This window comes from Xanthobacter sediminis (assembly GCF_043195015.1).
GTDB lineage: Bacteria > Pseudomonadota > Alphaproteobacteria > Rhizobiales > Xanthobacteraceae > Xanthobacter.
Genome location: NZ_JBAFWH010000005.1, coordinates 223211 through 277793, shown reverse-complemented (window position 1 = coordinate 277793; position 54583 = coordinate 223211). Strand labels below are relative to the sequence as shown.

Below are 54583 nucleotides of genomic sequence, written 5' to 3'. Positions count from 1 at the left end.
ATCTCGTCGGCCGGCGCAATGAGCCTGATGCAAATCATGCCCGCCACGTGGGAGGAGTTGCGCGTCCGGCATCGGCTCGGCGGCAACCCCTACGACCCCCGGGACAACATTCTGGCGGGTGCTGCATATCTGCGCGAGATGCACGACCGTTACGGATCGCCGGGGTTTTTGGCGGCCTACAACGCGGGTCCGGGCCGCTACGAAGAGTATCTCGCCGGCCGCCCATTGCCGGCCGAAACGCGCGCCTATGTCGCGACGCTCGCCCCCATCGTCGGGGGCGGTGAACTGACCGGTCCTGTCATGGTGGCGGCCGCCGATCCACTGACCTGGACGAGAGCGCCGCTCTTCGTCGTACAGTCGGCCGGCAGAGAGTCTGCCGTGCCGTTACAGTCTGACGGCAAGCCGGACACCGCCACGGCGGCGGAACCGGTGCGCGATCAGGGCCCCGTCGCTGCGCCCACCGATGGCCTTTTCGTTGCGCGCAGCGTTTCCGGGGGACCGCGATGACCGCGTTCGCACCCGTTCGTACCGTGGCGTGCCTTGGCGGAAGATGGGCAGTCTGCGGAGGGGGAGCAGTCAGCACAACCGAAAGATGGCGAGATAAAAGCCGGCGATGTGCGGCTTGGTGCGGTCGTGTGTTTTCAGGGGCTTATGGCGCATTTGCGCGAGGTGCACCTTGCCGGCGCAGCCTGCGCATTCGCCATTTTTCCAAGTGTTTCCTTCGCTTTGCGCGATGTGCGGAGCTTTGGCGATGAGCGGCGAGGACGATTTCCGCATCCGGCCTGGCCGCATCCGCTCGACCCGCGCGCAACAGGCACGGCCCTTCATCGCTCAGGCACTTGCGGCCGCACAGCGGGCTGGCGGCCGCGTCTCGCGATCCGGCCAGATCACCAAGAGCAATCGCTCGCGGTTCGGTCGCGGGCAGCGCGCGACAGTGCAGGCCAACCGGCTCCTGACCAGCCGGTCGCGCAACGTGGTTTTCAAGACGCGCGTCGTGCGGCACACCGCCAAGGCCGCGCCGCTTAGCGCCCACCTCAGCTACCTCAGGCGCGAGGGTGTTACCCGGGACGGGGAGAAGGCCCAGCTGTTCGGTCCCGAGACCGGAGACGCCGATCCCAAGGCCTTCGCTGAGCGAACCCAGGACGACCGCCATCATTTCCGCTTCATCGTCTCACCGGAGGACGCAACGGAGATGTCCGACCTCAGGACATACGCCCGCGACCTGATGGGGCAGATGGAAAAGGACCTCGGCACCAAGCTCGACTGGGTCGGCGTCGATCATTGGAACACCGACAATCCCCATGTCCACATCATCCTGCGGGGACGTACCGACGACAGCCAGGACCTCGTAATCTCCCGCGACTACATCAAGGAGGGCATGCGCGCCCGCGCGCAGGACCTCGTCACCCAGGAACTGGGGCCCCGCACCGAGCAGGAGATCCGTCGTAACCTCGGACGTCAGGTCGAGGCGGAACGCTGGACCGATCTCGATCGGCAGATCTCCCGCGACAGCTATCGCAGCGGCATCGTCGACCTCGCGCCACGTCCCGATCAGAAGCCTGACGAGTTCCACGCGTTGAAGGTCGGCAGGCTGCGCAAGCTGGAGACGCTTGGTCTCGCCGATCAGGTCGGTCCCGGTCAATGGGTTGTGTCGGAGACTGCGGAGAAGACTCTACGCGCCCTCGGTGAACGCGGCGACATCATCAAGCGCATCCATCGTGGCCTGACCGAGCGCGGCATCGAGCGTGGCGCCGCGAGCTATGTGCTCGCGGGCGAAAGCATCGATGACCCTGTCATCGGGCGTCTGGTCGATCGCGGTCTCGACGACGAACTGAAGGGCACGGCCTACGCCGTCGTCGACGGCACCGACGGGCGAACCCATCATATTAAGCTCCCCGATCTCGACGCGGCTGCCGACAGCGCGCCGGGTTCGATCGTCGAGCTGCGCAAGTTCGACGACGTGCAGGGCCGCCGCCGTGTCGCACTCGCTGTTCGATCCGATCTCGATATCGAACAGCAGGTCCATGCGACCGGCGCCACCTGGCTCGACCGGCAGGCTATCGCCCGCGAACCGGTGGTTCTCGGTGGAGGCGGCTTTGGCGCGGAGGTGCGGCAGGCAATGGACCGACGCGCCGAGCATCTTATCCACCAAGGGCTCGCCGAGCGTCAGACCCGCGGCGTCAGCTTCTCGCCGGGGCTGATCGAAACTTTGCGCCAGCGCGAGGTCGAAGCGCTCGGGGAGAAGCTCGCGGCCGAGACCGGCCGGCCATTCTCGAAGGCCGGAACGGGCGAGTATGTGGCGGGCACCTATCGCCAGCGCTTCGCGCTCGCCTCCGGCCGCTTCGCCATGATCGACGACGGGCTCGGCTTCCAGCTCGTGCCCTGGTCGCCGTCCCTCGAACGTCAACTCGGCCAGCACGTCTCCGGGGTCTCGCGCGGGGGCGGCGGCGTCGACTGGAGCTTCGGCCGCAATCGCGGCCTCGGCATGTAGCCCCACCAAGAAAGGAGTACCTGCCATGTCGGCGACGAAAATCCTCTGGGGGCAGATCCTCACCGTTTTCCTGATCGTGTTGATGACGACCTGGGGCGCCACGCAATGGACAGCCTACCGTCTCGGCTTCCAGCCCCAGCTCGGTCAGCCTTGGTTCGAACTGGCCGGATGGCCGATCTATTATCCCCCGGCCTTCTTCTGGTGGTGGTATTTCTACGACGCCTATGCGCCGCCGATCTTTGTCGAGGGCGCCTATATCGCCGCGTCGGGTGGCTTCATCTCCATCGCCGTCGCGATCGGCATGTCGGTATGGCGGGCGCGTGAAGCCAAGAACGTCGAGACCTATGGCTCGGCCCGCTGGGCACGACCGGAAGAGGTGAAGGCGGCAGGACTGCTCGGCCCCGACGGAGTCGTACTCGGCAGGCATGAGCGCGAGTATCTCCGCCATGACGGTCCGGAGCATGTGCTGTGCTTCGCGCCGACCCGTTCCGGCAAGGGCGTTGGCCTGGTGGTGCCTTCGCTCTTGACGTGGCCGGGGTCGGCGATCGTCCACGACATCAAGGGCGAGAACTGGACGCTCACCGCCGGCTATCGCGCACGGCATGGCCGCGTGCTGCTCTTCGATCCGACGAACGCGAAGTCGGCGGCCTACAACCCGCTGCTCGAAGTGCGCCGCGGCGAATGGGAAGTCCGCGACGTGCAGAACATCGCCGACATTCTCGTCGACCCGGAAGGCTCGCTCGAAAAGCGAAACCACTGGGAGAAGACATCGCACGCGCTTCTGGTCGGCGCGATCCTGCATGTCCTGTACGCAGAGGCCGACAAGACATTGGCCGGCGTCGCCGCCTTTCTCTCCGATCCGAAGCGCCCGATCGAGTCGACCCTCGCGGCGATGATGAAGACCGCCCATCTCGGCGAGGCCGGTCCACATCCGGTGATCGCCAGCGCCGCCCGCGAACTGCTCAACAAGTCCGATAACGAGCGCTCCGGGGTGCTGTCGACAGCGATGTCGTTCCTCGGCCTGTATCGCGATCCCGTCGTGGCCGAGGTCACCCGTCGCTGCGACTGGCGTATCGCCGACATGGTTGGAGGCAAGTATCCGACCACGCTCTACCTCGTGGTGCCGCCATCGGACATCAACCGGACCAAGCCGCTGATCCGCCTGATCCTCAATCAGGTCGGCCGTCGCCTCACCGAGGACCTGCAGGCGAAGAGCAATCGACACCGGCTGCTGCTCATGCTCGACGAATTTCCCGCCCTTGGGCGCCTGGACTTTTTCGAGAGCGCGCTCGCCTTCATGGCAGGCTACGGTCTGAAGGCGTTCCTCATCGCGCAATCGCTGAACCAAATCGAGAAAGCTTACGGTCCGAACAACTCGATCCTCGATAACTGCCATGTGCGCGTCAGCTTCGCCACCAACGACGAGCGAACTGCGAAGCGCGTTTCGGATGCGCTTGGCACCGCGACCGAAATGAAGGCCATGAAGAACTATGCCGGCCACCGGCTATCGCCCTGGCTCGGCCACCTGATGGTGTCGCGCTCGGAGACTGCACGGCAATTGCTCACGCCGGGCGAGATCATGCAGCTCCCGCCGTCAGACGAGATCGTCATGGTCGCCGGCATCCCGCCTATCCGCGCAAAGAAGGCACGCTATTACGAGGATCGTCGGCTTCAGGAGCGCATCCTTACGCCCCCCGCACTCACGAAGCCCGCAAGCGCTCGAGCCGACGATTGGAGCGCGCTCGCCATACCGGAACCTCCCGTACTGAGTGCGCCAGCTCCGGCAGATAACCTAGCCGACGACGACCCGACGGACTCCGAGCAGCGGCATCAGCCTGAACTGAGCCGCATCAAAACAGTCGAACGCAAGGCGATCGTCGACAACGAATTCGAGATCGATCCTCGCGACGACGTCGATGAGGATGCTGCGCGCCTCAGCCGCATGACGCAGACCATGCGCCAAGTCGCTCGGCAGGCATCGCTCGATCCTGGCGATGGCATCGAGCTATAGGAGGCGGGGGTGACCAAACCTTTGAAGAAGCAGCGGCTGTCGGTCTATCTCGACCCGGACGTCATGAAGGCGCTCGCAGCCCATGCTGCCCGGCGCGATCTGTCCCTGTCACTGGTAGCCGAGGCCGGTATCGCTTCATTCCTCTCGCCGGACGCTGCCGAGCGTCAGGAGGCCGCGACGACGAAGCGGCTTGACCAGCTCGACCGACGCATGGCGCGCATGGAGCGCGATCTGGGAATATCGGTCGAGACGCTCGCCGTGTTCATCCGCTTCTGGCTGACCTCCAACCCGCCGTTGCCGGAGCCGGCGCAAGTTGCGGCTCGCGCCAAAGCGTCGGAGCGCTACGAAGCCTTCGTGACCGCGCTCGGCAGACGACTCGCGCAAGGTCCGAAGCTCAGGCAGGAAATCGCGGAAGACATCCCCGCGCGCGACGCGGAATAATCACTGGTTGACGTATCACAAGTATTCGACCGTTCCGCCGTTTCCCTGTCTTTGTACGCCACAGTACGACGGCCACATGATGGTTGTTGTCACGCCATGATTTCTGCCTCTTCTACTCATCCCCGATCCAGGGCCGCCCGCGGCGGTCCCGCAAAAGAACGGGGACAGCGTGACGGCAGCTCACCAGAAATCGGAGGCGATCCTTCGCGGGGCTCGGATGCTGCGCACTGCGCTCGGCCCGGCGATCGCCACGTTTCTGGAAGACCCCGCAATCGTCGAGGTGATGCTCAACCCCGACGGGCGGCTCTGGGTCGACCGGTTGTCGGAAGGTCTCTCCGACACCGGTGAACGGCTATCTCCAGCCGACGGCGAACGCATAGTTCGACTTGTCGCACATCACGTCGGGGCCGAGGTTCATGCCGGGGCGCCCCGCGTCTCCGCCGAACTGCCTGAAACAGAGGAGCGGTTTGAGGGCCTTCTGCCGCCGGTGGTGTCCGCGCCGGCTTTCGCGATCCGGAAGCCAGCCGTCGCCGTGTTCACGCTCGATGACTATGTCGCGGCTGGCATCATGCTGTCCGACCAAGCCGAAACACTGCGTCAGGCCGTTCTTCATAGGCGGAACATTCTCGTCGCCGGCGGCACCTCCACCGGTAAGACCACGCTCACGAACGCCCTGTTAGCGGAGGTATCGAAGACATCCGATCGCGTCGTGTTGATCGAGGACACCCGTGAACTGCAATGCGCCGCGCCAAACCTGGTCGCAATGCGCACGAAGGACGGCGTCGCTTCTCTCTCCGATCTTGTCCGTTCCTCGTTGCGTCTTCGTCCCGACCGCATCCCGATCGGCGAAGTGCGCGGTGCAGAGGCGCTCGATCTGCTGAAGGCCTGGGGCACCGGCCATCCCGGCGGCGTCGGCACGATCCACGCCGGCACCGCCATCGGCGCTCTTCGCCGGATGGAGCAACTCATCCAGGAAGCCGTCGTCACGGTTCCGCGCGCGCTGATCGCCGAGACCATTGATCTGGTTGCGGTGCTCTCCGGCCGCGGCTCCTCGCGCCGCCTTGCCGAGCTTGCCCGCGTCGAAGGCCTGGGCCCCGACGGCGACTACTGCGTCACTCCAACAATTCCGTCCATCTCAGGAGACAGGTAATGATCAAGCATGCCCTGCGCATCCGCCGTCACATCGCCACGGCGGCTTCCGTCACTTTCATTTCCATAGCCCTCGCACCTGCCGCTCATGCGTCCGGTTCGTCGATGCCATGGGAAGCTCCTCTGCAGTCGATCCTCGAATCGATCGAGGGCCCGGTCGCAAAGATCATCGCGGTGATGATCATCATCATCACCGGCCTGACTCTCGCCTTCGGCGACACGTCGGGCGGAGCGCGCCGCCTGATCCAGATCGTGTTCGGCCTGTCGATCGCCTTCGCCGCGTCGAGCTTCTTCCTCTCGTTCTTCTCGTTCGGCGGCGGGGCGCTTGTCTGATGGCCGTTGGAGCGGATCATAGCGCGGACGTACCGGGCTTTTCCGTGCCGGTTCATCGTGCGCTGACCGAGCACATCCTGCTCGGCGGTGCGCCGCGCTCGCTCGCGATCCTCAATGGCACCCTGGCCGCCGCGCTTGGCTTGGGCCTTCGCCTTTGGCTGGTCGGGCTGGCGCTATGGGCGGTCGGCCACTTCGCCGCCGTCTGGGCGGCCAAACGTGATCCGCAATTTGTCGACGTCGTGCGCAAGCATCTGCGCATCCCCGGCCACTTGGCAACGTGAGGAGCCGGGCAATGATGAACCTAGCCGAATACCGCAATCGGAATACCCGGCTCGCCGACTTCCTACCCTGGGCGGCGCTCGCCGGCGACGGCGTCGTCCTCAACAAAGACGGCAGCCTGCAGCGCTCGGCCCGCTTTCGCGGTCCTGACCTCGACAGCGCAGTGCCAGCCGAGCTCGTCGCCGTCGCTGGCCGGCTGAACAACGCCTTCCGTCGCCTTGGTTCCGGCTGGGCCATATTCGTCGAAGCGCAGCGCCATGGCGCGGTGTCATATCCGGCAAGCACATTTGCCGACAGCGCTTCGGCGCTTGTCGATGCCGAGCGCAAGGCAGACTTTGAAGAAGCCGGCGCCCATTTCGAATCCAGCTACTTTCTCACATTCCTTTATCTACCGCCGGCCGAGGATGCCGCCCGTGCCGAGACCTGGCTTTACGAGGGTCGGGACCATGCCGGCGTCGATGCGCGCGAAGTGCTCCGAAGTTTTGTCGATCGCACCGACCGTATCCTCAACCTGATAGACGCCTTCATGCCGGAGTGCGTATGGCTCGATGACGCCGAAACGCTCACCTACCTGCATTCGACGATCTCGACGAAGCGCCATCGCGTCCGCGTGCCCGAAACGCCGATGTACCTCGACGCTTTGCTCGCCGATCAGCCGCTCACCGGCGGGCTGGAGCCCCGGCTTGGAGATGCGCACGTACGCATCCTCACTATCGTCGGCTTCCCGACCGCGACGACGCCCGGCATCCTCGACGAGCTGAACCGACTTGCCTTTCCCTATCGCTGGTCGACCCGAGCGATCCTGCTCGACAAGACCGACGCGACCAAGCTGCTGACAAAGATCCGGCGGCAGTGGTTCGCAAAGCGCAAGTCGATCGCCGCCATTCTCAAGGAGGTGATGACCAACGAGGCATCGGCGCTCGTTGACACTGACGCAGCCAACAAGGCCGCTGACGCTGATATGGCGCTACAGGAACTGGGCGCCGACTATGCCGGCCAAGCCTACGTGACCGCGACCATCACCGTCTGGGACGATGATCCCCGCGTCGCGGCCGAGAAGCTCCGGCTGGTGGAGAAGGTCATTCAGGGCCGCGACTTCACGGCGATGACTGAGACCATCAATGCTGTCGACGCCTGGCTGGGCTCACTCCCCGGGCATGTCTACGCCAACGTCCGCCAGCCGCCCATCAGCACATTGAATCTCGCTCACATGATCCCGCTGTCAGCGGTGTGGGCGGGACCGGAACGGGACGAGCACTTCGATGCACCCCCACTGCTTTACGGCAGAACGGAGGGCTCGACCCCGTTCCGGCTTTCCATCCACGTCGGCGATGTCGGTCATACGCTGATCGTCGGGCCGACCGGCGCCGGTAAATCGGTGCTTCTCGCACTCATGGCGCTCCAGTTCCGCCGCTATCAACAATCTCAGGTCTTCGCCTTCGACTTCGGCGGATCGATCCGCGCCGCGGCGCTCGCCATGCAGGGCGACTGGCATGATCTCGGCGGCGGTTTGACTGAGGGTTCCGAGGAGAGTGTGTCGCTCCAGCCGCTCGCCCGCATCGACGACGTCGCCGAGCGCGCCTGGGCCTCCGACTGGCTGATCGCGATCCTCTCCCGAGAGAGCGTGCCGGTCACGCCCGAGGTCAAGGAGCATCTGTGGTCGGCGCTTTCGTCGTTGGCGTCAGCGCCGGTCGCCGAGCGCACGTTGACCGGGCTGTCGGTCCTTCTCCAGTCCAATGACCTGAAACAGGCGCTGCGACCCTACTGCGTCGGCGGCCCCTATGGCCGGCTGTTGGACGCTGAGGCCGAGCATCTCGGCGAGGCGCATGTCCAGGCTTTCGAGACCGAAGGTCTGATCGGCACCGGTGCAGCGGCAGCGGTGCTCGCCTATCTCTTCCATCGCATCGAGGACCGCCTCGACGGCCGGCCGACACTCCTGATCGTGGATGAAGGTTGGCTCGCCCTCGACGACGACGGCTTCGCCGGACAACTCCGCGAATGGCTGAAGACGCTGCGCAAGAAAAACGCCAGCGTCATCTTCGCCACCCAGTCGCTCTCCGACATCGACGGCTCTGCGATAGCGCCGGCGATTATCGAGAGCTGCCAAACGCGCATCCTCCTGCCGAACGAGCGCGCGGTCGAGCCGCAGATCACCGCTATTTACCGCCGCTTCGGTCTCAACGACCGGCAGATCGAAATCCTCGCGCGGGCAACGCCCAAGCGAGACTATTACTGCCAGTCGCGACGGGGCAATCGCCTGTTCGAGCTGGGCCTGTCGGATGTGGCCCTGGCGCTGTGCGCAGCCTCATCCAAACAGCATCAAGCGATGATCGCCGACGTCCACGCCCGAAGCGGCACCGGGGGATTCCTCGCCGAGTGGCTGGCGGCCAACCGACTCGACTGGGCTGCCGACCTGATCACCGACCTCACCAACGTCAATCAACAAGACCCGGAGGCACGTCCATGACACGTCTGATTCAAACCCACAGTCGCGCACTGCGCGTGACGGCCGCACTCCTCGCGGTCCCGCTCGCACTTTCACCGGTCCTCAGCACCCCGGCTGCCGCTCAGTGGATCGTCTACGACCCAACGAACTATGCCCAGAACGTCCTCACTGCGGCGCGGACCCTCCAGCAGGTGAATCAGCAGATCACTCAGCTTCAGAACGAAGCTCAGATGCTGATCAATCAGGCGCGCAATCTTGCCAGCCTCCCGCACTCTTCGCTTCAGCAGCTTCAACAGTCGGTTCAGCGGACGCAACAGCTTCTGAGCGAGGCGCAGGGGATAGCCCTTAACGTCCAACAGATCGACCGAGCATTCCAGACCACCTATGGCAATGCCTCGATGTCCGCCTCGGATCAGGCGCTCGTCACACAGGCGCGGGAGCGCTGGCAGAACACTGTCGGTGGTCTGCAGGACGCTATGCGAGTCCAGGCGGGTGTTGTCGGCAACATCGACACCAACCGTACGGAGATGTCAGCGCTTATCGGCCAAAGCCAGGGCGCGACGGGGGCGTTGCAGGCGACGCAGGCCGGCAATCAACTGCTCGCACTGCAGGCCCAACAGCTCGCCGACCTCACCGCCGTCGTCGCCGCTAACGGGCGCGCTCAGAGCCTATCCGAAGCCGAGCGCGCCGCAGCGGCGGAACAGGGTCGTGAGCAGCGCCGTCGCTTTCTCACGCCCGGCAGCGGCTACCAGCCGGGCAATGCGCGCATGTTCCCGAACGGCAATTGAGAGGACCGACCGTGGACGGCAAATTGGTCGCTCGGATGGGCGCCGTGATTTTCGTCGCGGTTGCGGTCACCGCGACCGCGATCGAGATGTCCCGGAAAGAGGAAGTGCCTGAGGCTTGGTCGTCCGGACGAACGCCTCAAGAAACTGCGGATCCCCTGCGCGACGCGCTCATCCGCTGCCAGGCACTCGGTGAAGAAGGTCCGCGAGACCCCGCCTGCCGCCGGGCCTGGGCCGAGAACCGACACCGCTTTCTCGCGCCCGGTTCTCGTCCCGTCGAGCGCTTGCCGGACGTAGCATCACCCATCGGTGACGTCTTCAGCCCTCAACCACGAGGGACAGACGCGCAAGATCACGCGCCGACCGCGCCGAGCACGCCACAGATCAACGAAGCGCGATAGCATCATGGGCAACACCGGCGTCATCGACCACTTCCTCGAGGTCTTCACTCGCTACATCGACAGCGGGTTCGGCCTGCTTAGCGGAGAGGTCGCCTTCATCGCCACGACCCTGATCGTCATCGACGTGACGCTCGCGGCACTGTTCTGGAGCTGGGGCGCCGACGACGACATCATGGCGCGGCTGGTGAAGAAAACGCTCTTCGTCGGCGTCTTCGCCTACATCATCGGCAACTGGAACAACCTCGCACGTATCGTCTTCGAGAGCTTCGCCGGTCTCGGGCTGAAGGCGAGTGGCACCGGATTTTCAACTGCGGACCTCATGCGCCCGGGAAGAGTCGCGCAGACCGGCCTAGACGCCGGTCGACCATTGCTCGACTCCATCTCCAGCCTGATGGGCTACTGGTCGTTCTTCGAGAACTTCATCCAGATTGCCTGCATGTTTCTTGCCTGGGCGCTGGTCCTGCTCGCCTTCTTCATTCTCGCCATCCAGCTGTTCGTCACCCTCATTGAATTCAAGCTGACGACGCTCGCCGGCTTCGTCCTGATCCCGTTCGGCCTGTTCGGCAAATCCGCGTTTATGGCCGAGCGCGTGCTCGGCAACGTCATCTCCTCCGGCATCAAGGTTCTGGTCCTCGCTGTCATCATCGGCATCGGGTCAACGCTCTTCTCAGAGTTCACTTCCGGTTTTGGCGGGCAGAATCCGTCGATCGACGAAGCCATGGCGATCGTGCTGGCCGCGTTGTCACTTCTCGGCCTCGGCATTTTTGGTCCCGGAATCGCCACCGGGCTCGTTTCTGGCGGCCCGCAGCTCAGTGCAGGCGCGGCGATAGGAACCGGCCTCGCAGCGGGCGGCGTGGTCGCTCTTGGCGCCGGCGCCGTCGGTGCAGCAGCCTCCGGCGGCGCGGCCTTGGCAGGCGGTGCGGCAGCCGCAGCTCGTGGTGGCGCCGCCATCGCGGGTGGAGCGTCCACAGCCTACAGCCTTGGCGCAGCCGGACAGTCCGGCGCGGCCGGGGTGGCCTCCGGCCTCGGAGGCGTTGCGCGTGCAGGCGGCAGCGCGGCTGTCTCACCTCTGCGCCGTGCCGCATCGCGCGCTGCCGACACAATGAGGTCAAGCTTCAACGCAGGCGGCAAAGCGGCGTTCGAAGCGACAGGCGGAACATCCACCATGGGCTCAATAGGGGGTGATGCCGCCAGCGATGGCGCGGCGCCTGCGAGCGCTGGCGGGCCGCCGGCTTGGGCGCAGAGAATGCGCCGGTCCCAGCAAATGACTCACGCCGCCCAGGCCACGGCTCATGCCGTCCGCTCTGGCGACGCCCATGGCGGCGGTTCCTCGGTAAATCTGACTCAAGGCGACCGCTAATGTTCAAACGACCATCCACTCACTACGGCAAGGCACCCGAGCCGGAGACGCCGTATCAACGTGCTGCCCAAGTCTGGGACGATCGGATCGGGGCCTCCAGGATCCAGGCGAAAAACTGGCGGCTGATGGCTTTCGGCTCGCTGATCCTTACGGCGGGGTTCGCCACCGCCCTCGTCGTGCAATCAGCTCGCGGGACCGTCGTGCCGTGGGTCGTGCAGGTCGATCGACTGGGTCAGTCCCAGGCGGTCGCACCCGCCGAGGCCGACTTCCGGCCCACCGATCCACAAATCGCCTTTCATCTCGCGCGCTTCATCGAACAGGTTCGCAGCATCCCGGCGGACGCGATCATCGTGCGTCAGAACTGGCTACGGGCGTACGACTTCACAACTGATCGCGGCGCCATGGCGCTCAACGACTATGCTCGCTCGAACGACCCGTTCACGCGGGTCGGCCGACAGCAGGTTGCTGTCGATGTCTCAAGCGTCATCCGCGCCTCGCCCGACAGCTTCCGCGTCGCCTGGGTCGAGCGCCGCTATGAGAACGGCCAGCTCGCCGAGACCACGCGCTGGACCGCGATCCTGACGATCGTCGTGCAGGTCCCCCGCAACGCCGATCGGCTGAGGGCAAATCCGCTCGGCATCTATGTCAACGCCATCAATTGGTCACGGGAGCTTGGGCAATGAAGCCGTCTTTCCGTAAAGCCGGAAACCCGGCTTCACACGCACTTGTAATCCCGGCTCTCCGCCGAGCCGCAATCCCGATGGTCCTGCTGGCGACAACTGCGCTCGCGGGCTGCGCCACCACGAACCCACCGCCCGAGATCTCCTACGACAACGCGGCTCCCGCCGTGCAGACCGTCGATCCGCCAGCGCCCGTCACCGTGGTCGAACTGCCGCGGCCGCTGCCGCTACCCGGCCAGTTGCAGCGTGTGCCGGAGACGCGACGCGCGCCCGAGCCCGCCAACCCAACGGCGCGCGTCAACCAGGCTAATGAGGCGGCCCGCGTCCAGCCGGTGCGCGACGGCTTCATCAACTCCATGCAGGTCTATCCCTGGACGCAAGGCGCGCTCTATCAGGTATATACCGCTGTCGGTCAGATCACCGACATCGCGCTTCAGCCCGGCGAACAGCTCGTCGGCGCAGGCCCTGTTGCGGCCGGGGACACGGTGCGCTGGATCATCGGCGACACCGAGAGCGGATCGGGCGCGACGCGCCAGATCCACATCCTCGTGAAGCCCACACGGGCCGACCTGATGACGAACCTGGTCATCAACACCAACATGCGCACCTATCACATGGAGTTGCGGTCGACAGAGCGAACCTACATGGCTTCAGTGTCCTGGCAGTATCCGCAGGATCAACTCATCGCGCTGCGCCGGCAGAATGCCGACGCGCAGGCCGCTCAACCGGTTGCGAGCGGTGTCGATCTCGCGAACGTCAATTTCCGCTATGCCATCGAGGGTGACCGCGCTCCTTGGCGCCCACTGCGCGCCTTCGACGACGGTCGCCAGGTCTTCATCGAGTTTCCGCGAGGCATTGGTCAGGGCGAGATGCCGCCGCTCTTCGTCGTCGGGCCCGAGGGCAACACCTCAGAACTGGTGAACTACCGCGTTCGCGGCCACCACATGATCGTCGATCGACTCTTCGCGGCGGCGGAACTGCGGTTCGGTTCCGGTCGCGAGCAGAAGCGCGTCAGGATCGTCCGAACAGACGGGAGGCCCACCTCGTGAGCGCGAACTCGCCCACAAATGAGGAAGTGCCAGACGATGATGCACAGCCCCTGACCGGCGAGCCGGTCGGGCCAGCGCCGATGCGTCTGCGCGCCGAACCGCCCCGCGTCACTCGACTATCGCGCAAGGTCCTCGCCGGCCTTGGTCTTGTCGCCAGCGTCGGCCTTGGTGGTGCACTGCTCTACGCGCTCCAGACGCGCGACGCCGGTCGGCCCAACGACGAACTCTATTCGACCGAGAATCGCTCGACGGCTGAGGGCTTGGCCGGCCTGCCGCGAGATTACAGTGGCGTGCCCCAACTCGGTCCGCCCCTTCCCGGTGACCTCGGCCGACCGATCCTCAGCACCCAGGATCGCGGACAGCCGGTGCCCGCTCCCGTTATCGCCACACCCAACCCCGGTATCAGCGCGGAAGAGCAGCGCCGCCTTCAGGAGATCGAGACCGCGCGGACCAGCCGCCTCTTCTCCGGATCGGACAGCCGGGGCGCTCCCGCTGCAGCGGGAGCTGCCCCAGCACTCCCGCACGCTCCGGATTTGGCGAGCCTCGGCCTCGCACCTCCGCCGGCCACACCCTCCGCGCAGGAGCGTCAGAACGCTTTCCTGAACGCAGCGACCGATCGACGGACGGTGTCGCCCGATCGCGTCGTTGCTCCAGCGTCGCCAAATGTACTTCAGGCCGGCGCAGTTATCGCGGCAGCTCTTATAACCGGCATCCGATCCGACCTCCCGGGCCAGATCACCGCTCAGGTGACCGAAAACATCTACGACAGCCCGACAGGGCGCATTCTGCTCGTGCCACAAGGCACGCGCATTATCGGCCAGTACGATAACAATGTGCAATTCGGTCAAAGCCGCGTCCTGCTAGTCTGGAATCGACTGATCTTCCCAAATGGCCGTTCGATAGTGCTCGAGCGCCAGCCCGGCGCAGACGTCGAAGGCTATGCCGGCCTGCAGGATGGCGTCGATTACCACTGGTGGGATCTTGCCAAGGCCGCCGGTCTGTCGACTCTTCTCGGAGTCGGCGCCGAGCTCGCCGCCGACAATGACGACCGTCTCATCCAGGCGATCCGGAATGGCGGTCAAGACACGATCAACGATGCCGGTCAGCAGATCGTCAGACGGCAGCTCAACGTGGCTCCAACATTGACGATCCGGCCGGGATTTCCTGTCCGTGTCGTCGTGACCCGTGATCTCGTTCTCGAACCTTATGGGGGCTGATGATGTCGAAGCTCAAGCTAGGTCCCATCGCCGACGAGAAGCCGATCAAGGTTCAGGTGGAGCTGCCGGCGGCTCTCCACCAAGACCTTTCCGACTACGCGGATTTGTTAGGGCGCGAACAAGGTATGCCTGCTGTCGAGCCCGCGCGGTTGATCGTACCGATGTTGCAGCGGTTCATCGCAACCGATCGAGGGTTCTCGAAGGCTAGGCGTACGAAGACCCAGAACGCCTCCGATTAGCTGGCGCTGCTCCGCGTGAAGGCTGGCAGGACATCGAAGCACTTCAGCAGCAGCGGCAGAGCCGGATTGTCGTTATCGCTCGACGAAATCATAGCCGCCGTCGGCGCCCGCGCGGGTGTGAGCGGAACCAATGCAATATCAGGCCGATGCACGACGCTCGTTATCGTCAGCCCGAAGCCTTGCTCGACCATGGTCAGAAGTGTTTCCCTGCTGACCTGCTGGATAGACAGTTGGATCGCCTCTTCGGCAGCGCCCAGCATCCGCCGGAGAATAGCTGCGAGTTCGCGCCCGGCACCATCGGAGCGGACAAGAAAGACTTCGTCGCAAACGTCCTCCCAGGCGAGCCGCGGTCGCGACGCGAGTTGGTGTATGGGTGATAGGGCAACGAAGAGGTCGGGTTCGCACAACCGTCGAATCTGAAACGGAGGGCCCTTCGTTGCGGCCAGGCTGATCGCCGCGTCTAGCAGCCCGCGCTCCACGCCGAGGGTGTTCTGCTCTGACGTGCCTTCTTCGAGCTTCACCTCGATCGTCGGGTGTCGCTGTCTAAAGGTCGCCAAGAGGTCGATTATGGGACATGCCGGAAACGCCTCGAGCATCCCGAACCTGACTAGTCCAGTCGTAAGTTTACGGACCGATCGCATCTCAGTGGCGGCCTCGCGAAGATACCTCGCCCCGACCGCAGCTTGCTGCAGAAATCGCTCTCCTTCCGGCGTCAATCCAGCGCCCGATCGCGTGCGCTTGAACAGGGAAACGCCAAGCTGCCGTTCGAGCATCTGAACGCGGCGGCTGACCGTTGATTGCGATATCGAAAGGCGATCCGCCGCCCTGCGGAAACTACCCGCTTCGGCGACATGGATAGCATACTTAAGGTATCGAAGATCGAGCGTCAGATCAGGCATGACGCGCATTCCCGGTTCCCGGCTTCCGTTCGCACGAGCAGCGCGCGATGCTCCAAAGCCTTTGCTGGAGGCCCCGCTTTTCGATCTCAGATGGGGAATCCAAGCCGAGCCCATCAGTGAGCATGACCATCTCCGAATCCGTGATAGATGTATGCGCCGGTCATACATATTCGAGCGCTTGATGTCTATGCGTGACGCATATATTCTTTCCGGATGGAGCCCGAGGCCGCCAAATATCATTTTGGTGCACTTGCGCTCGCGGTAGCTGACAGCATCGCGAGCGCATCAGCCTCGCTTTCGCCGAGCGGCCCCGCGGCTGCATTGATGGTCTTCCTTAGCTTCGAGCCGGGATTACCTATCAGTGTCCTTGCGAGCCGGATCCGGCTTTCGCATGCGGGAACGGTCCGATTGATCGATAGGCTCGAATCCGATCACCTGGTGGAAAGGCGGCGACACACGGCGGACAAGAGGGCGCGCTTTATCCACTTGACCAATGCAGGTGTGAAAATGACCGGCGCTCTGCTCAGAGCGCGCGAACAAGTGATTGCAGCGTGTGTCTCGCCGCTGTCGCCGGCTGACCTGAACAAACTAGGCCGATTGTCCGAGCGGCTCCTTATCGCAAACGGTTACGAGAAATCTGGTGTCGAAACTATGTGGCCCGTGGTTGGCTACCGGGGACAGACACCGGCTGAAAATGCATCTCAGCCCGCCCGCCAGCTGCGCCGGCGCCCTTCGCACAAGGGCTGACGAGAAACCGAGGCAGGCTTGATATCTTTGGCATCGATCGCGTTCGACTTTCTCATATGCATACTGGCCTTCTGGTTCGGGTATTCTGCGAACCGAGGCGGCACGTGCTTGGTCGTAGCGGCTCATGAGTTGCAGCAACGGCGCCGACCAAGAATGTTCGTCGGATTTGTTGCGGCGTCTGCGGCTGCTGGCCTTATTGCGATACCGCTCGCTTGGTCGGGGACGCTGAACGCGACCCTCCCACTCTCGACGAGCGTCAACGGCCTCCTCATCATCGGCGCCATCGCCTTCGGCCTCGGCGCGCTCATAAATGACACCTGCCTGCTAGGTTCACTGGCACGGTTAGGGGATGGAGAGATGCGGTTGCTTGCCCTTCCTGCCGGACTGGCAATCGGCATCTTGGCCGCTGATTTCGGCCGGTTTGGCGCCGTCGCGACATGGCCAAGTTTCATCGCTAGGCCGAGTGTCCCTGGGGCCGCGACGCTTCTTGCCTTAGCCGTCGTGCTCGCGCTGGCGGTGATCTTCGTATCGCGGAAGACCCCACCGCGAAGAAGGCAGAGCTGGGCATTTGGCGCTTCAATGATCGGCCTCGGTATCACTGGTGGGCTTCTCTACGCGCTTTCGCCAGCATGGACATTCGCTGACCTTATCCAACGCGGCCTTCCTCTTCGAATGTCGCCAACAGGCGAGGTCGCACTGGTTGCGGTCATTGCCTCAGTTGCGGGAGCCATCACGGCATCCGTGCGCCAGGGTCGCTTGCGTTTCCAGCGGCCGACGGCCGCCGGCATCCTGCGGTCGATCGCCGGCGGCGCGTTGATGGGAATAGGCATCGGCCTGATACCCGGTGGCAACGACGCTTTAATCCTTGCCGCAATGCCTACGCTTTCTCCGGGCGGCATAGTCGCCTACCTCGTGATGACGACCACGATCGTTTTCGGATTCGAAGCGCGTGACAGACTGGCCAGGAACGGCGCGTCAGGCCAGGGGAAAAAGTAGACGGTCCGGCGTCGTTCGTGACACCTTTGAGTACCGGCTCCGCAGGTCGTACGCCTTTCGTGGACCAATGACCCTGATAACTGTCTCGAAAGATCCTGCGTCGAGAATTCGGTAAAAAGCGTGATAGGCGTCGTCACCGCAGAAGTGGGTGTCTGTTGCCTCGTACCCCCAATTCTTGCGCGAGAATGCAAGGTTGAGAAACAGCTTCCCGGTGTTCGGTCCGTCTGCGAACTGAACGTCTACTCGGTGGCCGACCGCGCAGTACCGATATTGCCGAGACGCTGAGAGTTCGCGGCCATCCCGAAGCCGAAGTATCCCGCTTTCTCGATAGGTGAGCGCGGATTCACCTGTCGAAGCGAAATCCGCGTCGCCAATCAGTTGTTCGCCCGTCGGATCGACGTTGCGACGAAGCGCCCACTCTCCACGGAGCGTGTCCAAGACCATCGTGCCTATGTTCACGACCGATCGATGGTCATCGGCCCAAGGCGCTCATTTTTGGGTTGGACCGACGCAAACAGCAGCACAAGTGATGCCGCAAGCAAAACTGCGTCCTTCAGCAAAAACTGGCCAGGAGCGGCGGATATCGCAGGAAAGCCTCCGGCAGTCGGCTCCCCGACCCCAGGCGTCGTAAAAAAGAAGGTCAGGGTGATGAAGTAGGTCGCCGCCGACATAAGCGCGCCAAGCGCTGAGAAGGATGGGCGGAAAGCCCCTAAGGCCAGCACGACTGCGGTCGACAGCTCGATGACGCCGACAAAGTAACTTTGGCCCTGTACCCCGAACATACCCAGCCAACTCATGATCGGACTATGGCCGATGAAAGGGGCGATGCCATCGGCCTCGTAAGCCGTGAATTTCATCGCGCCGAACCAAGAGAAAACGATCACGAGCGCCCATCTCAACAGCGCCAGTTCCTTCCGACTGCGCTCGGGCACAAGCAATTCATACCGATCGAAAATACTCATATCGAACTCCTCAAAAGGGGATGATCGTCAGGGCGTCACGGACGATGGTGGCCGACTGGGCAATCGGCACACCGGGCCTGATCGCACAGACGACAGATTGCCAAGCCGCCGTGGAGGTCCGAGAACAGCGACGACAGGATGTTGTCCGCGGCCCGCTCCAGCACGACGCGATCGTCAGCCGACACTTTGCTCAGCAGCTCGGACACCGCCGCGTTCCGCAGACCTAGCAGCTTGGTCCGCTCCACCTGACCACGCGAGGTCAGCGAGACATGAACTACCCGGCGGTCAGAGGGCGACGGCGATTTCGCCACCAGGCCTTGCTCGCCTAGCCTCTCGACGACGCGAACTGCACCTGCATGCGAAAGCCGGAGAGTTTGCCGTACCTGGCCGATCGACATTCCTGGCGCGTGACCGATCGCGATCAAAGCCGCGGCCGTCTCGCCCCCCGCATTGAATGCTTCAGCGATCGCCAAGCGCACGCGGTCAGACACCGCTTGAGACAGCGCGCCAAAGATGTTGATCAAGCGATCCGAGGGGTCATCCATCGCCGCGACTCACGCAATATATGCGTCGCGCATACAATATCTGTGGGCCGGTGTCGAGCCTCGTGCCGGAGTACAAGCGTTCGCTGGAAGGCTTAGACGTCGTCGGTGCCTACCGGCCCACCTTCGCCCTCCATCCGATTGATCGCACGCACATCCTTGGCGTTGAACTTGAGCCTTACGCCGAGCCCTCCGCTATTGTCCTCGCTGATGAAAACCGCGCCGCCGCGTTCGAGCGCGTCCCGCAGCCGCGTCAAATCCGAGGCTGCAAACACGCTGGCGCCGGCTTCGAATTGAGCTAGCGCCTCTTCCTCCAAGCCTGCGATCTTGGCGACATGTGATCGCGGCCACTGAATGAGCGCTCTCGCTGCACGTGCTAGTGGCCCATTCATGTTTAATGCCTCCGTTTCGCGAACGCATCCTGTCGCCAAGATACGACCTTTCCCGCAACCGATCCGCTAGATGAGCTTCGCCATCACCACGGCGACATCCGCCATGCGTGTCGCGAAGCTCCACTCGTTGTCGTACCAAGCAAGCACGCGAACCATCCGGCCATCGACGACATCGGTCTGGGGGAGCGCGACGATCGAGGATTCGGTCCGGTGGGTCAGATCCACAGACACCAGAGGCTCTGTCGTGAATGCGAGCACCCCACTCATCGGACCACTCGCAGCCTGACGAATGGCGTCGTTCACTTCGTCGATCGTCACCTCCCGGGATGCGGAAATAGCGAGATCGACGACCGATACGTTCGGCGTTGGCACGCGGATTGACGAGCCATGGAGCTTGCCTTTCAGTTCTGGCAGCACGCGTCCGATTGCGTTCGCGGCTCCGGTCGAGGTTGGGATCATCGACAGCGCGGCTGCCCGTGCGCGGTAGAGATCCTTATGCACCGTATCCAGCGTCGGTTGGTCACCGGTATAGGCGTGAACCGTGGTCATGTAGCCCCGCTCAATGCCACATAGATCGTTCAGTATCTTCGCGACGGGCGCGAGGACATTCGTGGTGCATGAGCCATTCGATACGACGACATCTTCGGTTGTCAGCGTTTCGTGATTGACCTTGAAGACGATCGTCTTGTCTGCGCCCTCGCTGGGCGCGGAGACGAGCACGCGCTTTGCTCCTGCACGGATGTGCGATTCAGCCTTCTCCTTGGAGGTGAACAAACCCGTGCATTCGAGCGCCACGTCGACTCCAAGCTCGTTATGCGGAAGCTTTGATGGATCGCGCTCCGAAAACACTTTGATTTTACCGGACCCGATGTCGATCCAGTCTTCGCCGGTGGCTATCGATCCTTGAAAGGGGCCGTGAACTGAATCGTACTTCAGGAGGTGCGCCAACGTAGCAACCGGCCCGAGGTCGTTGATCGCAACCACCTCGATGTCATCACGCCGTAGTTCGACGATCGACCGTAAGGCCAGTCGTCCGATCCGACCGAAACCGTTGATTGCGACCTTGACCGTCATGCCTGTGTCCCCTGGTTCGCCGAACTGGCTACGGCATACGCACTTCGCTCAGTGCCGCCTGGCACGCGGTGGTCGTCTCCAGCAGCGAAAGCTTGCCGATCAGACCATCCTCATTATGTATGCGCCACGCATAGACCTATCCGTCTGTTGGCTGCAGGTCAACGAGGCAATGTCGGCATGGAGGATTAGGTTTGCGCCGCCCGGTTTCACAATCGACCTGGTGAAGGCACGCATACCGGCGAGATGAAGTGGCGTTGATGTTTACCCAAGAAGAAGAGAGGAGGCTGGCTGCGGCTAGAGCAGTCGACGAGATCGAAGACGGCATGTTCGTTGGCCTTGGGACCGGAAGCACAACAGCCTATGCCATTAAGAGCCTGAGCGACCGCATTCGGCAGGGCCTTCGCATCACCGCTGTCGCCACCTCCCGAGCGACCGAAATGTTGGCTCGTCGTCTCGCGGTGCCGCTCGTTCCTTTTGAGCAGTTCAGTTCGATAGACCTCACGATCGACGGCGCTGACGAGATCGACTGCCACTTTCAGGCGATCAAAGGCGGCGGCGGCGCCTTGCTCCGAGAGAAGGTCGTGGCCGCCGCTTCTAGCCGGATGATCGTGATCGTAGACGCTAGCAAAGTCGTTCAACGACTCGGCGGGTTTCCTTTGGCGGTCGAAGTCGTGCCCTTCGCGAGCGAGTTCGTTCGAACGCATCTTGCCAACCTCGGAGCCAGTGTGACGCTTCGCTCGGTCGGCGGAGAACCATTCATCACAGACCAGAGCAATCACATCTTGGATGCAGCCTTCGGCAAGGCCCTTAGGCCGATCGAGATCGCCGGAGCGATCGATGCCATCCCCGGCGTAATGGAGCACGGCTTGTTTCTCAGCGAGATTGACACTGTGGTGGTCGGACGCGGTGAGACGGTCGAGGTGCATCTCAGAGAGCAAGCCCCCGGATCCCTCCGTTAGGTGCCGACGAGGGGTGGCACCTGGCGCAGGCGTGATGTGATTCGGCCGTCGGGCAGCCAAAATCACGACAGCCCACCCCGATCTATAGCCGCCAGGTATCGCCATTTTGTGTGTCCCGACGATCGAAGTCCTGTATTCCAATCGTCCGCGCCATCCGCAGCATATCCTAAGCCACTGTAAAGGCGCACCTTTCGGCTTGCCAGAATCCCCCGGCGCCGCAGGGGTATGGCTTGCTGTCTATGCTTCGCGCACATATAGATGGGGCAATGGATGGACCTCGAGATCGAAATATCTTCGGGGCGTTCGCACTCATGATCAGCGACGACATCGTTCGCGCTAGTTCATCGCGGGCGCCAGAAGCTGGACCCGCCGCCTCGGCGCTTGCGTTGATTGCCCATAAGCCAGGGCTATCGATCCGCATGCTGTCAGTTGGGGTGGGACTTTCCCATGCCGCGACCGTCCGCTTGGTGGACCGTTTGTCGACGGAGGGATTGGTCGAGCGGCGTGAGCATTCGACTGACGGGCGCACGCGGTCCCTCCATCTTACAGAGGCTGGCAAGGTCGCGAGCGATGCGGTCCTGGCCTCGCGAGACAAGGTGATCGCTGAGGGACTATCGATCCTCACCCCTACCGAGTTGGACGCTCTTTATAGCATTGCTGAACGCGTGCTGCGCGATCGCCTGGAAAACCTCGAGCATTCCTACCGCATCTGCCGCTTGTGCTGTTACGAGGGCTGCACGAATTGCCCGATCGATGCCGAGTTGCACGAGCGCGGCGTAGACCGCGAGAACGGCGGCGAGGCTTAGAGCTCCGGAAGTCGCAGGTTTCAGTGTTGAGCGATGAGATACGCCGCCAGAAACCCCACGACCGTGATCAGGCCTATGAACGGCGGCGCCTTCTCGAAAGCTTCGGGAATCATAGCCTCCGCCAGCATCGCGATGACCGCGCCGGCTGCGAACGACAGAATGGCAGGGGCTTGAGTGGACGCCGAGCCGAGCAGAAGGTTTCCCGTACCGGCGGCGATGCAGACAAGTAGCGGAATACCGATCCAGACCGCGTAGATATAGCTTCGCGATCGGCCCGCGACCTTCATTCCGGAAGTGCTCGATAGACCCTGTGGCACATTAGCCAAAAAGAAGCCTGCCACTACTGCAAGGCTGATCCTGCCTCCACCAGCCACGGACATCCCAATCACGAGGGCCTCTGGAATGCCGTCGAGGACGCTGCCAAGCGCAATCGCAGCACCGCTACCGCGGTGCTCCTGTTCAGTGGCCTGCTCGGTGCATTCACCGCATCGCTTTCGATGCTTCGCGCCCCTGCGAGAGAGAAACCAGTTTGTGCCGCTGAAGATTGCGGCCCCTGCGAGCAGCGCAAAGATCGCTAAGGGTCCCAGGCCAGCCGACACGCGATCACCGATGAGTTCGGTAGCGACCACGGCAATCAACACACCACCACCGAAGCCCATCACCGCTGAGATCATGCGGTGAGTGAGTCGCCCGTACAGCACGTCCGCAAGAACCGCCCCCACCAGAAGTCCGCTTCCTGACAAAAGCCCCCACAAGCCGGCGATTACGTATTCGGGTATCATCGCAAGAACCCGGCTGACCTAGCGACGCGGGGCGAGCGCCTTAGCGTCCGTATCGTTGATGACCGTCCCTGCGTGCTCATCGTTTCGCTCGGTCCAATCGCCAGGCCGGTCGCTCGAAGTGGCAGCTATAGCCGCCGGGTCGACGCTGGAGGTACTTCTGATGCTCTGGCTCGGCCTCCCAGAACGGCTCTTCCGGGTTGATCTCGGATACGACAGGTCCCGGCCAGCGCCCCGACGCTTCGATCTCGGCGATTGTCTCCAGAGCAACGTCCATCTGCTTCTCAGACGTGTAGAAAATCGCGGACCGATAGCTTGGTCCGACGTCGTTACCTTGTTGCTCGTATGTCGTCGGATCGTGGATTTGGAAGAAGAGTTCCAGGAGAGCACGATATGTCAGTATCGAAGGATCAAACGTGACCTCCACCGCTTCCGCATGACCATGGTGTCTCGTGTAAGTCGGGTCCGGCATTTCGCCGCCGATGTAGCCGACACGCGTCGTCACGACGCCCTTCGCGCGGCGAAGTAAATCTTCGAGGCCCCAGAAACACCCACCCGCAAGTATCGCTCGCTCGGTTCGCGTCGGCGTCTGGTCAGTAGTGGGCAGACTCTGCATTCGATCAACCTCCGCTCTGTGCACCACATCAGTTCGCCGGCGCCGCACCTGCAGGCTGCGCATCGCTCGAAAGTTCGGTCTGCACATCCGAGCCTCGGACGAGTGTCAGGTCGACCGGACACCGATCCGCGATTTCCAGAATGCGCGCCCGCTGTTCATCGCTGAGCGGCCCATCGAGAGAGACGGTGCGCGTGAAGCGGTCGGGAGGCATCATGTCCGCCACTTTCTCGTGTCGCACGGTCGTCGTCGCTCGCTCCAGCGGGAAGCCTTTGCGGTTCGCGTAAAGACGCATTGTCATCACCGTGCAGGCGGCCAGTCCGGCCGACACCAGTTCGTAAGGAGACAGGCCGCTGCCGAGACCTCCGACCGATTCTGGTTCATCGGCGAACAGCGTGTGCTCGCCACTACGGACCGTGAGTTGGAACTTCCCCGCCAACGTTTCCGACGCCACGACTCCATTCGCTAACTCGACTTGCGGAAGGTCCGCCGCGAGCGGCGGCAGGAAGCGGCTTGCCCACGCTGCGACCATAGCTGAGGCGTAGTTCGCATCTTCGACATCGGTGAGAAGGTGATCGGCCGTGTCGAGCGAAACAAAGCTCTTGGGATGGCGCGACGCGACGAAGATGCGCGAGGCGTGCTCGATACCCACGACTTGATCCACCGGTGAATGCATCACAAGCACCGGACGTCGAAGGGCAGCGATAGACCTCTCGATGTCCACTTCGTCGACCGTTTCAAGGAAACTGCGGCGGATCAGGAAGGGCCTGCCAGCAATCTCCACCGATGCCTCGCCCTCGCTCGCTATCGCGTCTAGGTCGGCAGGTTGAAAGACGCGCAATATATGCTGAAGATCAGCCGGGGCGCCGATCGTCACTACCGCTGCGATATCCGGCAAGTCGGCGGCGGCTACGATCGCAGCCGTGCCGCCCAGGCTGTGTCCGACAAGGAGGGAGGGGGCCTTACCGGCGACAGCCATGGCCTCCGCGGCGGCCTTAAGATCATCGACGTCGGAAGCGAAGCTTATCGCTTCATCCGCAGAACTCTCGATCCCGGTGCCGGCGAAGTCGAACCGCAAGACGCCGATGCCAGCCCGCGAGAGGGCGCGTGCGATGTACACGGCGGCGCGGCTGTCTTTCCCGCAAGTGAAGCAATGGGCGAAAATAGCCCAGCCGCGAGGCGTACCTTCGGGCGCCTCCAAATACCCGGCTAGATCAGAGCCTCCACCACCGGGAAACGTGAACGGTCTTCCTGTCATAAGCGTCGAGCCTCCCACGGCGACTTAGTGGGTGCACCGGAACCCTTGGGCCCTGGCGGAAGCGCCATCAGGCCCGGACTAGCCGTCCAAGACATTCTTTTTATATGCGTGGCGCATATAGACAAGCCCCTAAAGCGTGATTATATGCGTCGCGCATACTTCTGGTGGCGGTCGAAAAGACCGGTCCTGAAGCGGCATCATTCACGGCGTGCAGGCCGAAGGGCTATGGAACTCAATCAGGTCAGCTATTTCATCAACTTGGCCGAGACGCTGAATTTTACAGCAGCGGCGCGGTTGAGCGGTGTGTCCCAGCCAAGCCTGACACGCGCGATCCGCCGCTTGGAGGAAGAGCTCGGCGGTCCGCTCATTTATCGCGATGGGAAGAACAGCCGTCTCACCGGCCTTGGCCAGGACGTGGAGGCTGAGTTTCGGCGCATGTTAGTCGCGATGAAAAGTGTTCGGCATCATTCTGAAAACTGGGCCATGGGGAGGCACCGGGTGCTGGACGTCGCCGTCGCCCCGACCGTCGGGCCGAAGCTTTTTACAGCCTTCTTCGAAAGCGCGTTGGCAGAAGTGCCATCGATCGAGATCAAGATGCATTCGCTCGGGGCGAGTGAAGACACATCGGAGGTGCTGTCGGGCAAGTATCACGCATGCATCCTGCCGCGCGAGACGCGGCCGGACCGCAAGCTTGATGTGCGACCTCTGTTCCGTGAGCGCTTCGTACTCGGCTGTTCCGCGAAACACCCGCTCGCGGCGAGCGATATCGTGCGAGGCGAGGACTTGTTGGAGTTCCCGTTCGTTGATCGTCTGAAGTGTGAGTTTCGCGAGCAGATCCTAGACCATTTCGCACGACGGGAGGTACTGATGCGGCCGCGCTTCCGGTCCGATCGTGACGATTGGGTGCAACGGGTCGTCGCAGACGGCGAGGCCATATGCATCCTTCCGGAGCGGTCGGCTACAGCCCAAGGTTTGGTTACGCGTCCGATCGATGGGTTTGTCCTCGAGCGAGAGGTCGTGATCGCGACGGTCTCTGGCTCCACGGCGCCGGTTGAGATCAGGAAGATCGCGCAGATGGCGGCCAGATACGCGTGGAACTGAACGCCGCTGATCACAGCGGAGCTATCGAAACTATACGCACAGCGTATTGGATAAATATAATTGGCACTGCGATAGTCGAGGTGACCGTCAAGCAAGATAAGATGTCCGTAATGTGCCTTGGCCCTGAAACCAAGTATTGGAGACGATCATGAAGTTTGAAAAGTCTCAGGCAGCGATCGACCGCCTGACCCCCGAGCAACGCCGGATCACCCAGGAAGACGGCACGGAGCGAGCCTTCACCGGTGAATACAACGATAACAAAGAACCGGGCATCTACGTCGATGTCGTGTCCGGAGAGCCGCTTTTCGCATCGACGGACAAGTTCGAGTCGAAATCCGGCTGGCCCAGCTTCACCAAGCCCATCGTCCCCGCGCACGTGAACGAGGTGCGGGACAGTTCGCACGGCATGGTCCGGACGGAAGTTCGATCGGTCCATGGCGACAGCCATCTCGGCCACGTGTTCCCCGACGGTCCGGCCGACCGTGGCGGACTACGCTATTGCATTAACTCGGCCGCCCTTCGCTTCATCCCGCGCGATGAGATGGAAGCCGAGGGCTACGGCGAATATCTCGATCAGGTGGAGGAGGCGTAACATGCATCAGCGCGCTGTTCTCGCAGGCGGATGTTTTTGGGGCATGCAGGATCTGATCCGCAAGCAGCCCGGCATCGTGTCGACCCGCGTCGGATACACCGGTGGCGACGTCCCGAACGCCACCTATCGCAATCACGGTACTCACGCTGAAGGGATCGAGATCATTTTCGACCCGGCAGCGACAAGTTACCGTAACATCCTGGAATACTTCTTCCAGATCCACGACCCGACGACGAAAGATCGGCAAGGCAACGATCGCGGCCTCTCCTATCGATCCGGCATCTACTATGTGGACGATGAGCAGAAACGGGTCGCCGAGGAGACGATCGCCGACGTCGACGCCTCCGGACTGTGGGACGGCAAAGTCGTCACCGAAGTCGAGCCTGTCGGCGATTTCTGGGAAGCGGAGCCGGAGCACCAAGACTATCTCGAGAAGCGCCCGGGCGGTTACACGTGCCATTTCCCGCGCGCGAATTGGGTGCTCCCCAAGCGTCAAGACGCTGATGCTACCCAGCCTACCACCGGAGCGGCAGCAGAATAGCTGCAGCGCCTATCGCGACATAGCGCTCTGCATCGCAAGCAATGGGACCGCATCGGCGAACGATGCGGTCCTCGTACGGCCCCTCAAGCGGTCATGCCGCTTGCCGGCCATCGATTTGGTAGGATTGCCCCAGCATGCCAGACCTTTCGTCATATCCGATCACCAAGCGCTGGCCTGCCTCCAATCCCGATCTCCTGCAGTTCTATGCAGCGCCCACGCCCAACGGCGTCAAGGTCTCCATCATGCTCGAGGAGACCGGCCTGCCATACGAGCCCCACTTTATCGACATCAGCACAAACGAGGCCAAAGACCCCGCTTTCGTGTCGCTGAACCCAAACGGGCGGATCCCTGCGATCATCGATCCGTCAGGCCCCGATGGTGAGCCGCTCGGCGTTTGGGAGTCCGGTGCGATCCTCGTTTACCTCGCCGAGAAGACGGGCCGATTGATTCCACCGGGACAAGCCAGGCGTTATGAGGTGCTGAGTTGGGTATTCTTCCAGATGTCGGCGATCGGCCCGATGTTCGGTCAGCTGGGCTTCTTTCTGCGTTGGGGCGGAAAGGACTACGAGGACAAGCGGCCTCAGCAACGGTTCGCCGACGAGTCCAAGCGCCTGCTGGGGATCTTGGATCGCCAGCTGGATGGGCGCGAGTGGATCGTCGACGACTATTCCATCGCCGACATCGCGACGCTCGGCTGGGTCAATGCCCTGGTCAGCACCTATGACGCCGGCGACCTGTTGCGCATCGCCGAACACCGGAACGTCCGGGGTTGGTTGGATCGCGGCCTCGCTCGACCAGCCGTGCAGCGGGGCCTGGTCATCCCTGCGAGGCCCGCATGAGCGTCATCGCCGCTTACTATTACAACGAGGGTCGCCGCATCCGCGAAGTCGCTATCGACGAGCGGGTTGAGCTCGACAAGAACCGATCTGGCTTCTGCTGGATTGGGCTCAGCGAGCCTTCGGAAAGCGAACTCAGGGCGCTTCAGTCGACCTACAATCTGCATCCATTGGCGATTGATAACGCGATGCATCCGATGTGCCCGCCGAAGCTCGAAGTCTATAACGGCGAGCTTTACGTCGTCGCTCAGACGGCCGAGCTGGTTGGGGACCGCATACGCTACGGCAAGACCGCGATCTTCACTGGTCACAACCATCTGATCACCGTGCGTCACGGCAACGCCGGAGCGCTTGGCAATCTTCGCGAGCAGCTTGAGGGTTCGCCTGCTCAGTTTGGTAAGGGTGTCGACTACGTCCTGCATGCCATCCTTCACCGCATCGTCGATCAGTATCTGCCGATCTTCGAAATGATCGAGGACGACGTGCTCGCGATGGAGAGGCGATCGCTCGACGACTTCCTGGGGCGGGCGGAGGTCGCGCGCATCTTCGGCTTGCGATGCGAATTGACGCGTTTCCAGCGAACCCTTGGCGCTATGGCGGAACTGGTGCGCAAGCTCGTTCGCGGACATTTCCCGTGCATCAGCGCTGAGGTGCGGCCGTACTTCAACGATGTCGCCGACCATGTCGATCGGGTCCAGTCCATGGTCGATGGCCTCCTCCAGGTGCTGTCCACGGTCTTCGAATTCAGCAGCCTTCTTGAGGCGCAGAGGACAGGCGTCATCACGCGCCAGCTCGCTGCCTGGGCGGCGATCCTCGCGGTCCCTACGGCCATCGCGGGCATATATGGAATGAACTTCAGGAACATGCCGGAGCTGGACACAGCTTACGGCTATTTCGTCGTGCTCGGCCTAATGCTGACGTTCTGTCTTTTCCTGTTCGTCCGCTTCAAGCGAGCCAAGTGGCTATGATGGTGCTCCGCATCTTCAGTGCTGGTCGGTCGCGGAGCCAAAGCGCGCCTTCGGTCGGCGCGCAACCCCTACAATCCGAACTCGAGGTGCATTGATGACAACTCAAGTGAGAGACGTTCTGGACGCCGTACAGTCCTTCGTGGCTAAGGGCTATGACCGAGAGTACCGTGTGAAGGACGGCGCTCTTGTCGATCTCGAACTCGGATCGACCCTCGACGCGTGCAGCATTCGTGTCGATGCCGCATTACGCCTTGAGAGCGGCGATGGAGCCGAAGACGCTTCGAACATCTACGCCATCACAGATCCGGCGACCGAGCATAAAGGTCTGCTTATCGATGCCTTCGATGTGTTCGACGAGATATGTCACCGTGACCTGTCCGAACGGCTTCTTGAGCATCGTGAAACAGCTCCGGCCGGTGACGCCGACGTGCCGAGCAAGCATGGGCTGCGCAAAGTCTACAAAAGCGAGTTTGATCGCGACCCTGAGCGTTACGTTTTGCGGGAAGGCTTCCCTGACTTTCCGGCATGCCCGTTCGGGGGAGCCTTCAGCATCCTCGGCTTCGATACAGCAGAACAATCATACGTCTGGCTCGTGACGAGCATTATTCGGGATCCCCGGCTGATCAGGATTCCCTACCAGGGCGAAGACGTTATTACCGACGAATGATGTCGGCGGAGCGCGGGAAAACCCAGACCCCAACGATGGATGGGATGCCCCTTAAGGTCAAAAATAACGAGGCAGAGATGGACTGGAACAAGGACCATATTCGCGAGACAATGCTGTCGCTTGAAACCGCGGCGCTGCAAAGCGCTCGCAAGAAGTATCTGGATTACGTCTCCACCGCGCGCCTCGATCGCAGCGAGCCGATCGAGAACGACGAGCAGGCGCAAGCCGAGGTGGCGAGCGACTTTGCTGAGGCGCTCGATGACACTCTCGATGACTATGTTGATAAGCTCGACAAACTCCGGACAATCGATTTTGGACCAAAGTCAGAAGTCTCGGAAGGCGCCGTCGTCAAGCTGTCCGGTAAGCACTTCGTCATTTCGGTCTCGACTGGCAGGTTCATTTGTCATGGGCAGGAACTGATGGGCATCTCGACGATGGCCCCGATCTACGAGGCGATCGAAGGCGCGCGAGCCGGGGAAACGGTGCAGTTCAATGGCCGCGATTTGACCGTGGAGGCTGTTGCGTAGGCGGGACCCGCGGTCCTCGGATCGTGAGTGCGGGCCATCGACGTTCGCAGCCTTACTGGACGACCTCCGGCCTCCCCATTGCCGCTTCTCTCAGATGATCGGCACTTACGAGCTAAGCCACCCCAGACCTGCGTAGGCGAGCATTCCCAATACCATCGCCACGATGACCTGGTTCGTGGCGATCGCTGCACCCAGCGCGACACCGGCCGCGATCCAGGTTGGAGGTGGCTGACCGATCAACGACGACGCGACCAAGCTGACCACGATCAGCCCAGGCAACTCGTCCAGAACCCAAGCCTGCCTGGAAACCCTAATTCGTTCACCGGCAATCAATCCGGCGACCCGGATCGCAAACGCAGCCACAACGAGCAAACTGACAACAACCCAGTGCGAAGCGCTCATCGGGCTGCCGCCTCGATCCTGCGCTTCAAGAAGGTCACCACCAAGCCGAAGAATGCGCCGACGATGATCCCGTAAGCTTTGGGCATGCCGAGCGAGATGACGGCCATGGTCGCTGCCGCGGCCATGGTCCATGGCAGAACTTGGGAACGTCCCCGCCACAGACCTCGCGCCATCGCAATGAAGGCCGCCGTGAACGCGAAGCTCAGGCCAAAGCGTCCGAGATCGGGCAGCGCGGCGCCAAGCAAGGCCCCGAGCGTCGTGGAGGCTGTCCACATGGAGATGTTCACCAGCCCTGAGCCTATGAGGAATGGTGCTCCGACATCGGGGGACTTCGCCCGCTCGGACATCGTCAAAGCCCAGTTCTCGTCGCCAGTAATGTGGATGGCGAAGAGCTTCTTCCTCAGCGACAAGCCGGCCAACACCTCGGATAAAGAGGCGATGATGCCGACATAGCGCAGGTTGAGCGACGCACCGGCCAGAACCGCGCCCAACACGACACCTGTGGAAGCGAACTGCTCAACCGCGATGATTTGCGAAGAGCCCGCATGGGTAGAGGCGCTCATGATCGCGACGCCCCACCACGGGAAACCTACCTGTACGGCCAGGAAACCAAAGGCCAAGCCGTACACGCTGGCCCCCAAGGCCAACGGGAGGATGGCGATCGCCCCCCGTTTAGCCTCGTATGCGTTTCTCGCGGCTAGAGCGTTCACGCTCTCATCCATGACACGTTCCGCCTTGTTCTCAGCCAGGCTCCTCTAACAGCCGACTGGCAATCCTTCGGTCGTCGGCATAGGCGTCTCAGCGGCGCTGATCCGCCGGGGTTCGTATCATCGCGTCGAGCGACCCGGTGATCATCGCCGTGCTCGGGCAGCGTGTTGCTCTCGTCTTGACCGAGCGGTCTGAGTGCCTGCGGACACCGGCCAAGACCGCCAGGGCAGTCAGCAGTGCCGCTGCGTAGAGGAACAGGCCGCCAGGGCCGAGGAGGTCCATCACCAGGCCTCCGATGAGCGGCCCGGCGGCGGTTCCGATCCCGTTGAGTAGGAGAAGTCCGCGAGCGGTCCCCAGCAGCCGACCCGCAGGAAGGTCGTCATTCGCAACGGCAAGGCATAGCGAATAGATGGGAATACCGAAGCCGCCGAACAGCGCGCCCGCCGCAAGTAGCACAGGCAGAGGCGCCTCCGCAGCCAGCGCTACGCCGATCGCAGCCGCCGCGGAAGCCAGGGCGGCGCCGGCAATGACGAGTGTCCGCGACACGCGGTCCGATAGCCATCCCAATGGCCACTGCAGCACGAGCGTTCCACCAAGGACCGCAGCCATGAACGCAGAAATGCCGCCCACATCGAGGCCAATCCTCTGCGCAAAATTGGGGCCTAGTCCCCAGAAGCCGCCGATGGCCAGGCCGGCTAGGAAAACGCCGACCGACGGAAGGGGCGAAATTGCAACGAGATCGCGAAAGGCGACGGGCTCCTGTTGAACCTCGGCCGGGGGATGACTGGGCAGTAGCGTGACGGGGACGACGGCCGCAGATATCAGCAGCGAGACGAACAGGAATAGCGTCACGTCTGTAGGCGGCGCGATGTTGAGCAGCGCTTGACCAAGGGCCCATGAACCCATCGAAACAACGCCGAAGATCGACAAAAGCTGACCGCGCGTGGATTGAATCGCGTGCGCGTTGAGCCAACTCTCAGTCGCTAGGATCATGCCTGCATAGGCGAAGCCGGTCACAAGGCGAAGCGGCATCCATACGTTTGCCTCCACGAATGCGACATGAAGAAGAGCCGTCATTGAAGCCATCGCGGCGAAGCCAGCGAAAGTCCTCACATGGCCCACGGACACGATCATCTTGGGCAGCGTGAGAGCGCCAATGGTGAAGCCCGCAAAGTATAGGGACATCATCGCGCTGATCGTTTGAGCTGAAAAGCCTTCCTCCCCAGCCCTCACGATCAGGAGCGTACCCAGTAGACCATTGCCCAAGAGCAACGTGGCGACGCTCAACAATAGCGCTGCGACCGGCGCCAAAACGAGCCCCCGCGCGCAGGCCGCCTTCACGCTGTTCATCGCCTGACTCATTTCCGAGCCTGGCGCGGAGGCTGATACGCCGCAGAACTGATGAACTGATCAAAGGCTTCGCACCAGATGACAACGGCGCTGTAGTCGCGAACGTCGATGTCGGCGGGCACCTCCATAATGAAGCCGTTGAACGTCCTCACATCGCCGACCCGGGCCGACGCGTCCTTGATCGCGAGGAACGCTTCCTCGGTCTCGACGAAGTGCGGGGCGAGATAAAGCTTGTAGTCCGGCCCGGGAGAGAGACGGCCGATGTGTGCGATCCGGTGAGGCAGGATCTGCACTTCGCCTTCACCCCAGTGCAGCAGGTCGCTGCCGGCTAGATCACGAGAAAGCTTTCCCGAATAGAGCGCCTCAGGCGTCGAACTCCTCAACGCAGCTTCAGTGGGCGACGCCGGCGCGGTGAGGATAGGCAGCGTGTAGATGCCGGCAGCAAAGCCTGTGATGCCAACGACGAAGTGGGTGCAGGCTAGAATAAGCCACCGTGGCATGTTTCACGAGCTCTCCAAATTTGCCACCAAACGATCCGCGTCCAGGTGGAAATCCGAAAAGACGATGCGACCGTCGGCATTGATGACCGTGAACCACGGCGTTCCCCGTGTCCGGTAATCCTCCATGAACGTTGGAAACGCAGCACCAGGCGGCGGTTCGTCGTGCCCGAAGGCGACGGGGAGACGGTACTCCACCTGATTGATGCGCAACTTGTCGAATGTATTTTCGTGCGCTCCTTCGAAGACCGTCTGGATCACTGCGAATCCGACGCCTCTGGACTCCAGCGCACCATGCAATTTCTGCAGTGTGGGAAACCCATGCAGATGGCAGCCCCTGCACCAGTGCTGAAACGCGAAAAGGATCTTCGGCCCTACGCCAAGATCCGATAGCTTGATCGGCGTCTGGAGGTCGCTTCCATCCACGGCGATCCACCGATGAATGCGAAGCTCTGGCGCTTGACGATCGGCCGCGCTCATCCCTCTCTCCGAACACGAAGCATGTGCCCGACGTGCAGCGAAAACTCGCGAGCGCAGGGGAACTGCTATACTTCACCGCCCCACGGCCCGAGCGTCAAATAGTCGATAAGACCAAAATCTTGTCTCGACTATACCCGACGAGGCCACGAGTTTACGTGGATGACTATGAATTCCAACGCCGGTCTTTTCCAATAGCGGCGTGACATAGTTTCTATGTCCTAGGCGGGAGCAAATTTAGCGTCCGTTCGACCCTTGCGGCGCCAGAAGCTGCACGTTGGAGGCCACAGGCAGCGCGCGCTTATGCGCGGTGGCTCGGTACGCTCTTTGGATCGTCTCGACCGCCGCCTGGGCCACACCCCTTCCTTCGAGGTAATCGTCTATCTCATCATAGGTCACGCCGTAGGCGTCTTCGTCGGGGTGTAACGGCATCGCGTCATCCAAATCTGCCGTGGGAACCTTACTGATCAGTTCCGCCGGGGCGCCCAGATGAGACGCGATCGCGCGAACGCGCCGCTTATTGAGACCGGCGAGAGGGAGAACATCGGCCGCGCCATCGCCGAACTTTGTGAAGAAACCCATCACCGCTTCGGCTGCATGGTCCGTGCCAATCACAAGGCCGCCCAGGGTCCCCGCGAGAGCAAACTGGGCGACCATCCGTTGGCGTGCCTTGATGTTCCCGAGCACCGTACTGCGCAGGCCGGGGTCGGCGGACTCGTAATTGGAGCCTGTCATCTCGCTCCACAGCGCGTCGGTCGCGGGCTTTATATTGATCACCGCAACGCGGTCGGGCCTGATGGCTGACAAGGCAAGCTGAGCATCGCGCTCGTCCATCTGTTCGCCATAGGGCAGCCGCACCGCTACAAACTCGCATTCGTACCCGATCTGACGCAGATCCTTCACGGCCGATTGCGCGATTAGGCCCGCCGTCAGGGAATCGACGCCGCCGCTGATTCCAAGCACATACGCTCGCTGCCCCGACGACCTCAGATAGTCGCGGAGGAAGGCGGCGCGTTCTGCCGCCTCGCGTCGGGCATCGAACGACGCCGAAACGCCGAGCGCTGCGATAATCTCGTCTTGGATGGGAATGACGACCTCCTGGGCACGCCGCAGTCGCATGCTGGCGACCTCACCTCGCGAAGCTTCTCTGTCCCACGAGCCATAACGCTCACGCAACACCGATTCAAAGCTATCGAAACTATAGCGACAGGGCATTGGGAAAGCAGTCTGATATAAAGCTATAGTCGAGGCGGGATTATCGCGAGTCATAGTGATGAATTGCGTGTCTCTACTGATTTAACACCCGGTTGTCTGAACATCAGCTTTGCGATCCGCTCGATATCTTTCCTTTGCGAGGGTCATCTACGCATTAGCCTGAGATGAAGTCGGTCGGTCTGTCGTGACGAGCAAGGGGGTTCGGCATGGTCACCAGAGGTTTCACCGGCCGCGGTTCAGGCGGCGACCACGAGGGCCGTATTCCGCCAGGTCAACATCTCGTGGAGAACTTTCCCGTTCTTACCGCTGGGCCAACGCCTCGTATCGAGACGTCCGACTGGAAGTTCACGGTCAAGATCGGTCCGAGACCCGTGAAGGTCTGGAGTTGGAGTGAATTCAACGCCCTTCCAAAGACCAAAGTGACCAAAGACATTCACTGCGTCACGTCCTGGTCCAAGCTCGACACGAAGTGGGAAGGCGTGCTGATCGAGGACATCCTCGCTGACGCTGAAGTTAAACAGCCAACAGACTTCGTTCTCGCGCACTGCTACGATGGCTATTCGACGAATGTTCCGCTCGCGGACATGTTGTCCGGCAAAGCTATGGTCGCGCTGAGCTACGCGGGCCAGCCGCTTCCCCGCGACCATGGCGGACCGGCGCGCCTTCTTGTTCCGCATCTCTACTTCTGGAAGTCCGCCAAGTGGGTGAATGCGCTGCAGTTCACCACTCGCGACGAGGCCGGGTTCTGGGAGTTGCGCGGTTATCACATCTACGGTGATCCGTGGCGCGAGCAACGGTACACCCATGACTGAGTTCGATGCGCAACCCGCGTCGTGGCAGTCAGGCGTGATCGACGAAATCGTCCAACAGACACCGAGTATCAAGAGCTTTTTCCTGCGATTGCAGGAACCATTCGTCCATACAGCAGGCCAGCACGTCGACGTCCGGCTGACCGCCCCAGACGGCTATCAGGCGATGCGCAGTTATTCGATCGCATCGTCGGCGGGCTCTTCACCGATCCTGGAACTCGCCATCGAGCGCCTGCCGAATGGCGAAGTTTCGCCATTCTTCCACGACGTCGCCGCAGCCGGCGACGAGATCGAACTCAGGGGACCGCTTGGAGGCCACTTTCTTTGGCCCGAGCCTACCGACAAGCCGGTGCTGCTGATCGGCGCAGGTTCAGGCGTGGTGCCGCTGATGGCGATGATCCGGCAGCGTCGGGCATCGGCACAGGCCGTTCCAGTCGCTCTGCTCTTGTCGGCGCGAACCGCTGAGGACGTGCTCTTCTCCAGCGAACTCCACTCAATCGAGATGAGCGATCCCACGTTCATCTTGACGCTCGCGATTACGCGAGAAGCGCCAAAGCGCGCCTCGGACTATGGCCGACGGATCGACGATGGGATGGTCCAGGCGACAATCGCACGTCTCGGTCGCGACCCGGGCCACGTGTTCGTTTGCGGGTCGAACGGTTTCGTCAACATCGCGACGGACGGCGCATTGTCGGCAGGGCTGGGCGTCTCGATCATCAAGACCGAGCGCTACGGTGGGTAGGGGCGGCCAGATGATCGCATCCCATCACGCGGGAGCGCCCAGCTCAAGCTCTGTCCGGGAAAGGCTTCGCCCATGACCATCATGGCCCGTCAATTTCACCTTAAAAGTCGTCCCGAAGGGCTACCGCAGGCCAACAACTTCGAACTCGTCGAGCAGGATCTCCCCGCGCCAGAGCGAGGACAACTGCTCGTCGCCAACCGGTGGCTCTCCGTTGACCCTTACATGCGCGGCCGCATGACCGGTCGAGAAAGCTATATGCCGCCCTTCCAAGTTGGCGAGCCTCTGGATGGCGCCGCGATCGGCGTCATAGTCGAAAGCAAGGATGAACGGTTCAGCCCTGGCGAGGTCGTGAGCCACTTTGCCGGCTGGCGCGACCGCGCGATCATCGACGCCGCATCCGCTACTAGGATCGATACGACGATTCCAGAGCAGGCGTATCTGGGCCCGCTCGGTTTCCCAGGCTTCGCCGCCTACATCGGCATGCTCCAGATCGGAAAGCCGCGAGCTGGCGAAACTGTGTTCGTGTCAGCAGCAGCGGGTTCTGTCGGATCGCTCGCTGTCCAAATCGCAAAGATCAAGGAATGCCGAGTCGTTGCGTCCGCGGGCGGCGAGGACAAATTGCGTTGGCTGCGCGAGGAAGCAGGCGCTGATGCCACGATAAACTACAAGAATACGGACGACATGGTCGCAGCACTTCGCGAAGCTGCGCCTAAGGGTGTCGACATCTATTTCGACAACGTCGGTGGCACGCACCTGGAAGCGGCGCTTGAGGCGGCCAATGACTTCGCACGCTTCGCTCTGTGCGGAATGATCGAGCAATACAACAGCGAGCCGGTCGGTCCCCGCAATATCTATGCGGTTATTGAGAAGAGCCTCCTGCTGCAAGGCTTCGTCACCATCCACAACATGTCGGTTTGGGAGGATTTCCAGCGCGACGTCACCCGGTGGATCGCCGATGGGAAGGTCAAATGGCAGGAGACGGTTGTTCACGGCCTCGAGAGAACCCCGTCGGCGTTCCTCGATCTCTTCGCCGGAAAAAACATCGGAAAGATGGTTATCGACCTCAGGGATGGGGAGACGCCCTGACGGGCGGCGCCTGCCGTCAGCGGACCGCACCACGCCACCTCGTCTAATTAGAATCTTTTGCTTTGGGAGATCACCGTGAGCCGCTTCGCTGAACCAGTTTTCATAGCCGCAGGCTTGCGGACACCATTCGGCCGTGGCGGAGGAGCGCTGGCAAATTATGACGCGGCCTCATTGTCAGTGCCAGTCGTCCAAGAAATGGCGAAGCTTGCGGAGCCCGATCTGACGATCTGGGGAACCGTCATCCCGAACCTGGGCTGGAGCAATATCGCTCGCGAAATCTGGCTGGACGCGAAGCTCAACCCCAACGTTCCAGCATTCTCCGTAGTCCTAGCGTGCTCGACCAGCATGACCGCGAGCTTCGCCGCAGCCGGGATGCTCGGCGGCGGGCTCAACCTGATACTGGTCGGCGGGTCTGAGGTCATGAGCCGACCATCGCTCGCTCTCACCGCTGAGGCATCTAAACGACTCACCGATCTCTTCGCGCAGGATCCGGCCGCAGCACTTGCCGCCCTGGGGGCGTTGACCCCTCAAGACTATGTGCTCCCCACGAAGGGCTGGGCCAACCGCCTTACGGGCAGGACGATGGGCGATCACATGGAGGAGACCGCCAAGGCGTGGCGCATCTCGCGTGAGGCTCAGGATGACTGGGCTCTAAAAAGCCACCAGCGCGCCGTCGCCGGCTGGAACGGCGGCTTCTTCGATGACCTCGTGATCTCGTTGCCGGAGCTTTCCCGCGATGCGAACCCGCGCGCGGACACATCCGCCGAACGTCTATCCGGTTTGAAGCCCGCCTTCGATCGTGAGAGCGGAATGGGTAGCCTGACAGCCGGCAACAGCTCCCCCATCACGGATGGGGCGGCCGGCTGTTGGGTGTCCAACGAGGAGGGTCTGAAGAGGCTGCCCGATGGCACGCCCTATGCGCGGATAATCGACTACGAAGTCTCGGCGGTCGACCTGCGCACGGAGGGGCTGCTGATGGCGCCGTCATATGCCGTTCCACGACTTCTCGCGCGCCATCACCTTGGCTTCGCCGACATCGCACTTTGGGAAATCCACGAGGCCTTCGCGGCACAGGTGCTGGCCAACGTCGCGGCCATCACCGATCCGAACTGGGTCCGAGAGAAGGCCCGTGTTTCGGCTGAGATGGGCAACTTCGATTGGGATCGCGTCAATCCGAACGGCGGCTCGGTAGCCATCGGACATCCCTTCGGCGCGACCGGCGCGCGTGATCTCAGCCAAGCTGTGAAAGAGCTGTGGGCCATGCCGGTCGGATCTCGAGGGATCGTCAGCATCTGCGCCGATGGTGGTCAAGGCACTGTCGCCCTCCTCGAACGCATCTGATCGGAGGGACAAAAAAATGAAGGCGATCCGCTTCCATGAGTTCGGCGCTCCCGATGTTCTTCGCTATGAGGACGCGCTGACACCTGTGATAAAGCCGGGAGAGGTGCTCGTCCGTGTACAAGCGGCAGGCCTCAACCCGCCCGACTGGTATCTCCGCGAGGGATACAAGGCTCTGCCGCCCGAGTGGCGGCCGTCGGTGACATTCCCCGCCATACCGGGCTCGGATGTGTCCGGGATCGTCGAGAAGGTCGCCGACGATGTGACCGCGTTCTCGCCGGGCGATGAAGTTTTCGGAATGATCCGCTTTCCCAGCTTCGGCGAGAGCCTGGGATACGCCGAGTATGTTTCCGCGCCTGCTTCCGACCTTGCGGCCAAGCCCCGACACCTGGACCACATTCATGCAGCCGCCGTTCCCATGTCGGGGCTGACCGCTTGGCAGTTCCTGATCGAGCTAGGCCATAACGAGCAGAACCCGCTGCAGTCCGAGCGCCACAGCCCGGTCCCGTTGGCTGGGAAGAGCGTTATGATCAACGGCGCTGCAGGGGGTGTCGGTCATCTGGCATTGCAGTTGGCAAAGCACGAAGGCGCGCGTGTCATCGCTGTCGCTTCAACCCGGCACGAAGCGTTCCTCCGCGAACTGGGTGCCGACGAGTTCATCGACTACACGAAGACCAAACCCGAAGACGATGTGCGAGACATCGATCTTGTCGTCGATGCCGTCGGCGGTCCGACCTCCGGCCGCTTCCTTCGGACCATACGTCGGGGCGGAGCGCTGTTCCCGATTTTTCCCCTTGGCTTTGCCGGACATGATGAAGCTGCCGACCGGGGAGTGACCGTTTCGGCGACGCAGGTGCGTTCCAGTGGCGACCAGTTGGCCCAGCTAGCTCGCTTGCTCGACAGCGGCGCGGTTCGCGTCGCCGTCGACAGCACATACCCCCTTTCCGAAGCGGCCGCCGCTCACGAACGCGCAGAGGCAGGCCATATCCAGGGCAAGATCGTCCTCGCCGTCGGTAACCCCATCGCCGATCAGAGCGGCCAAGCGGGCGTGCCGTCATCGCAGTGGCCGCCCCGCATGAGGGGGCACTGACATGACGCGGGAAACGCCGATGATCGGCCACGCTCGACCTTCGAGGCATCATCCAGGAGAACTGCGGTGAGCCTGAGCGCTGACAGAACCGATTTCGGGGCGGCACAGCGGGTGCGGGCGCTTGCAGACCTCATGGTGCTCGACACACCGGATGAGCAAGCCTTCGACGATCTCGTTTTTGTCGCCGCAAAGGCCTGTGACGTTCCCATCGCGCTCATCACCCTGCTGGATACTGACCGGCAATGGTTCAAAGCCAAGTACGGGCTTGAGGTATGCGAGACGGAGATCGAACACTCGGTCTGTCGGATCGAGATCGATCAGGGCGATCTTCTCGAGATCGTCGATCTCACAAATGATGCGCGGACCAAGCGCAATCCGCTCGTCACAGGCGCCCGGCACTTTCGCGCCTACGCTGGCGCACCGCTCGTCCTGCGATCCGGAGCGATCGTAGGTCGCCTGTGCGTCATCGATACCGTTCCGCGGCCTGAAGGGCTCAGCGAGATGGAAAAGGCGATGCTGCAGGCGCTCGCCCGTCTCGCCAGCGAAAATCTCGAACTCCGCCGGATCGCAACGGCGAGCGAGCGCCTCACAGCCTTGCAGACCGCCCTGGTCGAAATCGGCGAAACCATTCGGAGCAGCCACGATACCGCAGGGATGGCTTCGGCGACCGCCGCCATCGTCGGCCGAGCGCTCTCCGCAGACCGAGCCGGGTTCGGATCCGTCAACGAGGACGTCGATACGATTGACGTCGAAACCGATTGGACGGCGCCGGGGGCCGTGAGCATTGCCGGGCGCCACCGTCTCGACGAGTATGGGAGCTTGCGCGAGCCGCTCGTCGTTGGCGACCCGCTCGTCGTTTGGGACGCCCTGACCGACGATCGCACTCTGCACAATCTCGAGAGCGCAATGCGGGTCGGCGTTCGGTCGTTGGTCGATATGCCGGTTCGAGATCGTGGCAAAACCATCGCCGTCTTCTTCGTTCATTCGGCGCATCCCCGACCTTGGCCCGCAGAGGAAATCTCGTTCCTGCGAAGTGCGGCGGACCGGCTTGAGGCAGGCGTCGCGAGGCATCGTACCGAGCAGCAGCAACTCATAGTGAACGGCGAAATTGCTCACCGCCTGAAGAACATGCTCACCATGGTTCAGGCCATCGCCAGCCAAACGCTGCGAAGCGTCACCGATCGCGAAGCGGTCTACGCCTTCGAGCGTCGGCTGATGGCTCTGAGCGCGGCGCACGACGCCTTGCTTCAAAAGAGTTGGACACAAGCTGATCTACAAGCTGTCGCAGCGACAGTGATCGACGCGATCGGGTTCTCAGATCGGGTCGACATGAGTGGGCCGGCGGTGGCGCTGGGGCCACGAGCGGCGCTCTCGTTCTCCCTCATCGTCCACGAGTTACTGACCAACGCCTGCAAATACGGCGCGCTGACCAGTGACGATGGCCACGTCTCGCTGTCGTGGGAAGTCGAGGTCGGCCTGGACGACGACCTTCTCCGCGTGAAATGGCGAGAACGGGGTGGGCCTCCGGTTGTGCCGCCAACTCGCCGAGGCTTTGGATCGAAGCTGATCAACATCGGCCTGGTCGGCACCGGGGGCGTCGATGTTCGCTACGAGCCCGCCGGGTTAACGGCCGATCTGCACGCCTCCATGCGTCACCTGGTTCAAGGTTGATGGGAGTATGGGTGGAATGGTGAAACCCGTGGTGCTCGTCGTCGAAGACGAACCACTTCTCCGTCTGTTTGCGACGGACATGATCGAGGAGGCAGGTTTCGAAGTCTTGCAGGCGCCGAATGCATCCGCCGCGCTTATGACCTTGGAGGAACGACTGGATGTGCGCGTCGTGTTCACGGACGTGAACATGCCCGGCGGGATCGATGGCATCATGCTCGCCATTTGCATCCGCCGGCGGTGGCCGACCATCCAGATCATCATCACGTCCGGGAGGCCTTGGCCGGTCGAGGCCGTCGTTCCAGCGGACGTTGTGTTCTTCGCCAAGCCATACCGGCAAGACCGGGTTTTGGACACGGTCCGGAAGATGGCGGCGTGATGGCCAGCGCCTCAAACAACTCGGACGCCAGAGCGGTGAGGTCCACGAGTGCACCTTCGAAATCGAGCTTCTCTACCCGGGGGCGCAAGCCTTTGCCTTCACCTTCGGATGACCCCCGCGAATCCGGCCGGCCCGTCATCCCTCAACGATTGGAGACACAACATGAAGCCTGAGGTTCTCATCTACACCACGAGTTGGTGCCCGTTCTGCCGCCGCGCGAAGGCGCTCCTTCAAGAGAAGGGCGTGGCATTCACCGAGCTTGATATCGAAGCCGATCCTGCACACCGGAAGGCGATGATCGAGTCGTCGGGGCGAAGCACCGTGCCGCAGATCTTCATCAACGAGACGCATGTCGGCGGCTCCGACGATCTCGCTGCGCTCGATGCAGATGGCTCGCTCGACAAGCTGCTTGCCGGACAAACTCCGGCAAACTGATTTGTCCCGCCAGATAGGGCCACTGGTCGATGCAAGTGGCTGAAAATTAAAAGAGGAGTCCGGTTTGGTCTCAGCAGTTTGGAACGATGCCACCCTCGCGGTCAGCGACGAGACTATGGTCGTGGATGGAAACCATTATTTCCCGCCTCAATCGGTTGACCGGCAGTATCTGGCACCGAGCGAGCACACGTCTGTCTGTCCCGTGAAGGGGACGGCGCAATACTTTCATCTCCAGGTCGGCGACCGGCGCAATGCAAACGCCGCCTGGACCTACGCCGACCCTTCTCCGGCGGCGCACTCCATCAAGGATCACATCGCCTTCTGGAAAGGCGTCAACGTCGCTTAGCCGTCAGCCCGCCATTAGACTTCAGAAAGGAACCGCCGATGTCGAAAGTTTTGGACGGCAAAGTCGCTATCATCACGGGTGGCTCTCGGGGCCTTGGCGCCGTGCTGGCGGCGACGCTCGCCGATCAGGGAGCCGATATTGCTATCACCTACGCTGCTTCGGCCGATAAAGCCGAGTCCGTCGCCGAGGTGGTGAGGGCCAAAGGCGTTCGCGCTCTCGCGATCCGATGCGATCAAGCGGATACGTCCGCCGCCCAGCCCATGGTCGAGCAGGTCGTAGCTGAACTCGGCAAGCTCGACATCTTGATCAACAACGCCGCAATCGCCGTCCAAGGAAAATTGGTCGACGATCCGACGCTCGATTCCGCTGCGTTCGACAGGCAGTGGATGGTAAATGTGCTTGGGACCGTGGCGATCACGCGTGCGGCGGCGCAGAAAATCTCTGACGGTGGCCGCATTGTCTTCATCGGTTCCGGCCTGGGCACCCGAGCGATCGTGCCGGGAATTGCCGACTACGCAGGAACCAAGGCAGCAATCGCAGGATATGCCCGCGGGGTGCAACGTGATCTTGGCCCACGCAACATTACCGTCAACGTCGTCCAACCTGGCATCATGCCGACCGACATGACCGGGGAAGTCGCTGAGAATTTTCCGCAGGCCGTCATCGATATGCATCCCATCCGTCGGATCGCCACGATTGAAGAAGTGGCGGGCGCCGTCAGTTACCTCGTTAGTCCCGCTGCAAGCTACACAGCTGGCGCGGTGATAGATGTGTCAGGGGGCGTCCTGGTCTGAATCGATGCGCGACGGGCGTGTCACGCGGATAACTGAAGGACGATCGCTTCCGCGCCTCAGCGCTCCGTTGAATTCCGGGCAGCAGATCGGCTGATCCTGCAGGGCCCATTATTCTCGAAGCCACAGCGGATAATGCTTCCGCATTTCAGGAGTTCATAGAGTGCCGAATGCAGAGCTGACCCAAGAGCGCATCGCCGTCGCCACCGACTATTTCCGGAAAATCGACAGTGGCGATCCCACCATTCTCGACATTCTGACTGACGATGTCGTGACGTACTTCCCGAAGTTCGGAGTTGGATATGGCAAAGCCGAATTCATGGAAGTCGCCAAGGGTCTGTTGGGGTCGCTTCAGCGGATCGAGCACGATTTCGATCGCATGACCTTCCACGTAGCCCGCGACCACGTGATCGTGGAAGGCTTTGAAGGTGGCGTTATGGCTGACGGCACGGCGTGGCCGGTTGAAGGCCGATCCGAAGGCCGTTTCGCCAACGTATTCGAGTTCGACGGCGCGCTTATCAAGCGTGTTTTCATCTACGTAGACCCGGACTTCGCTAGCGCTAATGACGCGGGGTTTCTTTGGGGCCGCAACGTCAGACTGACGCGATGACTCCAATCGCATGGCGCGGCACTCACGTTCGCAGGGCGAAGGCCGATTGGCGGTGATGCAGAATGGACCATCCAGAATTCGATACGGCTTTCGAGCGTCTGCCTGAGGGGTATAGCGAAGGCGCTTACGAAGGCAGGCGTTTCGGCGTGACGGTTCGTCGGTCGGAGGATGGACGGAGGAACAGCCTTTTTGCTCGAGAACTAGCCGGGAACGACATCGTCAGCTTCAATCTGTATCGCGTTGCTTCGGGCAGTGCGTCGCTGAAGCCGTGCGAGATGTCCTCGGAGAAGGTTATCGCTTTCGTATTGGGCTATCAGCCGAATGCCTGATGAGCATGTGGGGTTCGCTGCCTTCCCATGTTCCCGTGCCGCTCCAAGCGCCCTTCTGGTCGCCAGAACTATCGAAACTATAGACACAAGCCATTGGACTTCGATCTGAGGTAAATTCATCCTCTATACCTCAGCGTGCCAGAGAATCGGCGCTGATCTTTTGCGCAAGCCATCATCGAGGAAGTTCACGCGATGACAAACTCCAGTGCTGCAACCGTGCCTTCACCATCTGACCTCGACGAGAACGCGACCATGACGGTTGCCGACGCGCTGAAGATAATATTGGCGAACAGCTATGCGGTCTACCTCAAGACAAAGAACTTTCACTGGCATGTCTCGGGCCCGTACTTCAGGGACTACCATCTCCTTCTCGATGAGCAAGCTGCGGAAATCCTCGCAGCGACCGATGCGATGGCGGAGCGCGCCCGGAAGACCGGAAATACGACCATACGATCGATCGGCGATATCGCCCGCCACCAGACGATCAAGGACAACGACGCTGAGTTCGTCACGCCGCAGGACATGCTGGCGGAGCTGCGCGCCGATAATCTTCACATGGTCGAGTCGCTGCGCCGCGCAAAGGAAGTCGCCGACGAGGCGAAGGACAACGCGACCTCCGGCCTGATCGATACCTGGACCGACGAAGCGGAACGCCGAGCGTGGTTCCTTTTCGAAGTCAGCCGATAGGTCTGCTGCTCAACGGATCGGATCGTTTCATGGCGCCTAACGATGTGCAGACCCAGTTCCTTCAGACAGAGGGCGGTAGGATAGCCTTCGACGATACGGGTGGAACCGGACCTCTCGTCGTAGGCATCCCAGGAATGGGAGACCTGCGCTCCGAGTATCGGCTCATCAAGCCCATGCTGCAGCATGCGGGATGCCGAGTGGTGACGATGGACGTCCGCGGATTCGGCCAATCGTCGCCGGAGTGGTCGGATTACTCCGCGCGAGCGGTCGGCCGTGACGCCGTCGCCATCCTCCGACAGTTGGCTGACGGGCCAGCCGTGATCATGGGCAACTCGTTCGCAGCCGGCTCCGCGCTTTGGGCTGCCAAGGAAGCTCCTAGTCACGTCAACGGGGTGGTGCTGCTCGGTCCGATCGTTCGCGATCTTCCCCTCACGACGATCCAGAAACTTGTCCTTGGGCTCGGATTCGCGGGGCCATGGCGAACCTGGTTCTGGACCACTTACTGGAGCAGCCTATTCCCGACGAAACCGGCGCCGGATCATGCTGAGGTAAAAGCGGCGATTGCTGCAAACCTCAGGGAGCCAAAGCGCATGCAGGCTCTCTTGACGATGCTCTCATTGTCGAAGTCCGACACCGCAGCGATCTTGGACGAGATCTCTGTGCCGAGCCTCATCGTCATGGGCACAAAGGATCCCGACTTCACGGACCCTGTCGAAGAAGCCCGGAGCTTGGCTTCGAGGCTCCATGCCGAAACCATGATTGTCGAGGGCGCTGGACACTACCCTCATGTCGAAATGGCGAACGATGTCGGACAGCGGATCATCGCGTTCGTCCGCCAGCTCGATAAGTCTGGCCCGGCCGTTGTGCCTTTGCGCAGGAGTTAAGTATGGCAAAGGTTGGCTTTGGAGGAGGTTGCCACTGGTGCACCGAGGGCGTTTTCCAAGCGTTGCGTGGCGTCACGCAGGTCGAGCAGGGTTTCCTACAATCGGCCGCCCCGGCGAACACCTGGGCTGAGGGGGTGGTCGTGACGTTCGAACCCTCCGTTATCGGGCTGGGGACACTGTCCGAGGTGCACCTGCGCACACACTCCGCTACACGTGCCCGCTCGGTTGAAAACAAATACCGAAGCGCGATCTATATCTTCGACGAGAGTCAGCGGGTCGAAGCCGAAGAGGCGATACGCGGACTCGCTGAGGAGGCCGGCAAGCCGGTCCACACCCTCATCCTGCCGTTCGTGGGCTTCAAGGCTTCGGACGAGAGATACCAGAACTATTATCGCACCGACCCAAACAGACCCTTTTGTCGTCGATACATCGATCCCAAGCTCGACTTCATCCGCAAGCATTTTTCGGAGAACGCGCTTCCCGAGTAGCCACGGCTGTATCGGCATCTGTCAGAACGACCGAACTGCCAACAACTTCGAGCGAAAGATCGATGGTACCTTTTCTGAGAAGCCGCCGTCCGCGCTGCTTCCTATTTTTTTTAAAACGATGGCCAGCAGGATTCACGGACGCATCTAAAGACGTGAACGCTTGAACACTGGGATGGATCGGGATCGATCCTCGTCCAAGGTTTTCAGCCATCTCTGGCGAGGCACGACCCGCTCTAACCTCGTTTCCAAGCCGTCGAGGAAGGGGTGCCACACGCTATGAGTCTCTGCCAGGAAGATTGCGGTTCCACGGCGATGGCTGATCGTGAGGCAACGCGTCTCGTCGTAGTGCTGCTGCCCATAGAAAGCGGCGACCGTAGTAACGTCCTGCCAACCGAAGGCCACTCGATCGACGCCGTCGAAGGAAACCAGCTTGTCGCCATCGACGGCTAGCAGGCCAGCAAACACGCTTCGATAAAACGGCTCGCATTGCGGGAGGACATCACTCAGGGCTGCAATAATCGCTGCTTCGGCACCGGTTCGATCCTGAAGGCGAATCTCCAGATCGTCGCCGTCCTTGGTGAGAAAGAAAAGCGACAGGCCATCTTCATAGGGAAGAAATGTGTATGTGCGGTAGCGCCATTGTTGCCCCTGGCGATGGAGGCGTCCGTCATGATCACGGAAGTCGCGTTCGACGCGATAATGACGTCCGGGATGCAAATGCCCATACGCCTTCCCGAGAGTGTTCCTACTGAACCATCTTACGATCACCGCCACTCCGATGGGCCTAACGCCGAGGCGATCTCGTTACGGTCGGTTTAAGAGGGCACGGTCAGTGCCGCGCAACTCGACTGGGCGCCAATCGCCGGCACGCTCACATACCGCAACAGTGTCATCTTATTGAGTGCTCGGCGAGCGCTTGTAGCGCCATCCCCAAAGAGAGGGGTGGCGCGCCGGTGAGGATGAAACTACGAACACTTATGTTTTTGAAATTAAAGCAACTTAAGAATGTCCGCTTTGGTTGCCATCTGTCGAAATGTGGACGAACCTTAAGGGTCGCGCTGCCGACCTTCGACAGTATTGACTCGGTCTTCGGTTCCATTGCTCCGGACTCCGGCTCGCAATGCGATTGGCCCTATCGGAGCGGTGTAATTGCAGCTCCACGCTACCGATTATCCATCCAGCATCTTGGACGCAAAATCGCTGGCATCATGGCGTTCGTGCAGTTGGTTGGAAGGGGAGCCGGTGATGCGGTTGACCATACGCCCCCGCCTGACGGCCGGTCGTTCAAGGATCATGTCGGCCCAGCGCTGCACGTGCCTGTAATCCTGCACCTGCAGAAAATCGGTCGCCTCATAAAGCCAGCCTTTGGCGAGGCCTCCATACCAGGGGAACGCAGCGATGTCGGCAATCGTATAATCGCTGCCCGCTAGGAACGTGGTTCCTGCAAGCCTGCGGTCGAGCACGTCGAGCTGCCGTTTGGTCTCCATGGCAAATCGATCTATGGCATATTCGATCTTGGTCGGCGCATAGGCGTAGAAGTGACCGAAGCCTCCGCCCACATAGGGGGCGCTCCCCATCTGCCAAAACAACCAGGACAAGCATTCGGCGCGCGGACCGACACCGGTCGGGAGGAAAGCGCCGAACTTCTCGGCCAGATAAAGCAGGATGGCGCCCGACTCGAACACACGGATCGGTTCCGGGGCGCTGCGGTCCAGGAGTGCCGGGATCTTGGAGTTGGGATTGATCTCGACGAACCCGCTCCCGAACTGATCACCATCGCCAATACGGATCAGCCAGGCGTCATATTCCGCAGCCTCATGGCCGAGCGCGAGCAGCTCTTCGAGCAGGATCGTGACTTTTTGACCGTTCGGTGTCGCCAATGAATAGAGTTGCAGCGGATGGCGACCAACCGGCAGTTCCTTGTCATGCGTTGGTCCCGCCGTCGGACGGTTGATGTTCGCGAATCTGCCGCCATTGGCCTTGTGCCAGGTCCAGATTTTTGGTGGCGTGTATTCTGGCGAGTCGACCATCATAAAAACCTCATTTCTTTAATATATCCGAGTGGACAGCAGTGCACGTGCCAAGGAATTGGAGGTGCTACGAAGTTGATCCGAGCTATGATAAAGGGCTTCCATAATTGCCAGTCCACGCGTGAAGGTAACGAGGATCTCCGCGGTTTCTTCCGGCGATAGCTTGAGACCGGCGCGGATCTGATCGATCGCAAGCGCCGACTGCATGATCGTTCGCAGATCGTTCAGCAACTGGCGCAGACGCGCCTGAACGAGCTCGCCGGCAGCCTCCGATTCCGCGACCATCTTGGTTGTCAGGCAGCCTCGCGGCGGATGGCCTGCGGTCATATTCGCAATCGCCACGTCAAAGAAACGGTTCAATGCAACGGCAGCCGAAGGCGCATCGATCGCAGTGCGCACGTCCGCGAGAAAGCGTTGCGCGTAGGATTCGAAAGCCAGCAAGAACAGAGCTTCCTTGCCGCCATAGGCATTATACAACGAGCCGCGCTGGACCCCGGAGGCCTCGGCAAGATCGGACATGGAGGTTGCCTGCCATCCCTTCCGCCAGAAGACGTCGAGAACAGTCGCCAGCAGCTTGGCTTCGTCGAATTGTCGAACGCCCACCATTCTTGATTCCGTCCCTTTTTTGATTCTTGACACATCTGTTAAGATTGGCAATGCTGTCAAACATAGCCGATGTTCGTGCATTGGTGAACAGTCCCGACATCAGAGCCTGTGGCGCGCAATTGCGTGCCACAGAATGGGTATGGCAGCCCTTCGTCGACAGTGCGACCGTTCCGCGCTGATACGGTGACGTGCGCGGAAGCCAGTTTCTCCTCTTCTTCACCGATGGAAGGAAAACGCGAATGGTCTCGAATAGTCGCATCCGTTACGGCTACATCAATGTCATCGCTCCGGCCGAGCACAAAGGTGTCCTGACACTTGATGCCGCTGAACGCTACACGGAGGGCTTCGCCAAGCCCGCCTTATTTCGCCAGCTTGCGCCCATCAGCGTGAAACTCTCTCAAAGGGCTTTTTTTGATCAGGTGGATCCGGAAAAAACCCTGCAATGGCGCGCCAAGACAGGAGATCACACCGTTTCCATGCGGTCGAAGGATGGAGCTTCCGACTACAATTATGTGACGGGGCGCATCGGAACCGGGCGCGAATTTCTCGACGATATTTATGAGCGCCAGATCGACGTCTACTCACATCTCGGCAGCATTTCGTCCGGTTACAACGACCCTTATGAATGGGGGAAGGAAACATTCAACCTCGTGAAGCAGGAGATTTTCGGGAACTCCTGGTTTGGGATCAATTCCTGGGACATCACGGGGCACATGTTTCTCGGGTACAGCACGCAGGAATACGGTGAGCCGTCCAAGGGGGCGGTTGGAAGCGACTGGCATATCTTTCCGACGCTGAACGTCTTTGTGATGATCGCCGGCATCAAGAAGTGGACCACGCGCCCGCCGGAACTCGGCGACCAGTTTCGCCACTACGATCTGATGTTCGCAACCAGCAGTGGGCGGGAGGCCCCCGGAGGCGATTTCGAGGGCGACGTCGTCTATCTTGAGCCTGGCGACGTGCTGCTCAATCCGCCATTCGAATGGCACAAGGTCCTGAACGCGCGCGGGCTGAGCATTGGCGCGGCCTTCCGGGTGATCGACACAGCATATCTCGATCGGCTCAAGGGGCGCTCGAGCCTCGATATCAGCAAGGTCGAGCGGGAAGGCAGGAACGCGTCGGATATCGAGGAACTGGCGCACTTTCTGACCAGCATCAACTATGCCTCTCGACACCTCAACCGTGCGCAGATGATTCTCAACGACATCGAATATGCCTATCTACGCAAACGCGGAGGCAGTGACGTCATCCAGATCGGTCACCAGTGACCTTGCCTCACGCCGAAGCGATGATCCGACGATGTCTCACAGCGCATCTCCTTCAAAAGCCCGCTTGAACGGCATCCTCTGCGGCCTCGCTTCGGCGTGTATCTGGGGCGCCTTTCCTGTCGTGACCCGCCTTGGGCTGACCCATACGCCGCTGGATGGCTACGATATCACTTTCATCCGGTATGCGGTCTCAGGGGTGGTGCTCCTGCCCTACCTAATGCGCGCAGGCCTCAGGGGACTCAGTTGGAAGGCCATCGCGTTGATGGTGGCCGGCATCGGTGCGCCATATATGCTGGTGGTCTCGTTTGGCCTCTCGCATGCGCCGGTCGAGCAATTCGCCGTCGTCACCCCGGCCAGCATGATTGTGTTTTCGACGCTCATCAGTGTATGGGCGCTGGGCATGCGCTTCGCAGCTCAAGCTTTGGCGGGCATAGCCATAATCATCCTTGGTGTCGCGCTCGCAGGGTATCAGGGTCTGACGTCACCCCACGCGTCGTCGCTGGCTTTCTTTATATTTCTCGCAGGTGGACTGCTTTGGGCCGTCTATACGGTCTCATCTAAGGTATATTCGACTTCAGCGTTGCATGGAACGGCCGTTGTGTCTGTGTTCTCAATGCTGCTCTACTCACCATTTTACCTTGCGCTCAACGGTGCGCGGCTTTTGGACATCCCAGTGATGGACCTTGTCGTCCAAGCCGTTTACCAGGGCTTGTTGGTGTCGGTCGCTGCATTGTTCTTCTACAGCAGCGCCGTGCAGATGCTCGGCGCCGCGATCGGTGCCACCTTCGCGGCGTTGGTGCCGGGATCGGCGATCGTTCTGGCGGCGCTGATGCTTGGGGAACCCCCGAACATGGTGGCGATAGCAGGGCTGCTCATCGTAACCACGGGCATGGCCATGGCGCTGTGGCAACGGCACCCGGCACATCGTGCCTCCACACCTGCCACGGATCCGAAAGGCGTAATTCGATGATCGCGTGCGATCCGCCTGTCCGTGGCGATTGGAGACAGCGACGCAGTGATGGGGCGTCCGTCGTCAGGAGGATAGTCCATGCATGAAGCCAGATTGACCCTTTACGAGCTGGCTGGCGCCGACCTCGAATTGCGGTTCAGCCCCCATTGCTGGAAGACCCGAATGGCACTCGCGCACAAAGGTCTCGTGGCACGATGCCTGCCTTGGCACTTCACGGAGAAGTCGCGCATTGCGTTCACCGGCCTGGAGACGGTTCCCGTTCTTGAGGATCGCAACACGGCGATCGGCGACTCCTGGCAGATCGCCCAGCACTTGGAACAGAGTTATCCCGATCGTCCATCATTGTTCGGCCCAGCGGCCGCGCTTCCTTTGACTGCTTTCGTCAACCAATGGGTCGACGCGACGCTGCTGCCGGCAATGGCTCGTATCCTGCTGCTGGACATCCATCGTCTCCTGATCCCGGAAGATCAGACCTATTTTCGAGCGTCGCGCGAGGCACGCTTCGGCGCGACCCTCGAGGACATCGTCGCGCCGGTGGCGGACAATCTCCATCACTTGCGGCAGTCGCTGGCGCCGCTGCGTCGCCAGCTTCGTTCGCAGCCGTACCTTGCTGGCGCGACGCCGGCTTACGCGGACTATTGCGTCTTCGGCTTGTTCATGTGGGCTCGCTGCACCAGCAGCCGGGAGGTGCTGACAGCCGATGACCCCATCGACGCATGGCGCAATCGGCTCCTTGATGCCTTCGGCGGGATGGCTCGTTCGGCGACACGACCGTTTCTTCCATGCGTCGGAGGTGACGATGGCAGATGATCCACAGCTTGCAGACTATCCGGTGCAGTCTTCAGACAAGATTCGATTTGCCGACACCGACCGGCAAGGGCACGTCAACAATGCGGTGTTTGCGACTTTCCTCGAGACCGGACGCGTCGAGATCCTCTATGACTCCCGCACTCCCCTGTCCGTCGAGGGCGGCGAGTTCGTGATCGCGCGGCTGGAACTGGATTTCCGGGCTGAGCTGAAGTGGCCCGGCCATGTAGCGATCGGCACGCGCATTGCCTCGATCGGCCGCAGTTCGATGAAGCTCTCGCAGGTTCTGTTCCAGGAGGGCCGGTGTGCGGCTCTGGCCGAAACCGTGATCGTGCTCATCGACAGGCGCAGCCGGCGCCCGCGGCCTCTGCCACCTGGAGAAGCTGCGAGACTTAGGACGCTGACCGGGGCCACGGTGGAGCCATAGCGGAGGGCATGATGTCAGCACTTCAGGAAGGCGTTATCAGCGCCCCGTTCTTGCAGATCGCGCTGATCATCCTAGCCTGCCACCTGTCTGGCACGGCGTTTCTGCGATGCGGGCAACCTCGCGTCATCGGGGAAATCGCCGCCGGCATCCTGCTGGGTCCCTTCCTGATGCTTATGATCGGCGAACAGCTTCACGCTCTCGTCTTTCCCGTTGGTGCGCAGGGCAGCCTTGGTGTGCTGGGCGAAATGGGGTTGGTCCTCCTGCTGTTTCAGGTTGGCCTGCGGTTCGAGGCGGCACATATGAACATGCGCGGCGAGGGCAGGACCGTGATCGCCGTGGCGATCGCTGGCGTCGTGCTCTCCTTCGGCCTTGGGGCTGGCGTTGGGGTTCTGTCCCATACTGCGATCGCACCCGGACAACCCAAAGCCGCCTATGTCCTGTTTTGTGGCGTGGCGCTCTCTATTACCGCGCTGCCGGTCTTGGCCCGGATCATTGCAGACCTCGATCTGGAAGGCACGGCAGCAGGGCGCCTCGGCATCGCCGCGGCCGCGGTCACAGACATCATCGGCTGGCTCATGCTCGCCACCATCGCCGCATGGGCGGCGGCCGGCAGCTCGCCCGAATGGGCTGCGGGTCGCCTCACCGGCGCGCTGGTCATCCTGGGGCTGGTGGCATGGGGTGCTCGCAAGTTTATGAGGCGGCTGCACAATGAAATAGGGCCGGACGATGGGGCCACATCGTCAAGCGCAGTCGCGGCTGTCATGCTGTCGTTCGCGCTGTTGTTCGGCTGGCTCACGAGCCAGGCGGGCTTGCATGGGGCGCTGGGCGGCCTGCTCGCCGGCGTCGTGCTGCGGGAACAGCGGCACCATTGGCAATCGCAGATGGAGGGGTTCGTCAATCTTGCTCTGGTGCCACTGTACTTCGCGTCCGCCGGCCTGAAGATGGAAGCGGGCGATCTCGCGCCACTTGATGTATGGCCATGGTTCGTTGCATTTCTCACCGCGGCCATCGTGGGCAAGGCGGGTGGAGGCTATCTTGCCGCACGCTGGTCGGGACTGCCCTCTGAAACAGCTGGATCCGTCGCGATCCTGATGAATGCGAGAGGGCTGGTGGAGATCATTGTGCTTTCTGTTGGCTTGGACCTGGGCCTGATTTCGCCGACGGCATTTTTCGTACTACTTCTGGTCGCGATCACGACGACCCTGATGACGACTCCACTTTTGAAGCTGTTCAACCGAAGAAAGTTCCAGGCAGCTTCGTTGGGTGAGCAGACGCCATGATGCCGAACGACTGCTTGGAAGTTCGCGGTGCGCGACGAGCTCTGACCACATAGGCAGAGATCGACGTGGAGGAGGCGATCTGGCGCATCGACGGCACCCGTACCAAGGTGCGCCGACCGCATGACGTGCCGCTGTCGCAGCAAGCGCTCGATGTGTTGCGCGAGGTGAAGGAGGTCGCTCGCATGAGCACGCTCGTGTTCCCCTCCATCCGCTCCAATGCCCGCCCCCTGTCGGAGAACGCCATGAACGCGGCGCTGCGGCGCATGGGTTTTACTCAGGATGAGATGACCGCACATGGCTTCCGGGCAGCTGCAAGCTCGATACTGAACGAACGGGGTTTCCGGCCCGACGTGATCGAGGCCGCGCTCGGTGATCAGGATCAGAATGAAATCCGACGTGCGTACAACCGGGCGAGCTATTGGCCGGAGCGGATCGAGTTGATGCAGGCGTGGGCAGATTGCATTGATCGTTTGAAGCGAATGTCGTGAGGAAAGGTATCGCTTATGCGCTGGATGGGGCGCGGCGGCCTCACCGGCCATCGCTGCGCACTTCCTCCGGCAGCCACGCCGTGGGGTTGGCGACCCAGCGATCGAGGTCGGATTCCTTCCATCCGGCGCCGTTGGTGCTGATTTTCAGTTGGGCCGGAAACGTGCCCTCGGCGATCTTGCGGTAGATGGTGGAGCGGGACAGCCCGGTCCGGGCAAGGACGGTCTTCAGGCGGACG

Annotated in this window: 67 protein-coding genes (2 of these 67 cut by a window edge); 48 read left to right on the top strand and 19 right to left on the bottom strand. The window is 61.7% G+C overall.

Going from position 1 to position 54583, the window contains the following annotated elements:
* The 15 genes from V5F61_RS09400 to V5F61_RS09330 form a co-directional block, all read left to right on the top strand.
* Positions 1-507, top strand: partial view of a lytic transglycosylase domain-containing protein gene (locus V5F61_RS09400; protein WP_024350831.1) — the 3' portion only. The gene continues 255 nt to the left of window position 1, outside the view; 507 of the gene's 762 nt are visible here — the last part of the coding sequence; its start codon lies beyond the left edge, outside the window; it ends in the stop codon at positions 505-507.
* A 244-nt stretch (positions 508-751) separates the two neighbouring features.
* The gene (locus tag V5F61_RS09395) at positions 752-2491 is read left to right on the top strand and encodes a relaxase/mobilization nuclease domain-containing protein (RefSeq protein ID WP_278984426.1); all 1740 of its coding nucleotides are present in this window, start codon (positions 752-754) and stop codon (positions 2489-2491) included.
* A gap of 25 nt (positions 2492-2516) precedes the next feature.
* The gene (locus tag V5F61_RS09390; protein ID WP_024350829.1) at positions 2517-4502 is read left to right on the top strand and encodes a conjugal transfer protein TraG; all 1986 of its coding nucleotides are present in this window, start codon (positions 2517-2519) and stop codon (positions 4500-4502) included.
* A 9-nt stretch (positions 4503-4511) separates the two neighbouring features.
* A complete protein-coding gene (locus tag V5F61_RS09385; RefSeq protein WP_024350828.1) occupies positions 4512-4943 on the top strand; it encodes a hypothetical protein in 432 nt (143 codons plus the stop codon).
* 217 nt (positions 4944-5160) lie between these two features.
* A complete protein-coding gene (gene trbB / locus V5F61_RS09380) occupies positions 5161-6093 on the top strand; it encodes a P-type conjugative transfer ATPase TrbB (RefSeq protein ID WP_194248571.1) in 933 nt (310 codons plus the stop codon).
* Positions 6093-6425 (top strand): TrbC/VirB2 family type IV secretion system protein, encoded by a 333-nt coding sequence (locus V5F61_RS09375; protein ID WP_024350826.1) that lies wholly within the window; start codon positions 6093-6095, stop codon positions 6423-6425. The genes trbB and V5F61_RS09375 overlap by 1 nt, the downstream gene beginning before the upstream one ends.
* Positions 6425-6706, top strand: a complete 282-nt coding sequence (locus V5F61_RS09370) for a VirB3 family type IV secretion system protein (protein ID WP_024350825.1) — start codon at positions 6425-6427, stop codon at positions 6704-6706. Before V5F61_RS09375 ends, V5F61_RS09370 begins: the two co-directional genes overlap by 1 nt.
* Positions 6707-6717: 11 nt before the next feature.
* Positions 6718-9171: a conjugal transfer protein TrbE gene (gene trbE, locus V5F61_RS09365; protein ID WP_024350824.1), complete on the top strand. Its 2454-nt coding sequence runs from the start codon at positions 6718-6720 to the stop codon at positions 9169-9171.
* Positions 9168-9938, top strand: coding sequence for a P-type conjugative transfer protein TrbJ (gene trbJ / locus V5F61_RS09360; RefSeq protein WP_029660577.1), 771 nt, complete (start codon positions 9168-9170; stop codon positions 9936-9938). The genes trbE and trbJ overlap by 4 nt, the downstream gene beginning before the upstream one ends.
* 11 nt (positions 9939-9949) lie before the next feature.
* Entirely contained in the window at positions 9950-10336 is a 387-nt protein-coding gene (trbK-alt, locus tag V5F61_RS09355) for a putative entry exclusion protein TrbK-alt (protein ID WP_070154328.1), read from the top strand.
* Between the two features lie 4 nt (positions 10337-10340).
* Entirely contained in the window at positions 10341-11696 is a 1356-nt protein-coding gene (gene trbL, locus V5F61_RS09350; RefSeq protein ID WP_024350822.1) for a P-type conjugative transfer protein TrbL, read from the top strand.
* Positions 11696-12379 (top strand): conjugal transfer protein TrbF, encoded by a 684-nt coding sequence (trbF, locus tag V5F61_RS09345; protein ID WP_024350821.1) that lies wholly within the window; start codon positions 11696-11698, stop codon positions 12377-12379. Before trbL ends, trbF begins: the two co-directional genes overlap by 1 nt.
* On the top strand, positions 12376-13425 hold the full coding sequence (trbG, locus tag V5F61_RS09340; protein ID WP_024350820.1) for a P-type conjugative transfer protein TrbG: 1050 nt from the start codon (positions 12376-12378) through the stop codon (positions 13423-13425). The genes trbF and trbG overlap by 4 nt, the downstream gene beginning before the upstream one ends.
* Positions 13422-14642 carry a TraB/TrbI/VirB10 family type IV secretion system protein gene (locus V5F61_RS09335; protein ID WP_029660576.1) on the top strand — a complete coding sequence of 407 codons (1221 nt, stop codon included), beginning with the start codon at positions 13422-13424 and terminating at the stop codon, positions 14640-14642. Before trbG ends, V5F61_RS09335 begins: the two co-directional genes overlap by 4 nt.
* Before the next feature lie 2 nt (positions 14643-14644).
* Entirely contained in the window at positions 14645-14881 is a 237-nt protein-coding gene (locus V5F61_RS09330; RefSeq protein ID WP_024350817.1) for a DUF2274 domain-containing protein, read from the top strand.
* Here V5F61_RS09330 and V5F61_RS09325 read toward each other — a convergent pair.
* Complete coding sequence (locus tag V5F61_RS09325; protein WP_024350816.1) at positions 14878-15780, bottom strand: LysR family transcriptional regulator; 903 nt, start codon at positions 15778-15780, stop codon at positions 14878-14880. The two genes, V5F61_RS09330 and V5F61_RS09325, sit on opposite strands and share 4 nt — an antisense overlap.
* A gap of 213 nt (positions 15781-15993) precedes the next feature.
* Here V5F61_RS09325 and V5F61_RS09320 point away from each other — a divergent pair, with 213 nt between their 5' ends.
* Both V5F61_RS09320 and V5F61_RS09315 read left to right on the top strand, forming a co-directional pair.
* Entirely contained in the window at positions 15994-16527 is a 534-nt protein-coding gene (locus V5F61_RS09320; RefSeq protein ID WP_024588022.1) for a MarR family winged helix-turn-helix transcriptional regulator, read from the top strand.
* A gap of 18 nt (positions 16528-16545) precedes the next feature.
* Entirely contained in the window at positions 16546-17523 is a 978-nt protein-coding gene (locus tag V5F61_RS09315) for a YeeE/YedE thiosulfate transporter family protein (protein WP_341462710.1), read from the top strand.
* On the opposite strand, the gene V5F61_RS09310 is transcribed toward V5F61_RS09315, so the two are convergent.
* The 5 genes from V5F61_RS09310 to gap all read right to left on the bottom strand — a co-directional run bounded on the left by V5F61_RS09310 (position 17503) and on the right by gap (position 20493).
* Complete coding sequence (locus V5F61_RS09310; RefSeq protein WP_070154329.1) at positions 17503-17967, bottom strand: DUF6314 family protein; 465 nt, start codon at positions 17965-17967, stop codon at positions 17503-17505. The genes V5F61_RS09315 and V5F61_RS09310 overlap by 21 nt on opposite strands.
* An 11-nt stretch (positions 17968-17978) precedes the next feature.
* Positions 17979-18485, bottom strand: a complete 507-nt coding sequence (locus tag V5F61_RS09305; protein WP_024350814.1) for a YkgB family protein — start codon at positions 18483-18485, stop codon at positions 17979-17981.
* A 35-nt stretch (positions 18486-18520) separates the two neighbouring features.
* The gene (locus V5F61_RS09300; protein ID WP_024350813.1) at positions 18521-19030 is read right to left on the bottom strand and encodes a MarR family winged helix-turn-helix transcriptional regulator; all 510 of its coding nucleotides are present in this window, start codon (positions 19028-19030) and stop codon (positions 18521-18523) included.
* A 92-nt stretch (positions 19031-19122) separates the two neighbouring features.
* A complete protein-coding gene (locus tag V5F61_RS09295) occupies positions 19123-19344 on the bottom strand; it encodes a hypothetical protein (RefSeq protein WP_024350812.1) in 222 nt (73 codons plus the stop codon).
* A gap of 141 nt (positions 19345-19485) precedes the next feature.
* Positions 19486-20493, bottom strand: coding sequence for a type I glyceraldehyde-3-phosphate dehydrogenase (gene gap / locus V5F61_RS09290; RefSeq protein WP_024350811.1), 1008 nt, complete (start codon positions 20491-20493; stop codon positions 19486-19488).
* Positions 20494-20750: 257 nt separating this feature from the next.
* On the opposite strand from gap, the gene rpiA reads away from it, so the two are divergent.
* Complete coding sequence (gene rpiA, locus V5F61_RS09285) at positions 20751-21452, top strand: ribose-5-phosphate isomerase RpiA (RefSeq protein WP_024350810.1); 702 nt, start codon at positions 20751-20753, stop codon at positions 21450-21452.
* Positions 21453-21763: 311 nt separating this feature from the next.
* Entirely contained in the window at positions 21764-22258 is a 495-nt protein-coding gene (locus V5F61_RS09280; RefSeq protein ID WP_230450755.1) for a MarR family winged helix-turn-helix transcriptional regulator, read from the top strand.
* A 20-nt stretch (positions 22259-22278) separates the two neighbouring features.
* On the opposite strand, the gene V5F61_RS09275 is transcribed toward V5F61_RS09280, so the two are convergent.
* From V5F61_RS09275 to V5F61_RS09265, 3 genes are all read right to left on the bottom strand, one after another.
* A complete protein-coding gene (locus V5F61_RS09275; RefSeq protein ID WP_029660571.1) occupies positions 22279-23040 on the bottom strand; it encodes a ZIP family metal transporter in 762 nt (253 codons plus the stop codon).
* A gap of 76 nt (positions 23041-23116) precedes the next feature.
* Entirely contained in the window at positions 23117-23653 is a 537-nt protein-coding gene (gene msrA, locus V5F61_RS09270) for a peptide-methionine (S)-S-oxide reductase MsrA (RefSeq protein WP_029660570.1), read from the bottom strand.
* 28 nt (positions 23654-23681) lie between these two features.
* Entirely contained in the window at positions 23682-24908 is a 1227-nt protein-coding gene (locus V5F61_RS09265; protein WP_024350806.1) for a bifunctional alpha/beta hydrolase/OsmC family protein, read from the bottom strand.
* A gap of 225 nt (positions 24909-25133) precedes the next feature.
* Between V5F61_RS09265 and V5F61_RS09260 the strand changes: the two genes are divergently transcribed.
* From V5F61_RS09260 to V5F61_RS09230, 7 genes are all read left to right on the top strand, one after another.
* Complete coding sequence (locus V5F61_RS09260; protein ID WP_024588018.1) at positions 25134-26009, top strand: LysR family transcriptional regulator; 876 nt, start codon at positions 25134-25136, stop codon at positions 26007-26009.
* 148 nt (positions 26010-26157) lie between these two features.
* Positions 26158-26601 carry a peptide-methionine (R)-S-oxide reductase MsrB gene (gene msrB, locus V5F61_RS09255; RefSeq protein WP_024350804.1) on the top strand — a complete coding sequence of 148 codons (444 nt, stop codon included), beginning with the start codon at positions 26158-26160 and terminating at the stop codon, positions 26599-26601.
* Position 26602: 1 nt separating this feature from the next.
* A complete protein-coding gene (gene msrA, locus V5F61_RS09250; protein ID WP_024350803.1) occupies positions 26603-27142 on the top strand; it encodes a peptide-methionine (S)-S-oxide reductase MsrA in 540 nt (179 codons plus the stop codon).
* 134 nt (positions 27143-27276) lie between these two features.
* Positions 27277-27981: a glutathione S-transferase N-terminal domain-containing protein gene (locus V5F61_RS09245; protein ID WP_024350802.1), complete on the top strand. Its 705-nt coding sequence runs from the start codon at positions 27277-27279 to the stop codon at positions 27979-27981.
* Complete coding sequence (locus tag V5F61_RS09240) at positions 27978-28946, top strand: magnesium and cobalt transport protein CorA (protein ID WP_024350801.1); 969 nt, start codon at positions 27978-27980, stop codon at positions 28944-28946. Before V5F61_RS09245 ends, V5F61_RS09240 begins: the two co-directional genes overlap by 4 nt.
* A 94-nt stretch (positions 28947-29040) precedes the next feature.
* Complete coding sequence (locus tag V5F61_RS09235) at positions 29041-29613, top strand: hypothetical protein (protein ID WP_024350800.1); 573 nt, start codon at positions 29041-29043, stop codon at positions 29611-29613.
* Positions 29614-29690: 77 nt separating this feature from the next.
* A complete protein-coding gene (locus V5F61_RS09230) occupies positions 29691-30140 on the top strand; it encodes a hypothetical protein (protein WP_024350799.1) in 450 nt (149 codons plus the stop codon).
* Positions 30141-30245: 105 nt separating this feature from the next.
* Here V5F61_RS09230 and V5F61_RS09225 read toward each other — a convergent pair whose 3' ends face one another.
* From V5F61_RS09225 to nadE, 6 genes are all read right to left on the bottom strand, one after another.
* Complete coding sequence (locus V5F61_RS09225; RefSeq protein WP_024350798.1) at positions 30246-30542, bottom strand: AzlD domain-containing protein; 297 nt, start codon at positions 30540-30542, stop codon at positions 30246-30248.
* A complete protein-coding gene (locus V5F61_RS09220) occupies positions 30539-31264 on the bottom strand; it encodes an AzlC family ABC transporter permease (RefSeq protein ID WP_024350797.1) in 726 nt (241 codons plus the stop codon). Before V5F61_RS09220 ends, V5F61_RS09225 begins: the two co-directional genes overlap by 4 nt.
* 76 nt (positions 31265-31340) lie before the next feature.
* Entirely contained in the window at positions 31341-32600 is a 1260-nt protein-coding gene (locus V5F61_RS09215; protein WP_024350796.1) for an MFS transporter, read from the bottom strand.
* An 8-nt stretch (positions 32601-32608) separates the two neighbouring features.
* Positions 32609-33100, bottom strand: a complete 492-nt coding sequence (locus V5F61_RS09210; protein ID WP_024350795.1) for a DM13 domain-containing protein — start codon at positions 33098-33100, stop codon at positions 32609-32611.
* A gap of 3 nt (positions 33101-33103) precedes the next feature.
* Positions 33104-33577, bottom strand: a complete 474-nt coding sequence (locus V5F61_RS09205; protein ID WP_024350794.1) for a peroxiredoxin family protein — start codon at positions 33575-33577, stop codon at positions 33104-33106.
* Between the two features lie 234 nt (positions 33578-33811).
* The gene (nadE, locus tag V5F61_RS09200; RefSeq protein WP_051141593.1) at positions 33812-34693 is read right to left on the bottom strand and encodes an ammonia-dependent NAD(+) synthetase; all 882 of its coding nucleotides are present in this window, start codon (positions 34691-34693) and stop codon (positions 33812-33814) included.
* Positions 34694-34995: 302 nt separating this feature from the next.
* Here nadE and V5F61_RS09195 point away from each other — a divergent pair, with 302 nt between their 5' ends.
* The 16 genes from V5F61_RS09195 to V5F61_RS09120 all read left to right on the top strand — a co-directional run bounded on the left by V5F61_RS09195 (position 34996) and on the right by V5F61_RS09120 (position 46471).
* Positions 34996-35601: a sulfite oxidase-like oxidoreductase gene (locus V5F61_RS09195; protein WP_024350792.1), complete on the top strand. Its 606-nt coding sequence runs from the start codon at positions 34996-34998 to the stop codon at positions 35599-35601.
* Positions 35594-36340, top strand: coding sequence for a ferredoxin reductase (locus V5F61_RS09190; protein WP_024350791.1), 747 nt, complete (start codon positions 35594-35596; stop codon positions 36338-36340). The genes V5F61_RS09195 and V5F61_RS09190 overlap by 8 nt, the downstream gene beginning before the upstream one ends.
* Positions 36341-36412: 72 nt before the next feature.
* Positions 36413-37426 carry an NADP-dependent oxidoreductase gene (locus V5F61_RS09185; protein ID WP_024350790.1) on the top strand — a complete coding sequence of 338 codons (1014 nt, stop codon included), beginning with the start codon at positions 36413-36415 and terminating at the stop codon, positions 37424-37426.
* Positions 37427-37501: 75 nt separating this feature from the next.
* Positions 37502-38767: a thiolase family protein gene (locus V5F61_RS09180; protein ID WP_024350789.1), complete on the top strand. Its 1266-nt coding sequence runs from the start codon at positions 37502-37504 to the stop codon at positions 38765-38767.
* Positions 38768-38783: 16 nt separating this feature from the next.
* Positions 38784-39854, top strand: coding sequence for an NADP-dependent oxidoreductase (locus V5F61_RS09175; RefSeq protein ID WP_024350788.1), 1071 nt, complete (start codon positions 38784-38786; stop codon positions 39852-39854).
* Between the two features lie 66 nt (positions 39855-39920).
* On the top strand, positions 39921-41525 hold the full coding sequence (locus V5F61_RS09170) for a sensor histidine kinase (protein ID WP_051375908.1): 1605 nt from the start codon (positions 39921-39923) through the stop codon (positions 41523-41525).
* Positions 41526-41541: 16 nt separating this feature from the next.
* Complete coding sequence (locus V5F61_RS09165; protein WP_035449975.1) at positions 41542-41901, top strand: response regulator; 360 nt, start codon at positions 41542-41544, stop codon at positions 41899-41901.
* Complete coding sequence (locus V5F61_RS09160) at positions 41834-42013, top strand: hypothetical protein (RefSeq protein ID WP_081651911.1); 180 nt, start codon at positions 41834-41836, stop codon at positions 42011-42013. The genes V5F61_RS09165 and V5F61_RS09160 overlap by 68 nt, the downstream gene beginning before the upstream one ends.
* A gap of 50 nt (positions 42014-42063) precedes the next feature.
* Positions 42064-42336, top strand: coding sequence for a glutaredoxin 3 (gene grxC / locus V5F61_RS09155; RefSeq protein WP_024350786.1), 273 nt, complete (start codon positions 42064-42066; stop codon positions 42334-42336).
* A 64-nt stretch (positions 42337-42400) separates the two neighbouring features.
* Complete coding sequence (locus V5F61_RS09150; protein ID WP_024350785.1) at positions 42401-42682, top strand: DUF427 domain-containing protein; 282 nt, start codon at positions 42401-42403, stop codon at positions 42680-42682.
* A 38-nt stretch (positions 42683-42720) separates the two neighbouring features.
* Complete coding sequence (locus V5F61_RS09145) at positions 42721-43476, top strand: SDR family NAD(P)-dependent oxidoreductase (protein ID WP_024350784.1); 756 nt, start codon at positions 42721-42723, stop codon at positions 43474-43476.
* A gap of 160 nt (positions 43477-43636) precedes the next feature.
* Entirely contained in the window at positions 43637-44083 is a 447-nt protein-coding gene (locus tag V5F61_RS09140) for a nuclear transport factor 2 family protein (protein ID WP_201767728.1), read from the top strand.
* 62 nt (positions 44084-44145) lie between these two features.
* Entirely contained in the window at positions 44146-44412 is a 267-nt protein-coding gene (locus tag V5F61_RS09135) for a hypothetical protein (RefSeq protein ID WP_024588016.1), read from the top strand.
* Between the two features lie 252 nt (positions 44413-44664).
* The gene (locus V5F61_RS09130) at positions 44665-45099 is read left to right on the top strand and encodes a Dps family protein (protein ID WP_240612039.1); all 435 of its coding nucleotides are present in this window, start codon (positions 44665-44667) and stop codon (positions 45097-45099) included.
* A gap of 29 nt (positions 45100-45128) precedes the next feature.
* Positions 45129-45983: an alpha/beta fold hydrolase gene (locus V5F61_RS09125; RefSeq protein ID WP_024350781.1), complete on the top strand. Its 855-nt coding sequence runs from the start codon at positions 45129-45131 to the stop codon at positions 45981-45983.
* A 2-nt stretch (positions 45984-45985) separates the two neighbouring features.
* Positions 45986-46471, top strand: coding sequence for a peptide-methionine (S)-S-oxide reductase (locus V5F61_RS09120; protein WP_024350780.1), 486 nt, complete (start codon positions 45986-45988; stop codon positions 46469-46471).
* Positions 46472-46615: 144 nt separating this feature from the next.
* Here the strand turns inward: V5F61_RS09120 and V5F61_RS09115 are convergent, their stop codons facing one another.
* The 3 genes from V5F61_RS09115 to V5F61_RS09105 form a co-directional block, all read right to left on the bottom strand.
* Positions 46616-47245, bottom strand: a complete 630-nt coding sequence (locus V5F61_RS09115) for a DUF3601 domain-containing protein (RefSeq protein ID WP_162142664.1) — start codon at positions 47243-47245, stop codon at positions 46616-46618.
* 395 nt (positions 47246-47640) lie between these two features.
* Positions 47641-48501 (bottom strand): glutathione-dependent disulfide-bond oxidoreductase, encoded by an 861-nt coding sequence (yghU, locus tag V5F61_RS09110; protein WP_234052212.1) that lies wholly within the window; start codon positions 48499-48501, stop codon positions 47641-47643.
* Between the two features lie 18 nt (positions 48502-48519).
* The gene (locus tag V5F61_RS09105; RefSeq protein ID WP_234052005.1) at positions 48520-49107 is read right to left on the bottom strand and encodes a TetR/AcrR family transcriptional regulator; all 588 of its coding nucleotides are present in this window, start codon (positions 49105-49107) and stop codon (positions 48520-48522) included.
* Between the two features lie 239 nt (positions 49108-49346).
* Here V5F61_RS09105 and V5F61_RS09100 point away from each other — a divergent pair, with 239 nt between their 5' ends.
* The 6 genes from V5F61_RS09100 (at position 49347) to V5F61_RS09075 (ending at position 54347) form a co-directional block, all read left to right on the top strand.
* Positions 49347-50375 (top strand): cupin domain-containing protein, encoded by a 1029-nt coding sequence (locus V5F61_RS09100; protein WP_393987914.1) that lies wholly within the window; start codon positions 49347-49349, stop codon positions 50373-50375.
* 64 nt (positions 50376-50439) lie between these two features.
* Complete coding sequence (locus tag V5F61_RS09095; RefSeq protein ID WP_234052003.1) at positions 50440-51345, top strand: DMT family transporter; 906 nt, start codon at positions 50440-50442, stop codon at positions 51343-51345.
* 78 nt (positions 51346-51423) lie between these two features.
* Complete coding sequence (locus V5F61_RS09090; RefSeq protein WP_234052002.1) at positions 51424-52155, top strand: glutathione S-transferase family protein; 732 nt, start codon at positions 51424-51426, stop codon at positions 52153-52155.
* Positions 52145-52579 carry an acyl-CoA thioesterase gene (locus V5F61_RS09085; protein WP_234052001.1) on the top strand — a complete coding sequence of 145 codons (435 nt, stop codon included), beginning with the start codon at positions 52145-52147 and terminating at the stop codon, positions 52577-52579. Before V5F61_RS09090 ends, V5F61_RS09085 begins: the two co-directional genes overlap by 11 nt.
* An 11-nt stretch (positions 52580-52590) precedes the next feature.
* Positions 52591-53859, top strand: coding sequence for a cation:proton antiporter (locus tag V5F61_RS09080; protein WP_394057532.1), 1269 nt, complete (start codon positions 52591-52593; stop codon positions 53857-53859).
* Between the two features lie 65 nt (positions 53860-53924).
* A complete protein-coding gene (locus V5F61_RS09075; protein ID WP_234051999.1) occupies positions 53925-54347 on the top strand; it encodes a tyrosine-type recombinase/integrase in 423 nt (140 codons plus the stop codon).
* Between the two features lie 40 nt (positions 54348-54387).
* Here V5F61_RS09075 and V5F61_RS09070 read toward each other — a convergent pair whose 3' ends face one another.
* On the bottom strand, positions 54388-54583 hold the 3' portion of the coding sequence (locus tag V5F61_RS09070; protein ID WP_393987912.1) for a helix-turn-helix transcriptional regulator. Its footprint extends 20 nt past the window's final position; 196 of the gene's 216 nt are visible here — the last part of the coding sequence; its start codon lies off the right edge, out of view — the gene reads right to left on this strand; it ends in the stop codon at positions 54388-54390.

Coding starts and splice junctions, on each gene's coding strand:
- trbB (WP_194248571.1), top strand. CDS start 5,161: ATGCTGCGCACTGCGCTCGGCCCGGCGATCGCCACGTTTCTGGAAGAC.
- V5F61_RS09275 (WP_029660571.1), bottom strand. CDS start 23,040: ATGATACCCGAATACGTAATCGCCGGCTTGTGGGGGCTTTTGTCAGGA.
- rpiA (WP_024350810.1), top strand. CDS start 20,751: ATGTTTACCCAAGAAGAAGAGAGGAGGCTGGCTGCGGCTAGAGCAGTC.
- msrA (WP_024350803.1), top strand. CDS start 26,603: ATGCATCAGCGCGCTGTTCTCGCAGGCGGATGTTTTTGGGGCATGCAG.
- V5F61_RS09135 (WP_024588016.1), top strand. CDS start 44,146: ATGGACCATCCAGAATTCGATACGGCTTTCGAGCGTCTGCCTGAGGGG.
- V5F61_RS09260 (WP_024588018.1), top strand. CDS start 25,134: ATGGAACTCAATCAGGTCAGCTATTTCATCAACTTGGCCGAGACGCTG.
- trbL (WP_024350822.1), top strand. CDS start 10,341: ATGGGCAACACCGGCGTCATCGACCACTTCCTCGAGGTCTTCACTCGC.
- V5F61_RS09205 (WP_024350794.1), bottom strand. CDS start 33,577: ATGAGCGCGGCCGATCGTCAAGCGCCAGAGCTTCGCATTCATCGGTGG.
- V5F61_RS09125 (WP_024350781.1), top strand. CDS start 45,129: ATGGCGCCTAACGATGTGCAGACCCAGTTCCTTCAGACAGAGGGCGGT.
- V5F61_RS09245 (WP_024350802.1), top strand. CDS start 27,277: ATGCCAGACCTTTCGTCATATCCGATCACCAAGCGCTGGCCTGCCTCC.
- V5F61_RS09265 (WP_024350806.1), bottom strand. CDS start 24,908: ATGACAGGAAGACCGTTCACGTTTCCCGGTGGTGGAGGCTCTGATCTA.
- V5F61_RS09195 (WP_024350792.1), top strand. CDS start 34,996: ATGGTCACCAGAGGTTTCACCGGCCGCGGTTCAGGCGGCGACCACGAG.
- V5F61_RS09090 (WP_234052002.1), top strand. CDS start 51,424: ATGCATGAAGCCAGATTGACCCTTTACGAGCTGGCTGGCGCCGACCTC.
- trbE (WP_024350824.1), top strand. CDS start 6,718: ATGATGAACCTAGCCGAATACCGCAATCGGAATACCCGGCTCGCCGAC.
- nadE (WP_051141593.1), bottom strand. CDS start 34,693: ATGCGACTGCGGCGTGCCCAGGAGGTCGTCATTCCCATCCAAGACGAG.
- trbG (WP_024350820.1), top strand. CDS start 12,376: ATGAAGCCGTCTTTCCGTAAAGCCGGAAACCCGGCTTCACACGCACTT.
- gap (WP_024350811.1), bottom strand. CDS start 20,493: ATGACGGTCAAGGTCGCAATCAACGGTTTCGGTCGGATCGGACGACTG.
- V5F61_RS09300 (WP_024350813.1), bottom strand. CDS start 19,030: ATGGATGACCCCTCGGATCGCTTGATCAACATCTTTGGCGCGCTGTCT.
- V5F61_RS09175 (WP_024350788.1), top strand. CDS start 38,784: ATGAAGGCGATCCGCTTCCATGAGTTCGGCGCTCCCGATGTTCTTCGC.
- V5F61_RS09325 (WP_024350816.1), bottom strand. CDS start 15,780: ATGCCTGATCTGACGCTCGATCTTCGATACCTTAAGTATGCTATCCAT.
- V5F61_RS09185 (WP_024350790.1), top strand. CDS start 36,413: ATGACCATCATGGCCCGTCAATTTCACCTTAAAAGTCGTCCCGAAGGG.
- V5F61_RS09395 (WP_278984426.1), top strand. CDS start 752: ATGAGCGGCGAGGACGATTTCCGCATCCGGCCTGGCCGCATCCGCTCG.
- V5F61_RS09230 (WP_024350799.1), top strand. CDS start 29,691: ATGGACTGGAACAAGGACCATATTCGCGAGACAATGCTGTCGCTTGAA.
- V5F61_RS09165 (WP_035449975.1), top strand. CDS start 41,542: ATGGTGAAACCCGTGGTGCTCGTCGTCGAAGACGAACCACTTCTCCGT.
- V5F61_RS09390 (WP_024350829.1), top strand. CDS start 2,517: ATGTCGGCGACGAAAATCCTCTGGGGGCAGATCCTCACCGTTTTCCTG.
- V5F61_RS09220 (WP_024350797.1), bottom strand. CDS start 31,264: ATGGATGAGAGCGTGAACGCTCTAGCCGCGAGAAACGCATACGAGGCT.
- V5F61_RS09085 (WP_234052001.1), top strand. CDS start 52,145: ATGGCAGATGATCCACAGCTTGCAGACTATCCGGTGCAGTCTTCAGAC.
- V5F61_RS09130 (WP_240612039.1), top strand. CDS start 44,665: ATGACGGTTGCCGACGCGCTGAAGATAATATTGGCGAACAGCTATGCG.
- V5F61_RS09105 (WP_234052005.1), bottom strand. CDS start 49,107: ATGGTGGGCGTTCGACAATTCGACGAAGCCAAGCTGCTGGCGACTGTT.
- msrA (WP_029660570.1), bottom strand. CDS start 23,653: ATGCAGAGTCTGCCCACTACTGACCAGACGCCGACGCGAACCGAGCGA.
- V5F61_RS09305 (WP_024350814.1), bottom strand. CDS start 18,485: ATGAGTATTTTCGATCGGTATGAATTGCTTGTGCCCGAGCGCAGTCGG.
- V5F61_RS09235 (WP_024350800.1), top strand. CDS start 29,041: ATGACAACTCAAGTGAGAGACGTTCTGGACGCCGTACAGTCCTTCGTG.
- V5F61_RS09080 (WP_394057532.1), top strand. CDS start 52,591: ATGTCAGCACTTCAGGAAGGCGTTATCAGCGCCCCGTTCTTGCAGATC.
- V5F61_RS09370 (WP_024350825.1), top strand. CDS start 6,425: ATGGCCGTTGGAGCGGATCATAGCGCGGACGTACCGGGCTTTTCCGTG.
- V5F61_RS09225 (WP_024350798.1), bottom strand. CDS start 30,542: ATGAGCGCTTCGCACTGGGTTGTTGTCAGTTTGCTCGTTGTGGCTGCG.
- yghU (WP_234052212.1), bottom strand. CDS start 48,501: ATGGTCGACTCGCCAGAATACACGCCACCAAAAATCTGGACCTGGCAC.
- trbJ (WP_029660577.1), top strand. CDS start 9,168: ATGACACGTCTGATTCAAACCCACAGTCGCGCACTGCGCGTGACGGCC.
- V5F61_RS09190 (WP_024350791.1), top strand. CDS start 35,594: ATGACTGAGTTCGATGCGCAACCCGCGTCGTGGCAGTCAGGCGTGATC.
- V5F61_RS09210 (WP_024350795.1), bottom strand. CDS start 33,100: ATGCCACGGTGGCTTATTCTAGCCTGCACCCACTTCGTCGTTGGCATC.
- trbF (WP_024350821.1), top strand. CDS start 11,696: ATGTTCAAACGACCATCCACTCACTACGGCAAGGCACCCGAGCCGGAG.
- msrB (WP_024350804.1), top strand. CDS start 26,158: ATGAAGTTTGAAAAGTCTCAGGCAGCGATCGACCGCCTGACCCCCGAG.
- V5F61_RS09320 (WP_024588022.1), top strand. CDS start 15,994: ATGGAGCCCGAGGCCGCCAAATATCATTTTGGTGCACTTGCGCTCGCG.
- V5F61_RS09240 (WP_024350801.1), top strand. CDS start 27,978: ATGAGCGTCATCGCCGCTTACTATTACAACGAGGGTCGCCGCATCCGC.
- V5F61_RS09215 (WP_024350796.1), bottom strand. CDS start 32,600: ATGAACAGCGTGAAGGCGGCCTGCGCGCGGGGGCTCGTTTTGGCGCCG.
- grxC (WP_024350786.1), top strand. CDS start 42,064: ATGAAGCCTGAGGTTCTCATCTACACCACGAGTTGGTGCCCGTTCTGC.
- V5F61_RS09280 (WP_230450755.1), top strand. CDS start 21,764: ATGATCAGCGACGACATCGTTCGCGCTAGTTCATCGCGGGCGCCAGAA.
- V5F61_RS09310 (WP_070154329.1), bottom strand. CDS start 17,967: ATGGTCTTGGACACGCTCCGTGGAGAGTGGGCGCTTCGTCGCAACGTC.
- V5F61_RS09145 (WP_024350784.1), top strand. CDS start 42,721: ATGTCGAAAGTTTTGGACGGCAAAGTCGCTATCATCACGGGTGGCTCT.
- V5F61_RS09330 (WP_024350817.1), top strand. CDS start 14,645: ATGTCGAAGCTCAAGCTAGGTCCCATCGCCGACGAGAAGCCGATCAAG.
- V5F61_RS09375 (WP_024350826.1), top strand. CDS start 6,093: ATGATCAAGCATGCCCTGCGCATCCGCCGTCACATCGCCACGGCGGCT.
- V5F61_RS09120 (WP_024350780.1), top strand. CDS start 45,986: ATGGCAAAGGTTGGCTTTGGAGGAGGTTGCCACTGGTGCACCGAGGGC.
- V5F61_RS09100 (WP_393987914.1), top strand. CDS start 49,347: ATGGTCTCGAATAGTCGCATCCGTTACGGCTACATCAATGTCATCGCT.